Annotated in this window: 39 protein-coding genes, 1 tRNA gene and 1 pseudogene; 14 read left to right on the top strand and 27 right to left on the bottom strand. The window is 59.7% G+C overall.

Going from position 1 to position 42,650, the window contains the following annotated elements; all coding sequences use genetic code 11:
- Window positions 1–393 precede the first annotated feature (393 nt).
- The 5 genes from D0N36_RS16560 to D0N36_RS16540 all read right to left on the bottom strand — a co-directional run bounded on the left by D0N36_RS16560 (window position 394) and on the right by D0N36_RS16540 (window position 6,420).
- Window positions 394–1,134: a DUF4476 domain-containing protein gene (locus tag D0N36_RS16560; RefSeq protein WP_116942939.1), complete on the bottom strand. Its 741-nt coding sequence runs from the start codon at window positions 1,132–1,134 to the stop codon at window positions 394–396.
- A gap of 147 nt (window positions 1,135–1,281) precedes the next feature.
- Window positions 1,282–3,213, bottom strand: coding sequence for an OmpA family protein (locus D0N36_RS16555; RefSeq protein ID WP_242478968.1), 1,932 nt, complete (start codon window positions 3,211–3,213; stop codon window positions 1,282–1,284).
- 134 nt (window positions 3,214–3,347) lie between these two features.
- A complete protein-coding gene (locus tag D0N36_RS16550; RefSeq protein WP_116942943.1) occupies window positions 3,348–3,833 on the bottom strand; it encodes a hypothetical protein in 486 nt (161 codons plus the stop codon).
- 167 nt (window positions 3,834–4,000) lie between these two features.
- Window positions 4,001–4,900: a (Fe-S)-binding protein gene (locus D0N36_RS16545; protein ID WP_242478967.1), complete on the bottom strand. Its 900-nt coding sequence runs from the start codon at window positions 4,898–4,900 to the stop codon at window positions 4,001–4,003.
- A 116-nt stretch (window positions 4,901–5,016) separates the two neighbouring features.
- Window positions 5,017–6,420 (bottom strand): (Fe-S)-binding protein, encoded by a 1,404-nt coding sequence (locus tag D0N36_RS16540; RefSeq protein WP_116942937.1) that lies wholly within the window; start codon window positions 6,418–6,420, stop codon window positions 5,017–5,019.
- A 180-nt stretch (window positions 6,421–6,600) separates the two neighbouring features.
- On the opposite strand from D0N36_RS16540, the gene D0N36_RS16535 reads away from it, so the two are divergent.
- Window positions 6,601–6,673: transfer RNA gene (locus D0N36_RS16535), tRNA-Phe, on the top strand.
- A gap of 36 nt (window positions 6,674–6,709) precedes the next feature.
- On the opposite strand, the gene D0N36_RS16530 is transcribed toward D0N36_RS16535, so the two are convergent.
- Window positions 6,710–7,894, bottom strand: a complete 1,185-nt coding sequence (locus D0N36_RS16530) for a J domain-containing protein (protein WP_116942936.1) — start codon at window positions 7,892–7,894, stop codon at window positions 6,710–6,712.
- A 143-nt stretch (window positions 7,895–8,037) separates the two neighbouring features.
- Here D0N36_RS16530 and D0N36_RS16525 point away from each other — a divergent pair, with 143 nt between their 5' ends.
- The 3 genes from D0N36_RS16525 to D0N36_RS16515 are packed head-to-tail and all read left to right on the top strand — an operon-like array spanning window position 8,038 to window position 9,960.
- Window positions 8,038–8,424 (top strand): phage holin family protein, encoded by a 387-nt coding sequence (locus D0N36_RS16525; RefSeq protein ID WP_116942935.1) that lies wholly within the window; start codon window positions 8,038–8,040, stop codon window positions 8,422–8,424.
- 8 nt (window positions 8,425–8,432) lie between these two features.
- A complete protein-coding gene (locus tag D0N36_RS16520; protein WP_116942934.1) occupies window positions 8,433–9,173 on the top strand; it encodes a hypothetical protein in 741 nt (246 codons plus the stop codon).
- A complete protein-coding gene (locus D0N36_RS16515) occupies window positions 9,151–9,960 on the top strand; it encodes a geranylgeranylglyceryl/heptaprenylglyceryl phosphate synthase (protein WP_242478969.1) in 810 nt (269 codons plus the stop codon). The genes D0N36_RS16520 and D0N36_RS16515 overlap by 23 nt, the downstream gene beginning before the upstream one ends.
- 117 nt (window positions 9,961–10,077) lie before the next feature.
- Here the strand turns inward: D0N36_RS16515 and D0N36_RS16510 are convergent, their stop codons facing one another.
- The 7 genes from D0N36_RS16510 to panC all read right to left on the bottom strand — a co-directional run bounded on the left by D0N36_RS16510 (window position 10,078) and on the right by panC (window position 16,271).
- Complete coding sequence (locus tag D0N36_RS16510) at window positions 10,078–11,001, bottom strand: helix-turn-helix domain-containing protein (protein ID WP_116942933.1); 924 nt, start codon at window positions 10,999–11,001, stop codon at window positions 10,078–10,080.
- Between the two features lie 159 nt (window positions 11,002–11,160).
- The gene (locus tag D0N36_RS16505; protein WP_116942932.1) at window positions 11,161–12,300 is read right to left on the bottom strand and encodes an acyl-CoA dehydrogenase family protein; all 1,140 of its coding nucleotides are present in this window, start codon (window positions 12,298–12,300) and stop codon (window positions 11,161–11,163) included.
- Between the two features lie 216 nt (window positions 12,301–12,516).
- Window positions 12,517–13,206 (bottom strand): zinc metallopeptidase, encoded by a 690-nt coding sequence (locus tag D0N36_RS16500; protein ID WP_116942931.1) that lies wholly within the window; start codon window positions 13,204–13,206, stop codon window positions 12,517–12,519.
- A gap of 62 nt (window positions 13,207–13,268) precedes the next feature.
- Window positions 13,269–13,748: a D-glycero-beta-D-manno-heptose 1-phosphate adenylyltransferase gene (rfaE2, locus tag D0N36_RS16495; RefSeq protein WP_116942930.1), complete on the bottom strand. Its 480-nt coding sequence runs from the start codon at window positions 13,746–13,748 to the stop codon at window positions 13,269–13,271.
- A gap of 75 nt (window positions 13,749–13,823) precedes the next feature.
- Window positions 13,824–14,879 (bottom strand): lysylphosphatidylglycerol synthase transmembrane domain-containing protein, encoded by a 1,056-nt coding sequence (locus tag D0N36_RS16490; RefSeq protein ID WP_116942929.1) that lies wholly within the window; start codon window positions 14,877–14,879, stop codon window positions 13,824–13,826.
- Between the two features lie 41 nt (window positions 14,880–14,920).
- On the bottom strand, window positions 14,921–15,268 hold the full coding sequence (gene panD, locus D0N36_RS16485; protein ID WP_116942928.1) for an aspartate 1-decarboxylase: 348 nt from the start codon (window positions 15,266–15,268) through the stop codon (window positions 14,921–14,923).
- A 148-nt stretch (window positions 15,269–15,416) separates the two neighbouring features.
- Entirely contained in the window at window positions 15,417–16,271 is an 855-nt protein-coding gene (gene panC / locus D0N36_RS16480) for a pantoate--beta-alanine ligase (RefSeq protein ID WP_116942927.1), read from the bottom strand.
- A 119-nt stretch (window positions 16,272–16,390) separates the two neighbouring features.
- On the opposite strand from panC, the gene D0N36_RS16475 reads away from it, so the two are divergent.
- The 3 genes and pseudogenes from D0N36_RS16475 (at window position 16,391) to glmS (ending at window position 20,678) form a co-directional block, all read left to right on the top strand.
- Window positions 16,391–17,203, top strand: coding sequence for a glycogen/starch synthase (locus D0N36_RS16475; RefSeq protein WP_092773934.1), 813 nt, complete (start codon window positions 16,391–16,393; stop codon window positions 17,201–17,203).
- A gap of 258 nt (window positions 17,204–17,461) precedes the next feature.
- Window positions 17,462–18,724 carry a DUF4270 family protein gene (locus tag D0N36_RS16470; protein ID WP_190242726.1) on the top strand — a complete coding sequence of 421 codons (1,263 nt, stop codon included), beginning with the start codon at window positions 17,462–17,464 and terminating at the stop codon, window positions 18,722–18,724.
- Window positions 18,725–18,840: 116 nt separating this feature from the next.
- Window positions 18,841–20,678 (top strand): annotated as a pseudogene (gene glmS, locus D0N36_RS16465) (glutamine--fructose-6-phosphate transaminase (isomerizing)).
- A 106-nt stretch (window positions 20,679–20,784) separates the two neighbouring features.
- Here the strand turns inward: glmS and D0N36_RS16460 are convergent.
- The gene (locus D0N36_RS16460; RefSeq protein WP_116942925.1) at window positions 20,785–21,450 is read right to left on the bottom strand and encodes a 3-hydroxyacyl-CoA dehydrogenase family protein; all 666 of its coding nucleotides are present in this window, start codon (window positions 21,448–21,450) and stop codon (window positions 20,785–20,787) included.
- A gap of 67 nt (window positions 21,451–21,517) precedes the next feature.
- On the opposite strand from D0N36_RS16460, the gene D0N36_RS16455 reads away from it, so the two are divergent.
- The 6 genes from D0N36_RS16455 (at window position 21,518) to D0N36_RS16430 (ending at window position 26,007) form a co-directional block, all read left to right on the top strand.
- Window positions 21,518–21,907, top strand: coding sequence for a RidA family protein (locus tag D0N36_RS16455; RefSeq protein ID WP_116942924.1), 390 nt, complete (start codon window positions 21,518–21,520; stop codon window positions 21,905–21,907).
- A 136-nt stretch (window positions 21,908–22,043) separates the two neighbouring features.
- On the top strand, window positions 22,044–22,238 hold the full coding sequence (locus D0N36_RS16450; RefSeq protein WP_116942923.1) for a hypothetical protein: 195 nt from the start codon (window positions 22,044–22,046) through the stop codon (window positions 22,236–22,238).
- On the top strand, window positions 22,238–22,849 hold the full coding sequence (locus tag D0N36_RS16445; RefSeq protein ID WP_116942922.1) for a pentapeptide repeat-containing protein: 612 nt from the start codon (window positions 22,238–22,240) through the stop codon (window positions 22,847–22,849). Before D0N36_RS16450 ends, D0N36_RS16445 begins: the two co-directional genes overlap by 1 nt.
- A gap of 202 nt (window positions 22,850–23,051) precedes the next feature.
- On the top strand, window positions 23,052–24,584 hold the full coding sequence (gene gltX, locus D0N36_RS16440; RefSeq protein ID WP_116942921.1) for a glutamate--tRNA ligase: 1,533 nt from the start codon (window positions 23,052–23,054) through the stop codon (window positions 24,582–24,584).
- A 224-nt stretch (window positions 24,585–24,808) separates the two neighbouring features.
- Complete coding sequence (locus D0N36_RS16435) at window positions 24,809–25,174, top strand: hypothetical protein (RefSeq protein ID WP_116942920.1); 366 nt, start codon at window positions 24,809–24,811, stop codon at window positions 25,172–25,174.
- A gap of 62 nt (window positions 25,175–25,236) precedes the next feature.
- Complete coding sequence (locus D0N36_RS16430; protein WP_116942919.1) at window positions 25,237–26,007, top strand: TIGR00266 family protein; 771 nt, start codon at window positions 25,237–25,239, stop codon at window positions 26,005–26,007.
- 123 nt (window positions 26,008–26,130) lie between these two features.
- Here the strand turns inward: D0N36_RS16430 and D0N36_RS16425 are convergent, their stop codons facing one another.
- The 5 genes from D0N36_RS16425 to D0N36_RS16405 form a co-directional block, all read right to left on the bottom strand.
- On the bottom strand, window positions 26,131–26,322 hold the full coding sequence (locus tag D0N36_RS16425) for a hypothetical protein (protein ID WP_147320949.1): 192 nt from the start codon (window positions 26,320–26,322) through the stop codon (window positions 26,131–26,133).
- Window positions 26,323–26,537: 215 nt separating this feature from the next.
- Window positions 26,538–27,014 carry a toxin-antitoxin system YwqK family antitoxin gene (locus D0N36_RS16420; RefSeq protein ID WP_147320948.1) on the bottom strand — a complete coding sequence of 159 codons (477 nt, stop codon included), beginning with the start codon at window positions 27,012–27,014 and terminating at the stop codon, window positions 26,538–26,540.
- 34 nt (window positions 27,015–27,048) lie between these two features.
- On the bottom strand, window positions 27,049–28,575 hold the full coding sequence (locus D0N36_RS16415) for a GH3 auxin-responsive promoter family protein (protein WP_116942917.1): 1,527 nt from the start codon (window positions 28,573–28,575) through the stop codon (window positions 27,049–27,051).
- A gap of 169 nt (window positions 28,576–28,744) precedes the next feature.
- Complete coding sequence (gene lptB, locus D0N36_RS16410; RefSeq protein WP_116942916.1) at window positions 28,745–29,476, bottom strand: LPS export ABC transporter ATP-binding protein; 732 nt, start codon at window positions 29,474–29,476, stop codon at window positions 28,745–28,747.
- A 162-nt stretch (window positions 29,477–29,638) separates the two neighbouring features.
- Entirely contained in the window at window positions 29,639–31,474 is a 1,836-nt protein-coding gene (locus tag D0N36_RS16405) for a M61 family metallopeptidase (RefSeq protein ID WP_116942915.1), read from the bottom strand.
- A 179-nt stretch (window positions 31,475–31,653) separates the two neighbouring features.
- Between D0N36_RS16405 and D0N36_RS16400 the strand changes: the two genes are divergently transcribed.
- Window positions 31,654–32,013 (top strand): DoxX family protein, encoded by a 360-nt coding sequence (locus D0N36_RS16400; protein WP_116942914.1) that lies wholly within the window; start codon window positions 31,654–31,656, stop codon window positions 32,011–32,013.
- 144 nt (window positions 32,014–32,157) lie between these two features.
- On the opposite strand, the gene recJ is transcribed toward D0N36_RS16400, so the two are convergent.
- The 8 genes from recJ to D0N36_RS16360 all read right to left on the bottom strand — a co-directional run.
- Entirely contained in the window at window positions 32,158–33,888 is a 1,731-nt protein-coding gene (recJ, locus tag D0N36_RS16395; RefSeq protein WP_116942913.1) for a single-stranded-DNA-specific exonuclease RecJ, read from the bottom strand.
- Between the two features lie 96 nt (window positions 33,889–33,984).
- Complete coding sequence (locus D0N36_RS16390; protein ID WP_242478966.1) at window positions 33,985–35,826, bottom strand: tetratricopeptide repeat protein; 1,842 nt, start codon at window positions 35,824–35,826, stop codon at window positions 33,985–33,987.
- A 312-nt stretch (window positions 35,827–36,138) separates the two neighbouring features.
- The gene (locus tag D0N36_RS16385) at window positions 36,139–38,274 is read right to left on the bottom strand and encodes a peptidylprolyl isomerase (RefSeq protein ID WP_242478965.1); all 2,136 of its coding nucleotides are present in this window, start codon (window positions 38,272–38,274) and stop codon (window positions 36,139–36,141) included.
- Between the two features lie 133 nt (window positions 38,275–38,407).
- A complete protein-coding gene (locus tag D0N36_RS16380; protein WP_116942912.1) occupies window positions 38,408–38,695 on the bottom strand; it encodes a hypothetical protein in 288 nt (95 codons plus the stop codon).
- A 2-nt stretch (window positions 38,696–38,697) separates the two neighbouring features.
- A complete protein-coding gene (gene lptC, locus D0N36_RS16375) occupies window positions 38,698–39,297 on the bottom strand; it encodes an LPS export ABC transporter periplasmic protein LptC (RefSeq protein ID WP_116942911.1) in 600 nt (199 codons plus the stop codon).
- A 125-nt stretch (window positions 39,298–39,422) separates the two neighbouring features.
- Window positions 39,423–40,781, bottom strand: coding sequence for a porin family protein (locus tag D0N36_RS16370; protein WP_116942910.1), 1,359 nt, complete (start codon window positions 40,779–40,781; stop codon window positions 39,423–39,425).
- Window positions 40,768–41,511 carry a type III pantothenate kinase gene (locus D0N36_RS16365; RefSeq protein WP_116942909.1) on the bottom strand — a complete coding sequence of 248 codons (744 nt, stop codon included), beginning with the start codon at window positions 41,509–41,511 and terminating at the stop codon, window positions 40,768–40,770. Before D0N36_RS16365 ends, D0N36_RS16370 begins: the two co-directional genes overlap by 14 nt.
- Before the next feature lie 205 nt (window positions 41,512–41,716).
- The coding region (locus D0N36_RS16360; protein WP_242478964.1) for a pseudouridine synthase at window positions 41,717–42,650 on the bottom strand (934 nt) is incomplete at its 5' end.

The following is a 42,650-nucleotide window of genomic DNA, read 5'->3' as shown; positions in this document are numbered from 1 at the left end:
AACACCGAAACAAGAAAAAGTTTTCCTCTTTTCGGTCTTCCTGCTAGCGTCCGCGGCCTTTTCAGGTGACTTGGCTAACCAGAGTGAAAGCGCTTCCGGTTGAAGCGGGGTGCAAAGGTAGTAAAACCTTTCCAACTTCCGCAACTCTATTGGGCAACTTTTTTTTCAAGCAGCTTTCCCGGGAGAGAAGCCAGCCCGACCGCGTTCCGGTTGGGGATGCAAAAGTGCGGCATTACGCTGGATTACGCAAGCACCCGGGGTAAAATACCCGTGCAAGACCCGCTTCGCCCCACAGAATCAGTCACTTTGTTTTTGGGAGCCAAACGAAAGCCGGCCTTCCCTACTCTCTATAATATAGGAGCGAGAAGGCCGGCTGGTTGATAAAGCGGCTTTTTAGCGGATGGAATGCACATATTCCTGTACTTCCCGGATGCTGGAGGGAAACACCAACGCATCATATACCTGGTAAAAGTTGTGCCGGTCGGCGACGCGGCTGTACAGGTACTTGGCGGTTTCGATGCGGTTCGCATCGAAGGAGAGGCATTGAATGAAGCGTCGCGCATCCTGAGACGTAATAACCGATTCGCGTAGGGCATCGTGCATAATGCCCATGCGGGCATCATCAAAGGGCCGGCGCTGGATTGCCTGGAGCAGATTGTCTACTTCGGCCGGGGATAATTGGTAGGCCGGAGCCGAATATTCGTCAGTTGGATACCTAGGATTCTGATACCCAGGTGCGGGATAACCAGGATTTGGGTACTGACCTTGGTTTGGATACGACACTACTGGCGGAGCTAGCGGCACAGTACTCACGGTGCGCAGCGCGGGCGGGAAACCAGGGCGGGCGAGGAGTATGAAGTTTGTCTCGAAGCCCTCGGCCAGGAAAATCTGGGTGCGGTAGTTGAAACCCCGGCCACGCCCCACAGGAATGTAGAAGTCGGCCCAGTGGTAACCGGGGCGCAACTGGTCGAGGTATATCTGGGGGCGGGCACCGCGGGAAACGGGTTGCCCGTCGAGGGAGAGCCGGAAGGCCAGGCCCTGCTCGCCGGTGATGCTGGCCGTGACCGGCGCGGCCTGCGCAACGCCGAGGACCAGTAGCAAGCTGCAAAGCAGCAGGGGTAGCATTCGTTTCATGGGGCGGGGGGGGGAAAGCAGTATAGCGGGCCCAAGCCAAGGATTGTGCCAAATGGCTGCACCTCCCCTACCCACATTGGCCCCAACCCAAACCGCCCGGCCTGCAGAATGCAAACCGGGCGGTTGGACTACGTGGGCAGCTGGTATCTACTCCGCAATTTTGGTCACTTTGAATTCGGTGCGGCGGTTGCGCTGGTACTGCTCCTCGGTCTTGGCATTCGGTACTACCGGGCGCGACTCGCCGTAGCCTTTGGCTGTGATACGGCCGGGGGCAATGCCTTTGGAGATGATGTAATCGACGGCCGACTGGGCTCGGCGCTGGGAAAGGGCCTGGTTGTAGGCGTCCTTGCCGCGCGAGTCGGTGTGCGAGCTCAGCTCGATAGTGATGCGGGGGTTGTCATTGAGCGTCTCTACTAGCTTATCAAGCTCCAGAGCCGCATCGGGGCGGATATTTGACTTATCGTAATCGTAGAAGATGTTGTCGACCACAATGGCCTTGTTCTTCACGATTTTGGTGAGCGTGAGCGTAACGGGAATCCGCACCTCGTTTACCGGATCAGGTAGCAAATCCTGAGCAGGCTTGCGGCCGATGGTAGTAATGGAATTTCGGGCTGCGAAGTACCCGTCACGGTTGGCGAGAAGGGCATAGCTAGCAGCGGCCGAGTCGAGTTTGAAGAGGAACTTGCCGTCGGGGCCACTGGTGGTAGTTTGGAGCTGCTGGCCGTTGGCCCCAAGCAAAGCTACAGGCTGGTTGGGAACGGCGGTGGTGTTACCAGTTTTGTTGTCGCGCTCTACTACGGTACCGTCGGCTACGAAGAAGACCAGTTTAATTGGGTTCTCGCGGAAACGGTACAGATCATCGGAGCCCTTACCACCGGGCCGGTTCGAGGAAAATACTCCACCCTGCTTATCGGTAAAGAAGGGTGCGAAGTCGTCGCCGGGGCTGTTGATGGGGCTGCCCAAGTTCTGCACCTGGCCTTTATCGAGTTTGAAGATGTCGAGCTTCCCGAGGCCAGGATGACCGTCGGAGGAGAAGTACAGCACGCCCTCGGGCGAAATGGCCGGGAAGCTCTCGTTACCCACCGTGTTCACCTTATCGCCTAGGCTTTCGGGAGCGGCGAAGCGGCCGGGACCTTCCATGGCAGCCTTGTATAAGTCGCTACCGCCGAAGCCGCCCTTGCGGGTGGAGGCAAAGTAGAGCGTCTGGCCATCGGCCGAGAAAACCGGCGAATACTCGTCGGCGGTACTGCTGTTCACGCCGCGCAGGATTTCGGGCTCAGTCCAAGCGTTTTCGCGGAAGTAGGAAATCCACAGGTCAACGCTCAGCAGGCCCTTTTTGGAGCCGTCGTTGGAGCGGGCGAATACCAACATCTTACCATCGGGCGAGTAGGTGGCGCTGGCCTCGTGGCGGTTGGCGGAGTTGATAACGGGCTCGAGCTTGCGCACGGTACCGCCGGTAAGCTTCTGGTCGTCGGCGAAGCGCACGGCGTAGAGGTCGTTGAACCCTTCGCCGTTGCCAGGAAAAAGCTTGCCCTCGCGGCCTGAGGCAAATACCAGCTCTTTAGACTCGGGGATGCGGGTAGTGCTGAACTCCGACGCGGGCGTGTTCAACTCATCCAAGGGCATTACCTCGCTGTTGGTGCGCTGAGCCAACAGGTCTTTTGAGGCGCGCGCGTTTCTGGCTTCGGCTTCGGCCTGGGCAGTGAGGGTGCGGTTGCTACCTACCTCGGCGTATTGCGTGAACTGCTCGGCAGCTTCATCGAACTTGCCGTTGGCCCGGAGCGCCAGGGCGTAGTAGTAGCCGGCGTCGGCCTTGCGGGCTCCGCCGCCGAGGGCGGCTTTGTAGTAGGGCTCGGCCTGCTCGATGCGGTTGGAAAGGCGGTAAGACTCGGCAATTCGGTAGTTGCCCTGGGCCACGTTTTTGCCCTTCGCTACTTCGGCCTTATATAAGGTAAGCGCCGACTCGTATTCGCCGCGCGCAAACCGCTTATCGGCCTTGCTCAGCCCCCCGGTGGTAGCGCAGCCCGCCAGCAGGGTGGCCGAACCCACGGCAGTCCACATTAGAATAGCGTTTTTCATAATAGCAGGCAGGGAGGAAAGAAGAACCGGCAGCGGGCCACGGTGGGTGGCCCATGCGCGGATAATGCGCAGATAGTGCGGCTAAGATGCAAGTTTTCCGACGGAAAAGTCGGTTTTAGCGCCCCAGCCGTTTGTTAAACGAAGTAGCGGGTAAGCCAAGTATCGGCGGCCGGAGCCGGCCACCGCTCCAGCAATTGCTGGCGCTGGCCAATAGTGTTGTCGAAATACGGCGTTTCGGCCGAAAGCGTGCCGGCGGCAATGGCGGGGCCGAGTTGCTTACGGTCGAGCAGCGTTACGGTCCCATCCACCCAAAAGGCCAGCTTCGACTTTTCGAGCAGTTCCACTCCTAGCTGCTGTTCCACACTCTGCACGAAACGCACCGAGGCATCAATCGAGCAGCCACTGGCGTCGGCCACGCCCTCATCGAGCCCAATAACCAGAAACTGGTCGTGGAGCACAACAGCCGAGGCGGCCAGGGTACGGCCGTGGCTGGTCCACTCGTCGGCGAAACGGTGCAACGTGGGCTGCACATCGGTTTGTTCGGCGGCCGTGAGGGGGCGGTTGGCCTGGTAAATCCAGATGCGGGCCGAGGGCGACAGCTGATCGAAGGGAACGTACATGGGTAGGGTATAGTACGAAGCTCCAGCTTCGCGTTTCATTGAACGATACTACTACAATGTCAGCAACGATACGCGAAGCTGGAGCTTCACGCTACTTACAAAGAAACAGCCCCGGCCGGAAGTTCCGGCCGGGGCTGTTTTTGAAGCGAGTTGATTCAGGCCGAAAGCTACGCGTTCAGGCCCTCGGCAGAGGCAATCAGCTCGGCCAGGTCGAATACCTGCACGTCCTGCTCGCGGTCTTTGTTTTTCACACCGTCGGCCATCATGGTCATGCAGAAAGGGCAGGCCACGGCAATAACGCTGCCGCCGGCTGCTTTGGCCGAAGCAGGGCCGGCAGGGGCATTGCTTTCCACACCGCGCAGGTTATCGAGCACGGCGGTGGCGCCGTCGAGGGTCGCCAGGGCTTCCTCGGCGCGCTCAATGTTCACTTCCTTGTTGCCGGGCTCGGCGTCTTTCCACATCTGGGCACCACCGGCGCCGCAGCACAAGCCGTTGGTTTTGCAGCGCTTCATCTCCACCAAATCGGCGTCGAGCACTTCCAGCACGGCCCGTGGGGCTTCGTAGATGTCGTTGGCTCGGCCCAGGTAGCAGGAGTCGTGGAACGTGATGCGGCGGCCTTTGAACGATTCGCCGCCCTCGGCCTTCACCTTGCCCTCGTTGATGAGCTGCTGCAGGAAGGTGCTGTGGTGAATCACTTCGTACTCGCCACCCAAAGCGGGGTACTCGTTTTTGATGGTGTTGAAGCAATGCGGGCAGGCCGTGACCACCTTCTTGATACCGTAGCCATCGAGGGTGGCAATGTTGGTCATGGCCTGCATCTGAAACAGGAACTCGTTGCCGGCGCGCTTGGCCGGGTCGCCGGTGCAGGTTTCCTCCTTGCCCAGCACGGCGTAGTTCACGCCCACATGGTCGAGGATGCGCACAAAGGCGCGGGTCACGCGCTTGTACCGGTCGTCGAAGGCCCCGGCGCAGCCCACCCAGAACAGGATTTCAGGACTCTCGCCCCGGGCCGCCAAATCGGCCATTACGGGTACAGAAACAGGGCGCTTGGCAGTTTGCTCAGCCATTATATTGAGAAGCTAGAAGTCAGGAGTAAGAAGGGAGAAGCTGTGGTATGCACTACAGATTCAGGCGAGAAGGTGCAGAAGTGAGGAAGGAGAAAATGCGAGCTGCATTCCACCTTCTAGCTCCCAACTACCAGCTCCTTTTTTTCGGCCACGAACAGGTCGTCGGCCCAGTTGAAGCGGTCGGAGGGCGAGAAGGCCCAAGGCGCGCCGTTGTTTTCGATGTTGCTGAACATGGCGTTCAGGGCGTTGGGGGCGGCCGACTCTTCGAGCACCAGGAAGCGGCGCATTTCGATGATGCTTTCCAGCGGGTTGATATTCACCGGGCAAGCCTCAACGCAGGCGTTGCAGGTGGTGCAGGCCCACAGCTCCTCGGGCGTTACGTAGCCGCGTAGCAACGTGTGGTTTTCTTTGTCGAGCTGTTCCTGGGGGTCATGCTTGGCGTCCGCACCGTACAGGGCGGGGCTGAAAATGAGCGGCGCATTATACTTCTCCTCCACCCGGTCGCGGGTGTCCATGATGATTTTGCGGGGCGAAAGGAGCTTGCCCGTGATGTTGGCCGGGCACACCGAAGTGCAGCGGCCACATTCGGTGCACGAGTAGGCGCTGAGCAGGTTGGTCCAGGCCAGATCGTCCACATCTTTGGCGCCGAAGGGCGTAGGGGCCAGCATTGAGCCATCGGGGTTGGTAGCCGGGGCCGGCACCGCATAGCTGGGGTCCATCATGGCCTTCACCTCGTGGGTGATGCTTTCCACGTTCGAGAACTGCCCCTGCGGAAGCAGCCGCGAGAAGTACACGTTCGGAAACGCCATGATGATGTGGAAGTGCTTGCTGCTGGGCAGGTAATTCAGAAACAGCAGAATGCCCACGATGTGTGCCCACCAGCCCACGCGCTCCAGCACGTGCAGCGTTGGCACGCTATCGGGCAGCAGGCCAGTCAGGAACTGGCTGACGGGGTAGGCACCCGGCAGGTCCAGGCCTTGGAGCTGGTAGGCCTTCAGGTCGGCCGTGTTCATCAGAAACAGGGCCGCCATCAGCACCACCTCCACATAGAGAATGATGTTGGCATCCATCTTGGGCCAAGCCCTCATTTCGGGACCGGTGAAGCGCTTCACCACATTCGCATTGCGCCGCCACCAGAAGGCCACGACAGCCAGGACGACGAGCGCCCCCAGGATTTCGTTGGTGCCGGTAAGGGCCGAATAAAGCGGTCCGGCGAACTGCAGGAAACGGTGGGTGCCGAACAGGCCGTCCACCATAATCTCAATCACCTCAATGTTGATGACAATGAAGCCCACATACACAATCAGGTGCAGGAAGGCCGGCGTCAGGCGCTTGAACATCTTCTGCTGGCCGAAAGCCACGAGCAGCGTTTTCCAGAGCCGCTCGTTCACGTGGCCGCTCATGTCCCGGTCGCGGCCCACCAGCACATTGGCCCGGATGCGGCTGGCCTGCCAGGCAAACAGGCCGAAGCCCGCCAGCGCCACCAGCAGGAAGATGATGTTTTGAATGGAGAAATGCACGGAAAAAGGGTAAGTTTAGGGTTGGATCCGAAATATACTCGGTATGCATAACAATTTACCGCTTTTGAGGCAGATAGTTTCGAAAGCCAACATTTTTTTCGATTCTGGTTTGCAGGTTAAAAATGGTTTGCTACTTTTGTGCTCCCCAACGGCCAATAGGCCTGCCGGGAACCACGAGCTGGTAATGTAGCTCAGTTGGTAGAGCACAGCACTGAAAATGCTGGTGTCGTTGGTTCGATTCCAATCATTACCACAAAAAACCCCGATTCTACCTCAGAATCGGGGTTTTTTATTTTACGGCAGTTGGTCTGGTGCTTCTACCCTGCGGCGGCTCCGCGGCGCAGGTAGTATCGCGGGCGGCGCGGGCAAACTCGTAGCCCTGCAGCACGGCCCGCCGCAGCAGGTCGCAGGCGCGTGGCGCATCGCGCTGCTGCTGCGCCACGCGCCCCAGCAGGAAATATAGCTGCCCGCTGTGGGGCGTGATATCGAGTACTTCCCAGTAATCGTTCTGGGCAGCTTCGTAGCGACCCAGCTTGAAATTGGCCAGCCCCCGGAATGTGAGTAATTGCCCCCGCAGCCGCGAAGGCCCGCTGGCATGGCGCAACCCACTCGATAATGTGCGGACAGCCGTCGCGAACTGCTGCTGCCGAAACAGCTCCATTTCGCCCTGCCATAGCCACGCCCGGGCCAACGTACTATCGAGGGCTAGGGCTTTCTGGTAAGCTTCCTGAGCAGGTGCAGTCTGGCCGAGTGCGGCCTCGCACTTGGCTAGGCGCAGCCATAACTGCCCCCGCAGCGCGACCGGGGCCTCGGGCAGGGCAGCGCGCAGATCGGCCCGGGCGGCAGCGTAATCATGCAGCCCAAGCTGGGCAGCTTCGGCCCGCCGCCGCAGGGCCAAGTTGTGGTCGGGCCGGAAGTGCAACGCGTCGGTGAAGTAGCTGTGGGCCCCGGCCCAGTTACCTTTTGTATAGGCCTGCAGGCCCCGCTTATAGTTACCAGTGCCCGACACATAGTCCATTGTAATCTTGACAGAGACCATAAACAGCGCTAACCCCAGCCCCAGCAGCACCGTGAGCCAGTAGTCACGCCGCGTGAACTTTACTTTCTGGCGCGCGATGGGGCGGTAGTGTCGCTCATTGGCCCCGGCAGGCCGGCGAGTGCGCAACGGCGGGGCCGGCGCGGGCATGGGCGCGCCATAAATGTGCTGGCCCTGCTGGCGGAAGTGCTGCTGCCGTCGGGCCTCATCGAGCCGGCGGGCGTCGGCACGTAGCTGCTGGTCGTAGTGGGCACGGCGGGCCTCGTGGCCCAGCACCCGGTAAGCCACGGCCACGGCCTTAAACAGTTCCTCGTAGAGCACATTACCGCCGTGCTTGTCGGGGTGGTACAGCACTGCCAGACGCCTGTAGGCCAGCCGGATATCGGGTAGCGTGGCCGTTACCGGCACACCCAGTACTTGGTAATGATTCTGGCTCAAAGCAGGGCAGTATAGCGTAAAAATAAACCAATTTCAGACACGGCTTCGCCTTTTCCGTATGCAACAGCTACCATATAACGGGTAGCAGCCTTATTTGCCGTCGCCCTACTCTGTAACATTGTTTCCCCGCAAAAGTCTCCTCCATGGGCCTGTTCTCCACCGAAGAAAACGCTTCCAAAACACCGCAAAATGACAGTTTGGTGGGTAATCTGAAGGGTTACCTCGACACCCGCCTCGACCTGGTGCGGCTGGAGGTGCAGGAAAAAGCCAAGCACACCTTTGTAATTGTGGCGCACGGCATCACTATAGCTATTATAGGCCTGTTCTTTTTTCTGTTTCTGAATCTGTTCCTGGCTTTCCTGCTAAACGATGTGCTCGACAGCCATTTCTGGGGCTTTGGAATCGTGGCGGGCTTCTATCTTATTTTGCTGGTTGCCTTTGTTATGGGAGTCGACAAGTCGGCCTTCCAGGCTCTGGCCGATAAGATGCTGAGCAACACCATTTATAACTCTGACAAACGCCAAGCATAACCCGACCGATGACTGAGCTACACAACCCTTTGTTTGAAGACGAAAAAGAGTTTCTGGAGCGCCAGAAGCTGGAATACGAGCGTGCCCTAATGGGCGACGTTCAGGGTATAAAGGAGAAAACGCTGCAGGTAGGCAAGTATGCCGCTGCAGGGGCCGGGATACTGGGTGGATTGTGGCTTATCTCGAAGGCGCTTGGCAGCTCGAAATCCAAAAACAAGCCGGCAAGGGCCCTCAAAGCTGCCGAGAAAGAATCTGGAAACCGCCTGAAGGGCGGCTTGCGCCGACCGCTGGCATCTACTACTGTCGATACGGCTGTAGCTGACGATCTGGGGTTTGGGGGGCGCCGGCTTCGGGGGAGCATGCCGGCCGCGGGCACCCCGGCCACTGATGAGGCAGACCCATTCCAGCCCGCCACAAACTATAATGCTGTAGCGCAAACCACCCGCCCGACTACCCGCCCGCAGAAGCAGGCGGCTACTGAGGCTGGCCCATCGTCGCAGTCGGACGCGTCCTCGATACTGGCCGCTACTTTCAACGCCTTTATGCAGTCGGATACAGGCAAGATGCTGGTGGCCCAGGCCACGGCCGTTACACTGGCCTTTATTGCCAAAAAGGCCAGTGACTATTTGCCAGTCCTTAAAAATGCCGACCTTGCCGCTTCGGACGCACCGCGCCAAGAGCCGGAAACCCGCGACATTGAATTTACTTACCACCACGACGACGCGGATGCGCCCAGCCAGCCTGCATGATACACTCAGCCAAAACCGCCAACTCGGCCGGAAGTCGCTGGCCGTTCTGCTGGACCCCGACAATATAGATGAGGCCGGTTGCCAGCGGTTGTTGAGCCTAAGCGAACGACACGCGGTAGATTACTTTTTTGTGGGTGGCAGTTTGGTGCTTGGTTCGCATCAGGCTGCCCTCATTCGTTTTATCAAGAGTCGTTCCAGCGTGCCCGTGCTGCTCTTCCCGAGCCATAGTCTGCACCTCGACTCGCAGGCCGACGGTATCCTGCTTTTGTCCTTGATTTCGGGCCGCAACCCCGAGTTTCTGATTGGTCAGCACGTAGTTGCAGCCCCACGGCTGCGCGAAAGTGGACTCCAGATTCTGCCTACCGGCTACATGCTCGTTGACAGCGGCCGCCAGACGACGGCCAGCTACATCAGCGGCACTACGCCCCTCCCCCACGACAAGCCGGCTATTGCCGCCTGTACCGCCATGGCCGGCGAACAGCTGGGCCTACGCCTCATCTACCTCGATGGTGGTAGCGGCGCCCTGAACCCCATTACGCCTGCCATGATCCGGGCCGTGCGCCAGGCGGTAGACCTGCCCCTTATTGTGGGCGGTGGCCTCAATAGTACCGAAAAGGCCCGCGCCGCACTCCATGCTGGGGCCGATGTCATTGTTGTCGGCAACCACATCGAACAGAACCCTGATTTTCTGGCTGAAGTAGCTGCCGTAATCACGGATTTTGCACATGTTGCAGGTACCGCAGATACAGACGTTGCCGTGCCTGATCAGCACGTCATCAGCAGATAGCCAATAGCTATGTGCCGGTAGCAGAAAAGTAGAGAGCCCGGCCAGATTGGCCGGGCTCTCTACTTTTCTGCTACCTTAATCATGACTGCATTATCCAGTCGTCTCCAACATCTGTGATTAGATGTTCATAGCCGATTCGCGGCGGCGCATTTTGCCGGCCGGAATGCCGAACATCATCTTGAAGCGGCGGCAGAAGTACGCGGTGTCTTTGTAGCCCACCTCCTTACCGATGTCGCGGATGCTCTTTTTGGTGGTCCGGAGCAGGAACACGGCGCGCTCCATTCGTTGATACTCAATGTAGTCCTGTGGGTTGATGCCGGTGAGCATCTTGAAGTACTGGCCCACGTAGTCCTCGCTCACGTTGGCTACGCCCGAGAGGACCTTGTTCGACAGGTCGCCGCCGATATTTTCCTTGATGTAGTTGAACAGGTCGATGAGACGCGGATCCTTGAAGTACGTGCTGTTGGTAGCCAGCTGCTCTACAAACATCTTGTTTTTGAGGATGTAGCGCACAATTTCCACCACTACGTTCTCGGTGTAAATCGTGATGAGCCGTTCGCGGCCGGGTAACTCCTGCAGGCTCTCTTCCACCACCTTGATGATGAGGTTAGCCAACTTGGAGTTGTTGGTAATGAGAAAGGCCGGCACATCGAGTGAGGCGAAGAAGTTCACAGAATCGAACACCTTGGCCTCGAAGCTCACAAACGAGTGGCTCTCCTCGGCGTCGCCAATCAGGTCGAGGTCGGAGTTGGAGTGGAAGAACTTATCCTTGTTGGTGATAAGGTCGTCGTTGGTAATGCTCTTGCTGGGGTCGTGGCCGTACGTAACCTTTGTAGCACGGCCGCCAGGAATAAAGAGCATTTCGCCTTCCTCCACCGCATGGCTTTCATCCCCAAAGGAAACGTGGCCCTTATGAAGCAAAATCAGGTTGTTGCCCACATCATAGGAGTTGCGCACCGTGAAGGGCTGCTGCAACACCAGGTTCTTTGCTTTGATGTACCGGACACCCAAAGACTCTATTACTTTATTATAATCTTCCATCGATAAGTGGGGCAAGAAATTTGAATGTAGTAAACCGGATTATAGTACCCTTGGTTTAACAAATGCAAAATAACATATAAAAATTCACAAAAACACAAAACCCAGCCAATTAATGGCTGGGTTTTGTGCAATACTTCTGAATAATAGGCAATTCTGTTTCTATTTGAGAATTTCCCTAGAGATTACAATTTTCTGAATCTCGGAGGTTCCCTCATAAATCTGGGTGATTTTGGCGTCGCGCATCATCCGCTCCACATGGTATTCTTTCACGAAACCGTAGCCGCCATGAATCTGGACGGCCTCTACGGCTGTGTCCATAGCGACCTTCGAAGCAAAAAGCTTCGCCATAGCACCCGACTTGGCATACTCATGATGGGCATCTTTGTCGTGGGCCGACTGCAGGCAGAGCAGACGGGCGGCGTCGATGTTAGTGGCCATATCAGCCAGCTTGAACTGGATGGCCTGATGCTGAGAAATCGGTACGCCGAAAGCCTTGCGCTCTTGCGCGTATTTCAACGACAGCTCGTAGGCCCCGGAGGCAATACCCAGGGCTTGGGCAGCAATACCAATACGGCCGCCGGCCAGCACCTGCATAGCGAACTTGAAGCCGAAGCCATCTTCGCCAATACGGTTCTCTTTGGGCACCTTCACATCGGTGAACATCAGCGAGCAGGTGTCTGAGCCGCGGATACCAAGCTTGTTTTCCTTGGGGCCGGTTATAAAGCCTTCCATGCCCTTGTCAACGATGAGCACGTTGATGCCGCGGTGCTTGGCCTCGGCGTTGGTTTGGGCTACCACGAGGTATACCGAGGCCGTGGTGCCGTTGGTAATCCAGTTTTTGGTGCCGTTGAGCAGGTAATGGTCGCCTTTATCTTCAGCCGTGGTGCGCTGCATGGTAGCATCGGAACCGGCTTCGGGCTCCGACAGAGCAAAGGCGCCGATGATTTCGCCGGACGTCAGGCCGGGCAGGTACTTGCGCTTCTGCTCCTCGTTGCCGTACTTCTCCAGGCCCCAGCATACCAGCGAGTTGTTCACGCTCATGATAACGGAGCAGGAAGCATCAACCTTACTGATTTCTTCCATGGCCAGCACGTAGCTCACGGTATCCATGCCGCCGCCACCGTATTCGGGGCTAACCATCATGCCCATGAACCCCAGCTCGCCCATCTTCTTGATTTGCTCGGCCGGAAATTTTTGGTGCTCGTCGCGCTCAATTACGCCGGCCCATAGTTCGTTCTGGGCGAAGTCGCGGGCAGCGGCCTGTACGGCCAGTTGTTCTTCGGTAAGCTGGAAATCCATGCAGTAAGTTGGGTGGGGTGGGAAAATCAGATGGTTGGGCCGGCGCGATAAGCGGGCCGCGGCCGGACAAAATTACGCAATCAGCCGTTGGGCAGTAGCGTTCTAACACAAAACCTGCACAAAGAGTTGGCGGTCAGCGTCACTCTACTTTCCTTGGCAACTAAAAAGCCGCTTCCGGAGCTCGGGAAGCGGCTTTTGATAGCGGGTTGCGCTGAGTTAGCTGTTGCGACGGCCACCCAAGAAAAGACTGACGTAATACAGCAGCGTGGCCAGAGAGCTAAGCGCGGCAACTACGTACGTCATGGCCGCCCACCACAGCGCGTCTTTGGCCATGGCGTGCTCTTGGGGCGTTACAATGCCCCGCTTATCAATCCAAGCCAAGGCACGCTTCGAAGCATCGAACTCGACGGGCAGCGTAACGAAAGCAAACAGCGTGGTGAGCGAGAACAGCACCACGCCGGCTCCCAGCGGCCAAGGCGTACGGTTGAGCAGGAACACGCCCGCAATCAGCAGGATGGGCATAAAGCGCGATACCGCGCTCAAGGCTGGCACCATGGCCGAGCGGAATTGCAACATGTTGTAGGCCGTGGCGTGCTGCACGGCATGGCCGCACTCGTGGGCTGCCACGGCAGCAGCCGCGGCGCTACGCTCGGCATACACGGCCTCGCTTAGGTTCACGGTTTTGTCGGCTGGGTTATAGTGGTCGGTCAGGCGGCCTTCGGTGCTGATGACGCGCACATCGGTGATGCCGTTATCAGCGAGCATTAGCTCGGCAATCTGCTTGCCCGACAGGCCGTTCTGGAGACCAACCTGGGAGTACTCCTCGAACTTGCTTTTGAGGCGACGCTGTACGAGCCAGCTGACCACCATGGCGACCAGCAAAATGATGTAGATGGGAGAAAACATGATGGCAGAAAGTCAGATATGCTGGTTGAACAATGGTCCGCCGGATTTCGTGCCGGCCGACGCTAAGGCGTATGGCTGATGCGCTCGACGATGCGCGTGGTGCTGTAGCCCGGCACCAGCGGCACCGTCAGTACCCGGCCGCCGCGGGCCAGCACTACCTCGTGTCCGACAATCTGGTTTACGGCGTAGTCGTCGCCTTTCACCAGAATATCGGGTTGCACGGCTTCAATGAGGGCCAGCGGAGTTTGCTCGTCGAAGAGCGTTACGGCATCGACAAACAAAAGGGAGGCCAGAACCCGGCTGCGTGACACTTCGTCCTGCAAAGGCCGGCCGGGCTTGAGCCGGCTAACCGAAGCGTCAGTGTTCAAGCCCACCACCAGCCGCTGGCCCAGGTGCCGGGCTTTTTCGAGGTAGTCTACGTGGCCCAGGTGCAGCAGATCGAAGCAGCCATTGGTAAACACCACCTGCTCGCCGGCCGCCTGCCAGGCAGCTACAGCAGCTACGAGGGCTTCGCGGCTCAGGATTTTATCTTTCGACCACATGGCTTGAGCGGATAAGTTGGGAAGGTAGCATGCAATCAAGGCTGACAGGCCTCGTCCTGAAACCCCGGCTTACGCTTATTGCGGCCGTACTACTTCAGTTTCCAGTGCCACATCGGCCAGGGCCTGGCGCTTATGGCCCTTGCCCGATTTGACCATGCTGGCGGCAAAGCTGATGCCGCCCATGAGCACAACCAGCAGCGTCTGGGAGCCATGCACGACCAGCGCATAGGCAATGCCGGCTTCCTTGCTGATACCGTAGGCCAATAGCACGCTCTGCACCATCACATGGAAGGGCCCGATGCCGCCCGCTACCGGCGCGGCCATTCCTAGCGCCCCGAACGTGAGCACGGCCAGGCCGGCGCGCATTCCTAAATCGTAGGTTTCAGGAAAGGCGAAGAAAGCTAAGTAGTCCATGAGGTAATACACGGCCCAGGTAAAGAAGGTATGGAACAGGAACAGGCCCTTGTTTTCCAGCTTCAGTATGCTGAAAGCACCAGTCAGTACCCCTTTCACGAAGCCCACGGCCTTACTGAACAATGCATTCTGGCGGAGTCGCTCCAGATTGCGGAACACCGCGTAGCTCAGGCCCAGCAACAGCAGCAGAGCAATAGCCAGGGCCACCAGCAACGGCGTGCGGTTGCGGGCCAGATCATCGTAGCGACCAGCCAGCACTTTTTCGGTTACAAAGCTCCAAAAGGTGCTGAAGTCGAGCAGCAGCGTAGTGCCCAGCAAGCCAAACAGCACCAGCACATCAATTACCCGCTCGGTTACCACCGTACCCAGCGCTACCTGCACCGGCACGCCGCTAGTACGCCGCAGCACCGAACAGCGAATAACCTCGCCCATACGTGGCAGTACTAGGTTGGCCAGGTAGCCCACCATCATAGCATGGTACACGTCCCAATAGCGGGGATGGTAGCCTGTGGGCTCAATCTGCATTTTCCAGCGGTAAGCCCGGCTGAAATAGCCCATCACCGACAGCCCCAGCGTAAGCACCAGCCACCAGTAGTTGGCCCCGCGCACGTACTGCCCGATGCGACTCAGATCCTGCCCCTGCAGCGCATACCACATCAGGAGGCCCGACACGGATAGCAGCAGCGCGTATTTTACAATGTTGAGGACTTGCTTCATGCAGCAGGATCAGGTAGGGCTAAAGCACAAGCCATTGGCAGTTAGGCTACCCGGTTGTGCTGGTCGGGGAAGATGACGGTGGGTTGGTGCGTCTTGGCCTCAGCGAAGTCAATAAGGGCGTAGGATATAATGATGACGATGTCGCCCACGGCCACGCGGCGGGCGGCCGGGCCGTTCAGGCAAATCATGCCCGAGCCCCGCTCACCCTTAATGGTATAGGTTTCAAACCGCTCGCCGTTGTTGATATTGACGATGGTTACCTTTTCATTTTCCACCATGTTGGCCGCATCGAGCAGGTCCTCATCAATGGTGATGCTGCCCACGTAGTGCAACTCGGCTTGGGTAACCTTAACGCGGTGAATCTTCGACTTGAGAACCTCGATATGCATGTGCAAAAGCAACAGATACTGTTTGGGGGCTCAAAGATAGGAAAGGGGAGATAGTGAACCCGTAGGAGGATGAAGTAGCGAATCCGAGGGGCTTCATTATGCTGTACCCGCCATTTCCCAAACACTGGTTCAGCGGTTCGGCAGCTTTTCAGTTGGCCTCTACCACCACGTTGTCGATCAGCCGGACACCGCCGAGGTGGGCAGCCAGGCACAATACTGCGGGGTATCCGGCGTACGTATCGGTCAAGGGCTGCAGAGTGTGGGCATCGGCCACGGTAATGTATTCCAGCTCCAGCCCGGGCACGGCGGCCAGCTGCTCGCGCACAGCCGCCTGCACCGCCCCCGGCGCAGTATGCCCACCACGGAGGAGTTCGGCAGCAGCCTGCAGGCTTTGGTACAGGCGCGGGGCCAGCGCGCGAGCCTCGGGGCTCAGCCGCCGGTTGCGCGACGACATAGCCAGCCCATCGGACTCCCGCACAGTTGGAAAGGCCACCAACTCCAGGTCGAAGGCTAGGTCGCTAATGAGCTGGCGCACGATGGCTACCTGCTGAAAATCCTTCTGGCCGAAATAAGCGCGATGGGGCCGGCTGAGGTGAAAAAGCTTGCTCACTACCGTGGCCACGCCATTGAAGTGGCCGGGGCGGTGTTCCCCCTCCATTACCCGCTCCAGGGCCCCGAAACCGAACTGCACTACTGTCGGGCGGGGGTACATTTCGGCTACCGAGGGCAGAAACAGCGCCGTACAGCCGGCCGGGGCCAGCAGGGCCGCATCAGCCTCGGGCAAGCGCGGGTACAGGCGAAAATCGTCGGGGTTATTAAACTGGGTAGGATTGACAAAGATACTCACCACCACTACGTCGCACTCGGCGGCGGCGGCCCGTACCAACTGCAAATGGCCTTCGTGGAGCGCGCCCATAGTAGGCACCAAGCCAATATGTTGGCCGGCCCGACGCCATTTTTCGGTGTGGGCTTGCAACGCGGCAGCAGTAGTGAGTATCTCCATAAAGCAAAGGGGCCCGGCCAAGGGCCGGAAGGCTGACAAGAATGAAATTTCCCTCAAAAATGCTTAATTTTGTGCATCCCAAAGTGTTGCCCTCCTCTAATAACGCCAACTGACCCTTTATGTCCAAGTTGAAAATACTCTATGCTGCCACGGAAATCGACCCGTTTCTGCAGACCACCAAGGTAGCGGAGTTTTTGCGGCGTCTGCCGCAGGGAATGCAGGAAATGGGGATGGAAATCCGCATTTTTGTGCCCCGTTTTGGCATTATCAATGAGCGTAAGAACCGGTTGCACGAGGTAGTACGCCTTTCGGGCATCAACATTGCCGTGGGCGAAGACGAAAAGCCGCTCATTATTAAAGTGGCTTCTATCCCTAATGCCAAGCTACAGGTATATTTTATCGACAATGAGGATTATTTCCACCGCAAGTCGGTACTGGTCGATAAGAACGACAAGTTTCACTCGGATAACGATGAGCGGGCTATCTTCTTCTGCAAAGGAGTACTTGAAACTGTAAAGAAACTTGGCTGGGCGCCCGATATCGTGCATTGCAACGACTGGATGACGGGCCTGATTCCGATGTACCTGAAAACGACCTACAAGAAGGACCCGATTTTCAAGGATGCCAAATCGGTCTTCACGATTTACAGCAACGAATTCGATTTCAAATTCGACGCCGACATTATCGAAAAAGCCAAGATGCTTGATATCGACGACGATATGCTGGCTTCTTTGAAGACGGCTGACTTTGGCGGCTTCATCAAAACGGGTATGCAGTATGCCGACAAGGTCGTGAAATCCGACGAGGATTTCAGCGAAAACATGGAGGCGCTGTTCACCGAGTATTCGACCAAGAAGCAAATTGACCAGGTAGCCGCCGATGACGACCTGCTGACCTCTTACTACGCGCTCTATAATGAACTGGCCAACTAGCGCCGGCCGACTTTCGTCGGTTACTCTGCTCGGAATTACCCTGCTGGCCCTGACCAGCAGCTGCGAAAAAGCCAACGACTTGGGTCTTGAACTGCCCGGCACGTCGCCCATCTCCGCAACTTATCTTGATTTGCCGCTTAAGGCGTCTACGGTGCGCCAACCGGTGGTCCAGACCGTGAAAGCGAACAGCGTGCTGGTAGGCCGCGTGCGCGACTCGTTCGTGGGCACTACCACGGCCGCGGCGCCCTCAATCTACTGGTGCTACCGGGCCTTTCACCGCTCGATTCGCTGCCGGCCAAGTTTGTCAACCCCCGCCTCGATTCGGCGGTGTTCAGTCTGGCTTTCGATCAGGTGTACGGCTCTGCGGTTCAGCCACTACGCCTCGATGTACTGCCACTGCAGCAGCCGCTCGACGCCCGAACGGTGTATAACTCGACCACTGCGGTGGCAACGGGCAACCCACTGGTGAGCAATTTCACAGCGGTGCTCAATCGCGACAACATTGTGCAGTTGCCGGCCAGCAACTCTCCCGATGTTATCAGCGTGGCTTCGCCCCAGCGCACCATCCGGATTCCGCTACTTAAATCGAGTAGCGCCGCGCCGCTGGTCAATTCGGTGTTTGCGGCCATGACGTCGAACTCCGCCTTCAACCAGAGCACGCTCGACGGGCTATGGAAGGGCGTGCTGCTACGGCCCTCCGAAAGCCATGTGGGCAATGTAATCAGCATTCCACGGGCCTCTACCCGGACGGTTAATGTGGTTACCTTCTATTTCCGGACCGGTACGGAGGGTAAGAAGCGCACGTATTCCATCTATTTGGCCAATATTGTGCCACTAAGTGGTTCTTTTACAGACGGACGTTACTTCACGCAGCTCACAACTGATTTAGCCGGAAGCCCGCTGGCCGGCCTGACGCCTCAGAACTCGCTGCCCTCCAGCGCCACCAATGGCCTGACGTATGTGCAGGAGGGGGTAGGATTGAGTACTCGCCTGGAGTTTGAAGGCCTGGAAGCATTGCGCGACAAACCGACGCTGGTCATCAACCGGGCCGAACTACTTATTCCGGTCCGGCAGCTCAGCAACGGCCTCTTCCCGTATCCTTCTTCGCTTTATCTCTACGAGGTAAACCAGGACAACCAAATTCTGACGCGCCTGAATGGGGCCTCGACGGTTGACCGCCTCGTGCAGCAGGAAGAGCCGGTTAAGTTGCCTAATGGGTCGCTCATCCTGCCGTCTTCCACCGGAGTAGGCTATCCAGCTTCCGTCTCAATCCCATTCGGGCAGAATCCCACCCAGTTCTACTCAGTTGGTATCACGCAGTACTTACAGGCCCTCCTGCAGAACCGCTTCAATGCGGGTGAAGTTAGCCCTTCGGGTCTGTTGCTCTCACCGGCCCTGCGCAACGGCGAAGGCCTGCTGCTGCCGCAGCAAAGCGGTGCAGTAGCCAATCTGAACCTGAACCGAGCTCAGCTCGATGCCAATAACATCCGGCTACGCGTATACTACTCCAAGCTTCAGTAAGGAGGAGCAGCGGCCTTTAATCGGCCTGAGGGCGGCACGGCCTTTGCCAGTGTCGCCCTACTTTTGTCCTATACTTTTTTTCTCTTCGAGCTCCGGCTCTGAACCCGTCGACTACTATGTGCGGAATTGTTGCTTACATCGGCTACCGTGAGGCCTGCCCTATTATTCTCAAAGGATTGCACCGGCTCGAATACCGGGGATACGATTCGGCAGGCGTGGCGCTGCTGAACAACGGTGAGTTGAGCGTATATAAGAAAAAGGGCAAAGTAGCCGAGCTGGAGAAATTCATTGCCGAGAAGGACACGCTCGCCAATATCGGTATGGGCCATACCCGCTGGGCCACCCACGGCGAGCCGAACGACGCGAATGCCCACCCGCACTACTCCACGTCGGAACGAATTGCCATTATCCATAACGGCATCATTGAGAACTACGCCGCTCTTAAGGAGCATTTGCAGCAGCAGGGCCACGTATTTCACTCGGACACCGATACGGAGGTATTCGTGAATCTGATTGAAGAGATTCAGAAGAAAAACCAATGTTCGCTGGAGCAGGCGGTGCGCCTAGCCCTGCACGAGGTAGTAGGTGCTTACGCTATTGTAGTACTGAGCAAGGACAACCCCGGCCAGCTGATTGCCGCCCGTAAAGGCTCGCCGCTAGTCGTGGGCATTGGGGAGAACGAGTTTTTCCTAGCCTCCGACGCTACGCCCATCATCGAGTACACGAGCGACGTGGTATATGTGAACGACTACGAGCTGGTCGTTATCAAAGATGGCGAGATGGACCTGCGCAGCCGCGAGGATGTGAAGCAGACACCGTACATTCAGAAGCTGGAACTGGAGCTGGACCGCATTGAGAAGGGTGGCTACGAGCACTTCATGCTGAAGGAGATTTTCGAGCAGCCTCGCTCCATCCTCGATTCAATGCGCGGCCGTCTGGAACTGGAAGCCGGCCACCTGAACATGGGTGGCGTGCGGGCCTACGAGCGCAAGTTTGTGAATGCCGACCGCATCCTGATTGTGGCCTGCGGCACGTCGTGGCACGCGGGTCTGGTGGCCGAGTACCTGCTCGAAGATCTGGCCCGGGTACCGGTGGAAGTGGAGTATGCCTCCGAGTTCCGCTACCGCAACCCTGTTATTACGGAGCGCGACATCGTAATTGCCATTTCGCAGAGCGGTGAAACGGCCGACACGCTGGCCGCTCTGGAGCTGGCCAAGAGCCGCGGCGCTACCATTTTCGGCATCTGCAACGTGGTGGGCTCGAGCATCGCCCGCGCCACCGACGCGGCGCTTACACCCACGCCGGCCCCGAAATTGGTGTGGCCTCGACCAAAGCCTTTACGGCCCAGGTAACAGTGCTCACGCTGTTGGCCATGATTGTGGGCCATAAGCGCGGCACGCTTACCGATACCCGCCTGCGCGAGTTGATGGTGGAGTTAGAAACCATTCCGGCCAAAGTAGAAAAGGCCTTGGAGCTCAACACCGAGATTATGCAGATTGCGGAAATCTTCAAGGATGCTACCAACTTCCTGTACCTGGGCCGGGGCTACAATTTCCCGGTGGCCCTCGAAGGCGCCCTTAAGCTCAAAGAAATCAGCTACATCCACGCCGAGGGCTACCCCGCCGCCGAGATGAAGCACGGCCCTATCGCACTCATCGATGAGAACATGCCGGTGGTGGTAATTGCTACCAAGGATAGCTCATACGAGAAGGTGGTGAGCAACATCCAGGAGGTGAAAGCCCGCAAAGGCCGCATTATTGCCGTAGTAACTGAAGGCGACACCATAATTCCGGCCATGGCCGAATTCACGATTGAAGTACCGGCTACCAGCGAGGTGCTAATGCCGCTTGTTTCGGTGGTTCCGCTGCAGTTGCTCTCTTACCACATTGCCGTGCTGCGCGGCTGCGATGTCGATCAGCCCCGCAACCTGGCCAAATCGGTAACGGTGGAGTAACGGTTTGAGCTATTAGCTTTCGTTTAACCAGATAAATTGTAAAAATTGCCGCTCCGGAAGCTTCCGGAGCGGCAATTTGCGTTCAGAACGAAGTATGGTTTTCGACCTACAGCGCAAACGATTCGCCGCGCAGGTACATAGTTTTCAGTAACGGGCAGACTTTGTAGCGCTCCTCGTGGGTATCCTGATACAGGGCTTCCAGCGTTTCGTACACCCTTTGCACACCCATGGCGTTGGCCCACTCGAAGGGTCCGTGCGGGTAGTTGGTGCCCAGCTTCATGCCCAGGTCGATATCCTGCACCGAAGCCGTGCCCTCCTGTAGCGTGTAGCAGGCCTCATTGATAATCATGCATACGATGCGCGGCGTTACCAGGCCCACGCGGTCGGCCACGAGGCGGTAATCGGTGCCCAGGCTGGTGCAGAGGGTGGCCAGCGCAGGGGCCGTGGCAGCGTCGAGCAGTGTAACTTCCAGCAGCGGCCGGTCGAGGAGCGTGGGCAGGGCGCAGAGGCCGAATACGGGGCCGAAGGGCGGCTCTTCGTCGTGGAAAAGCTGGGCCAGGCTGCGGGCGGTGGTGTCGTAGAACAGGGGCTGGCGGGGCTGCTCGTAGTGCAGCTCGGGCCAGCTGCGCAGGTCGAAGAGCACGTCGGCAGCAGCAAGCCGGGCGGACAGAGCGGGGGCGGTGGCGGGGCAGAAGTCGTACTGGTGAGCCTCGCCAAACTTGCGGCGCAGCTCGGTTTCGACGGTTTCGCCGCCCACAATAAACAGATGCATAGATTTTCGGCTTACTTTAGCCCAAAGATAGTTCTTTCGTTTACCCACCCTGTTCTCCGCCCTCCCCATGGCCCACACCGTCATTTTTTCGCCCCAAGCCCCCGCTCCAATCGGTCCCTATAGCCAGGCCATCCGGGCCGGCGGCACCGTGTACGTTTCAGGTCAGATTGCCCTCGACCCGGCTACCGGCCAGCTCGTAGGCGGCGGTGATGTAGCGGCCGAAACGCACCAGGTAATGCGCAACCTGCAGGCCGTGCTGACGGCAGCCGGCCTCTCGATGCGCCACATCGTGAAGTGCAGCATTTTTGTGCAGGACCTCGGCAACTTTGGCCTTATCAACGACATCTACGGCAGCTACTTCGATGCCGATTATGCGCCCGCCCGCGAAACCGTGGAAGTTAGCCGCCTGCCTAAAGACGTGCAGGTAGAAATTTCGTGCGTGGCCGTGGAGGGGTAAGAACCCTGTGTGTCGCGGATTTCACAGCGGAACTTGACATACGGGGGGGGAACCGATGCGCTCCGGACGCCCGCGCCACAGGCTACCTGCTACTTTACCATCCAACAGAGAGGCGTCTACCTTCCTTCTTTACCTTATGCGCGAGCTGGGCATCTTTTTATTCTGTGCGGGGCTGGTGGCTATGGTGGCGCCTTTGCTGCTGCCGGCCAACTTCCGGTTTCCGCTTCTTGATTGGATTTACATCTGGGGCCCAACGGTAGCCTGGGCCATCAAGGGCGGCGCGGTGCTGCTGGGGTTGGGCCTGTGGCTGGGTTTCCGAAACCGCGAATAATGCGCCGACCCAGTACCCGCAAGCCAGCCAAAGCCCTAACCCGGCCCGACTACTTTCCAACCGAAAACGTGCTCAACCGGGCCCTGCCCCCGGCGCTGGTGGGCCAGCGCGAGTTCGAGCAGTTTCATTTTATCGGTTTCGATTTAAGCCAGGCTGATTTGACTGGCCGGCGGTTCACCGACTGCCGATTTGAGAACTGTAATCTGGCCGGGGCCTCGCTGGCCAGCACCAGTTTGCAAAACGTGGCGTTCGATGGCTGTAAGCTGCTGGGCCTGCAGTTCAACGCCTGCCGCGACCTTCTGTTTGGGGTGCATTTCGACCGCTGCCTGCTCGACTACGCCGTTTTCGGAGGAAAACTGATGGCCAATACCCGCTTCGAAGGCTGCTCGCTACGGGAAGTCGATTTCGCCCGCACCAACCTAACCAACGCCGTATTTGCCAACTGCGACCTGCCAGACGCCGTGTTCGAGAACACGAAGCTGGCCGGCGCCGACTTCCGCACTGCCCGCCAACTCCAGCTCGACCCCGCGCTCAACGAAGTAAAAGGCGCCCGCTTCGCCCTCGAAAGCCTACCGGGGCTGCTGACGAAGTTTGGGTTGGTAGTGGAGTGAGGTGCAAGCGCCTGTCATTCCGACGAAGCAGGAGTCAGGATTAACGTTAGCAAACGATTCCGCTCAACGAATTTACCCGGATTCCTCTCTCCAATTGATGCGCGGAATGTCGGAATGACAGTTCTTTCATCATTTCTCCATCTCACCTTTCGTACCTTTGCGGCGCGGTTTCTCAACCTGAATAAAGCCGCGCAACGAACGTATGGAAAGAGAAGTACGGGTGCGTTTTGCGCCCAGCCCCACCGGACCGCTGCATATCGGCGGCGTGCGCACTGCGCTTTACAACTACCTGCTAGCCCGTAAGCTGGGCGGTAAGATGCTATTACGCATCGAAGACACCGACCAGAACCGCTTTGTGCCCGGCGCCGAGCAGTACATTATGGACGCGCTGCACTGGTGCGGCATCGAAATTGACGAGGGCATTGAGCAGGGCGGACCCCACGCGCCGTACCGCCAGAGCGAGCGGAAGCCCATGTACCGCCAGTACGCCGACCAGCTCATCAAGGATGGTTTCGCCTATTACGCCTTCGATACGCCCGAGGACCTGGATGCCATGCGTGCGCGCCTGACGGCCGCCAAGGTGCCCAACCCGCAGTACAACAGCATCACGCGGGCCCAGATGCGCAACTCGCTCACGCTGCCGGCCGAAGAAACCGAGCAGCTGCTGGCCGCCGGCACGCCCTACGTTATCCGCCTGAAAGTGCCCCGCAAGGAGGAAGTGCGCTTCCAGGACCTGATTCGGGGCTGGGTGGTGGTGCATTCATCGGCCATTGATGACAAGGTGCTGATGAAGTCCGACGGCATGCCGACCTACCACCTGGCCAACATCGTGGATGACCATCTGATGGAAATCACGCACGTTATCCGGGGTGAGGAGTGGCTGCCCTCGGCGCCACTGCACGTGCTGCTGTACCGTTATTTGGGTTGGGAAAGCACCATGCCGCAGTTCGCCCACCTGCCGCTGCTGCTCAAGCCCGACGGCACCGGCAAGCTCAGCAAGCGCGACGGCGACAAGCTCGGTTTTCCGGTGTTCCCGCTCGAATTCCACGGCACCGACGCCGAGGGCCAGCCCACCGTGAGCAGCGGCTACCGCGAGGCGGGCTACCTGCCCGAGGCGTTCATCAACTTCCTGGCCTTTCTGGGCTGGAATCCCGGCACGCCCCAGGAGCTGTTTACCATGGACGAGCTGATTGAGAACTTCTCGATTGAGCGCGTGAGCAAGTCGCCGGCCCGCTTCGACCAGAACAAGGTGCGCTGGTACAACGAGCAGTACCTGCGCGCCAAACCCGACGCCGAGCTGGCTCAGTACCTCATCGACGACCTGCAGCAGCAGGGCCGTGAAGTGTCGGCCGACAAAGCCACTCAGATTGCCGCCCTAGTGAAGGAGCGCGCCACCTTCCCGGCCGATTTGGCCAAGGAGGCGCAGCTGTTTTTCGAGCGGCCCACTAGCTACGACGAGCAGGTTATCAGCAAAAAGTGGAACGCGCCGGTAGCCGCCGCGCTGGCCGAATTTGCCACCCAACTGCCCGCTGCCGCTGCCGCTTCGCCCGACGAGATTAAGGCGCTGCTGACGCAGGTAGTGGAAGGCCAGGGCCTGAAAATCGGGCAGGTGCTGCAGAGCTTGCGCGTGGCCGTAACCGGGGCCGCCGCCGGCCCCGACCTGATGCACATCATGCACATTCTGGGCCCGCAGGAAACCGCCGAGCGGATTCAGGCGGCTGTAGCGGCCCTATAACTAGCTGTTAGCTTTCGTTCTGCTATCAAGTACGTGGGGCGTTTGCTTATGGCCCAGCCACTCAGCATCTCCGGTTTGCTAATAGCTAAAAGCCCGCCCGACAAATCGTCGGGCGGGCTTTTAGCTATTAGCCGCGGCCATATCCTTCGTATGCGGGGCTGCGTACCTACAGGGCGCGGGCTTTGGGCCGGCGCACATCTGTTGTACCTCCAGCGCCCCGCATCATGGCCAAGAAACCCGCCAAGTCGAAAAGTAAAAGTGAAGAGCCCGAAAAGAAAGCCCGGGTGCATAAGGAGCTGGAAGGCTTCGAAATCAAGGTGAACCCGCTGGGTGAAATCACCTCCAACTACTCCATCGAGGACATCAATACGTTCCTCAACCGCCACGTGCGCGACAAGAAACTGGTAAACCGCGACGGGGCTTTCGGCGAGAAGGAGGAGGAAGACGACCTACCAATCGAAGAAGTGGAGGAGTCGGAGGAGGATTTTGTACGCCGCAGCAGCACCGAGGCCAAGAGCAAAAAGCCCAAAGCCGACGCGAAGGGCAAGGAAGTAGATGAGGACGAGGTAACCGAGGAAGAGGACGAGTAGACTCGCCGTTTATTCATCTTTCGCTATACTTGAGCTTCTTTCCGCCACACACTCAACGCCCTATGCAGTCTCACGAAATCGACTACAAAATCCTCGGCAACGACATTCAGGTGCTCGAAGTAGAGCTTGACCCCAACGAGACGGTAATTGCCGAAGCTGGGGCCATGGTGTACATGAGCGAAGCTATTGCCTTCGAAACCAAGATGGGCGACGGCTCGGAAGTAAACCAGGGCCTGATGGGCAAGTTGTTTTCGGCCGGCACGCGGCTGCTCACGGGCGAGTCGTTGTTCATGACGCACTTCACCCACCGCGGTGGTTCGGGCAAGGCCCAGGTGGCCTTCTCGGCCCCCTACCCCGGCACCATCATCGCGCTCGATTTACGGGACTTGCCCCAGGGCCTTATTGTGCAGAAGGACGGCTTTCTGGCCGCCGCCCGGGGCACCAAAATCAGCCTGCATCTCAACTCCAAGCTGGGCGCGGGCTTTTTTGGGGGTGAAGGCTTTATTCTGCAGAAGATAACCGGCGACGGCAAGGCCTTCGTGCACGCCGGCGGGACCATCATCGAGAAGCGCCTCAACAACGAGCTGCTGCGCGTTGATACGGGTTGCGTAGTGGCCTTCGAGCCGGGCATCGACTTCAGCATTGCTCGCGCCGGCGGCCTCAAATCCATGATTTTTGGGGGTGAGGGATTGATGCTGGCTACGCTTCGCGGTACCGGCCGGGTATGGCTGCAATCGATGCCCGTGAAGAAGCTTATTCAGGCCCTGGCCCCGGCTGGTGGCAATGCCAGCAAAGAAAGCGGTGGCCTGCTCGGCGGCCTGTTCAACGAATAGAACCCGACGCCCGCTGCTGATTATTTTCCGGGCAGCAACAGGGCTGGGACGCAATGCATTGCGTCCCGGCCCTGTTTTTTTGGCTGATTTAAACGACTTTCTACAGTCCTTGCGGAGACCAAATCAGCCCGCCATACTGAACGCAATAATACCAAGGCTCACCAGTAATGCCGCCACGATTACGCCCAGAAAACCGGCAGTAACGTGTTTGGCGCGGGTCTGGGCCTTCTTCTCCGCTTCCAGACGGACATAGCCGCTGGTACGCCGCCGCCGCCGGCTTGAGGAAGAAGCAGTAGGAATAGTAGCAGTGGACATACGTGGGAATTTAGGTTGGGATTCAGGTCAGGACGAAACGAAATATATGTTTTTATCCGCTTATAATGCAAAGCTGGCCACCTCAAAATTCCCAGACCAATCAGCGGCAGCGGACCCTAACTTACGTACTACAGTGCGCTAACAGATTTCCCGGTCCGGCGGCAGACGTAGCATGTACCGGCGCAATATCCTATTCTGCCAGTGTGTACCTCAGTTCAGGGGCCGGGTGGCACCAGTGGCACGCCGGTTCGGATGCCATTCACATAGAATTCCGACGGTAACGGGAGGCCCGCTTCATCGTAGCAGCGCCACTCGCCAAACCAGAAAAACCGTTCGGTGGCGGCCGTAGACAGGTAGCGGGCCTTACCCCGCTTGGCTACCTGTCCGTTAGGATGGTACACGGCCAGCGTAATAAGGCCGGCGGGGCGACGATGGAAACGCTCGGTGCGTTCGGGTAGGCCGGTAGCGCCGAAGTAGCGCCAGCGTCCTACCTCGCGGCCATGCCGGTAGCGGCCCTTATTGAGCAGGTGCTGCTGTTGCGCATCGAGATAGACGCGCCAAGGACCATGCCGCAGCTCCTGCTGGTTGAAACGGTTGCGTGACCAGAAGCCAATAGGTGCCCGGGCGCAGCCGCTGAGCGCAATAAAGGTCATGCTCAGCAGCTGCCAGCACAGCAAGGAAGTAAGACGCATAGCAGGAGGAAAATAATCCTGCCGGTAGTTACAACTAATTATTTAGTTGTAAAAGGATTTCGTCGAGTAACTCCCGTGAATTGCTTAGCCGGGGCACTTTGTGCTGGCCACCGAGCTTGCCCCGGCTGGCCAGCCAGCGCCCAAAGGTACCGGCCGGGGCCACCGTGAGCGTGGGCGGCGTGAGGGCCAGGTCGCGGTGGCGCTTGGCGTCGTAGTCGGAGTTGAGCTGGCGCAGCGTATCGTCGAGCACGGCTGTGAAGTGGGCGCAGTCGGCGGGCGGGCGGGTGAACTCGATGAGCCACTGGTGGCTGCCGCGCGAGTTGCCCGGCCCCTCGGCGAAGTAGATGGGGGCGGCCGTGTAGTCGCCGACGGTGGTGTTGGTGGCCCGGCAGGCGGCGGCCAGGGCAGCGTCGGCGTGCTCAATCACCACTTCTTCGCCAAAGGCATTGAGGAAGTGCTTGGTGCGCCCGCAGATGCGGATGCGGTAGGGCGCCAGGCTGGTGAAACGCACCGTGTCGCCGATTTTGTAGCGCCACAGGCCAGCATTGGTACTGATGAGCAGCGCGTAGGTGCGGCCCAGCTCCACCTCCTCCAGCCCGATGGCCTGGGGCTCAGGCTCCTCCCACTGGCTCTGTGGCAGAAATTCGTAGTAGATGCCGTGGTTGAGCAGCAGCAGCAGGTCTTCGGAGTCGGGTTCATCCTGCAGGGCCAGGTAGCCCTCGGAAGCGTTGTAGACTTCGAGGTAGTGCATTTTAGAGCTGGGAATGAGCTGGCGAAACAGCTCACGATAGGGCCCGAAAGCCACTGCGCCGTGCAGAAACAAACCCAACCGGGGCCAGACAGCGTGCAAATCGTCGGTGCCGGCCAGCTCCCGCACCCGGCGCAATAGCACGATTATCCAAGTGGGCACACCAGCCAGCACCCGCACATCGGCCGTTAGTACGTGGCGGGCAATGCGCTCAATCTTCTCCTCCCACTCATCCAGCAAGGCCAGCTCCAGCGGCGGGGTACGGATGAACTCGGCCCAGGCGGGCAGGTTCTGCATAATCACGGCCGACACGTCACCGGCCCGCGAATCGGAAGCAGCAGGACGGAGCGGGTTGGGGCCGTGGGTACCGCCCAACGACAGGGTTTTACCGCTCAGAAAATCATGGTCGGGGTAATGTAAGGTGGCCAGGGCCGTCATGTCGCGGCCGGCGCGGTAGTGACCCTCGTGCAGAGACTCGCGCGTCATGGGGATGTACTTGCTGCGGGCGTTGGTAGTGCCGCTGCTCTTGGCAAACCACTGTACCCGACCGGGCCAGAGCACGTCGGACTCGCCCAGCAACACCCGCTCCAGCTGCGGGTACAGTTCCTCGTAGCTGCTCACGGGCACCCGCTGGGCAAACTCGCGGGCCGAAGGCACATCAGCGTAGCCGTAGCGGCGGCCCCAGTCGGTACCGCGGGCCGTGCGCAGCAGTTCCTGGCGCAGCTGCTGCTGCACCTCGTGCGGGTGGCGACGGAAATGCTCGATGCTGGCCAGCCGGCGCTGCACGGCCCAGGTCAGAACGGTGCCAATCATTGTGTAGAGCTTTGTGCTTAGTTGATAGAGCTTAGTTAATAGTAATCAGCGGTCAGTAAAGAACGTCATTCAGAGCGGAGCGAAGAATCTCGCGTGTTGTCGTTGTCCGGTTGTCATCCAACGACTGCACGCGAGATTCTTCGCTTCGCTCTGAATGACGTTCGGCCAATCAAACCTTCCGCTTCAGCTCGAAATGCTTGCCCAGGTATACGCGGCGCACCATTTCATCGGCGGCCAGCTCTTCGGCAGTGCCGGCTTTCAGCAGCTTGCCTTCGAACAGCAGGTAAGCGCGGTCGACGATGCTCAGGGTTTCTTGCACGTTGTGGTCGGTGATGAGAATACCGATGTTCTTGTGCTTGAGCTTGGACACGATACCCTGGATTTCCTCCACCGCAATCGGGTCGACGCCGGCAAAGGGCTCGTCGAGCAGCACAAACTTGGGGTCGACGGCCAGGGCGCGGGCAATTTCGGTGCGCCGCCGCTCGCCGCCGCTCAGTACCCGACCCAGGTTTTTGCGCACGTGGGTCAGGCTGAACTCGTTGAGCAGCTCCTCCACCTTGTCGCGCTGGGCCTGCTTGGTCATATCCGTCATCTGGAGTACCGACAGCACGTTTTCTTCCACCGTCAGGTCGCGGAAGACGGAGGCCTCCTGGGCCAGGTAGCCGATGCCGAGACGGGCGCGCTGATAAATGGGCAGCTTGGTGATGTCGCGGTCGTCGAGAAACACCTTGCCCGAGTTCGGCTTCACCATGCCCACCGTCATGTAGAACGAGGTGGTTTTGCCCGCCCCATTCGGCCCGAGCAGCCCCACAATCTCGCCCTGCTCCACGTGCAGGCTCATGTCGTTGACAACAGTACGGGCCTTGTACTTCTTTACCAGGTGTTCAGCGCGAAGAACCATGAAGAGGGAAATGTTGGTAAATGAACGTCATGCTGAGCGCAGCGGAGCGGAGTCGAAGCATCTCTACTGCAAGGCTAACGCTGTTATTTGAATTTACCATTGCGGTAGAGATGCTTCGCTTCGCTCAGCATGACGCCGTTTTGGTTGGTTTGACATCCTCCCCTACCCTTTCAGCAGTGCGTTCTGGAGCTGCTGCTGGGCCGGTGTGGCCGTCGGTACGGTTTCGACCAGGTTTTTCACCTCCACCTCGAATTCGCGGGGCACGGCTTCGCGTTCCTGCACCGGGCCTTTGCCCTGCCGGAACTTGAGGCGCACGGCGGCGGCCGTGGCGGGCTCCACCAAGGGCCGCAGAAGCTGCTCAGCGTTCTGCATAGTCAGCGCCTTACCGTCCACGGCCACGATTACGTCGCCCTCGGCCAGGCCAAAGGCGTTCTGGTCGGCCTGAGTTTGGGCGGCCCGGAACTGGTCCAGGCTCTGGTCGTAGGCAAAACCGAGCTTGCCAAAGGCCTTAATGCGCGTTTGGGCTGTGGGTTGGTAGGTCCAGCCCATCTTGCCGAAATACTCGGCCAGCGGCAGCGGCTCGGCCCCCTGCACGTAGCGGCGGAAGAAGGTGCCGATTTCGGGGTTGGTGAGGGCCACGATTTCGGGGATGAGGGCGTCGTCGTCGAACGAGCGGGTGGGGCCGTACTTCTCGCGCAGGGCCAGTAGCACGTCGCGCAGGGTCTGGCGGCCCTGGCTCAGCTCCCGCAGCCGGATATCGAGCAGCAAGCCCAGCAGCGCGCCTTTATTGTACACGTTTTCATACATGTCCTGGTAAGGCGGCTCCAGAATCCGGCGGCTCATGTCGGTAAACGACACGTTGGCGTAGGTGTCAGCCTTGTCGATTTTGCCCTTCATGCGCGCCTGAAACTCGGCCGGCGAAATCAGACCGGCCTGCACCTGCACCTGCTGGGCCACGTACTCGGTTACGCCCTCATACAGCCACAGGTGCTGCGACATTTTGGGGCTCCGGAAGTCGAAGTCGCCGATTTCGCGCGAGTGGATGTTGAGCGGGGCCAGCATGTGCAGAAACTCGTGCGAGGCTACCTCCAGCACCATGCTCTGCAGCCGGGCCGGGTCGGGTATTTCGGGCAGAAAGTAGAGCGAGGAGTAGCTGTGCTCCATGGCGCCGTAGCCGCCCTTCTCGCTGCTGAGCGGCGAATCGAGGCTGGGGAAGTAGAACAGAAACTGGTAGCGCGGCACCGGCATCCTGCCAAAATACTTGGTCAGCGCCTCCGACATAGGCCGCAGCATCCGGCTGATGTCGGCCGCCTTCACGGCCCCGGTTTCCGATAGCACGGCCACCGAAATACGGGCCCCGCCAGTGCTGAAGCTGGCCGTATCGGGGCGGGCATAGAGCACAGGGCCGTCAGCCAGCGTCACGTAGTCGGGAGCCGTGAGCACGTCGAGGGTCGGCGACTCGCGGCGCACAGGCAGCGCGGTGGCGCCGTACAGGTCGGCCGGCTTCTCAACGGTTACCTCATAGGGCTGTAGCTTGTGGCCTTCGAAGTAGCCGTAGAAACCGTAGTGGTTGAGCGTGAAGTTGCGGCCGGCGTCGATGTTGGTGCCGCCGGGCTGGAAGATGAACTGGTCGTCCTGCTTGGCATCCCAGGTGTCATCCACCAGGTATTCGAGGCGGGCCAGCTGGCGGGCGTTGCTGATGACGAACAGGTTAGGTCCGTCGTTTTTCACCTTCAGGGCCTTGCCATTCTTATCGAAGGCCTTAAAACTCGTTATAAAGCGGCCGTAGTCCTTCTTGGAGTACGAGCCGGGTACCACCGCGGGCATCACGTAGGTAGCCTGCTCCTCCTGAATAACGGGCGTCTGAATGACCACTTTCACCCGGTCGTTGACCACGCGGGCGAAATCGAGATTTACACGGTAGCCGGCGGGCTGCTGGGCCAGGGCCCCCACGGCCGCCGCCAGATTCAGCCCGAGGGCCAGCGGAAGAAATTTCATGCAATACGTGCGAGTAGAATAGCAGGCTAACGCCCTCACGAAGGTACGTAGTGTATGTTTGCCTTTGATTGATTTCACGCAGTGTCTCGGGGTGGATGACGCAGTGTTTCGCAGTGAACGACCACCCCGAACCACTGCGTCATCCCCCCCGAGACACTGCGTGAAACACGCTCTTGCTTATGAATCTAAAAGAAACCGGCCGCCTGTTGCTGGCCCTGTTTTTCCTCACCGCTGGACTCATGCACTTTCTGCGGCCCGATGGGTTCCTGCGCATTGTGCCACCCTACTTGCCCAACCCGCTGCTGCTGGTGCAGCTCAGCGGCGCCGCCGAAATAGCCGGGGCGCTGGGCCTATTGGTACCCGCTACCCGCCGCTGGGCCGCCTGGGGCCTCATGGCACTACTTGTCGCCGTGTTTCCGGCCAACGTGTACATGCTGCAAAGCCACGGCCCATGCTTGGCCGTGCCCGAATGGGCCCTCTGGTTGCGCCTGCCGCTACAGCTGGTGCTTATCGCCTGGGTATGGTGGGTACGGCGGTGAATTTGTTTGTCATCCTGAGCATGTTGCGCTTTGAGCAAGGACGAAGGACCTATATCGGAGGTAATGTCCTCTCTGCAGGTCCTTCGTCCTTGCTCAAAGCGCAACATGCTCAGGATGACAAACGGTTTTGCTCTGCCCTCTCCCCTACTCCTCCCAGCGAATATCCTTCAGCTTGAGCTGCAACGATTTCACGCCGCGGTACTCGTTGATTTCCACGTTGTAGCAGACGCTGAATGGCTCGCCCTGGCGGATGCGCTCAAAATGGTCGCCCATGCCGAAGCCAATGGCTTCAAGGCGGTGGCGGCCGCCGTCTTGAGTGAGGGCAATTTTGAGGTGGGAGTTGCCCACGATGCGCGCCGAATCAGGGGCGGCGGTTACGTTCTCGGAGGCAAAAACCGGGTTGGCGTTACCGGGGCCGAAGGGCTCCATCTGGCTCAGCAGCTTGTAGAACGAGGTCGTAATGTCGCGTAGCGCAATCGTGCAGTCGATATTGACGGGCGGAATGAGCTGCTCAGGAAGGATGCGGTCAGCCACAATGCGCTCGAACTTCTGCTGGAAAGCAGCCACGTTTTCGAGCGGCAGCGTGAGGCCCGCGGCGTACATGTGGCCCCCGAACTGGTCGAGCAGCTCGGCGCATTCCTCAATGGCCTGGTGCACATCGAAGCCCACCACCGAGCGGGCCGAGCCAGTGGCCTTACCGTTGCTTTCGGTGAGGATAACGGTGGGCCGGTAGTACTTATCGATGCAGCGCGAGGCCACGATGCCCACCACGCCCTTGTGCCAGTCGGGCTTGAAGAGCACGGTGCTGCTGGCTTCCCGGAGCACGTCGTCATCGTCAATCATGGCCAGCGCTTCCTTCGTAATGCTGGTATCGACGCCCCGGCGCTCCTGGTTGGTTTTGTCGACTACGCCGGCCTTTTCCTTGGCCTGCTCGGCGCTATCGGCTAATAGCATGGCCACGGCGCGCTTGGCGTCGCCCATGCGGCCGGCGGCGTTGATGCGGGGCGAGAAGCCGAATACCAGGCTGGTGATGTTCAACTCGGTTTCGCGCAGGCCGGCCAGCTCGCGTAGGGCCTCGAAGCCCGGCCGCTGGGCGCGGGCGCGGTCGTTCAGCAGGCGCAGGCCGTGGAAGGCCAGCGTGCGGTTCTCGCCGTAGATGGGCACGATGTCGGCGGCAATGCTCACGGCTACCAGGTCCAGCAGCTCATAGAGGTCGTCTTCGGGCAGGCCCTGGTGTTCGGTGAAAGCCTGCATCAGCTTGAAGCCCACGCCGCAGCCGCACAGCTCCTTGAACGGGTAGTCGCAGTCGGCGCGCTTGGGGTCGAGCACGGCCACGGCAGCCGGCAGCTCGGCTCCCGGCAGGTGGTGGTCGCAGATGATGAAGTCCACGCCCCGCTCGTTGGCGTAGGCCACCTTGTCCACCGATTTCACCCCGCAGTCGAGGGCAATGATGAGCTGGAAACCCTCGGCCTTGGCGAAATCAATACCCGCCTCCGACACACCGTAACCCTCTTTGTAACGGTCGGGAATATAGTAGTCGATGCGCCCGGGACCGAAGAGGCGGCGCAGGTAGCTGTACACCAGCGCCACCGAGGTCGTGCCGTCCACGTCGTAGTCGCCGTACACCAGCACCCGCTCGCCGCCGTGCAGCGCCTGCACGAGCCGGGCCACGGCGCGGTCCATGTCGCGCATCAGCAGCGGGTCGTGGAGCTGGCCCAGATCGGGCCGGAAGTAGGCGCGGGCCAGCTCAAAGGTGCCGATTTCGCGCTGGCACAGCAGCCGCACAATGGCCTCGTTCACGCGCAGCGCCTGGGTTAGCTGCGCTACCTGCGCCGCCTCGGGCGCCGGCTTACGAATCCATCGTTTTTGTAGCATCGTTGAAGCAGGTATCAAACAGTCCGTGAAAACAGGCCTTCTTCAAAAGTACCCAAACGGCTACAGATTAGCACGAATTCTATCGGATTCGTGGTCTTACAGCGCATCGCCACGCAGCTGGCGGAAGCGTTTGCGGGCCTCGGCCACGTAGATGCTGCCGGGGTACTTGGTAATGAGCTGCTGGTAGAGTTGCTGGGCCTTCTCGCGTTCCTGGAGGTTTTCCTGCTGAATGCTGGCCGCCAGAAAAAGGGCGTCGTCGCTGAGCACATCGTATTTCGGGTTGGTGGTGATGCGCTCCAGGGTGGTGAGGGCTCCGGTGTAGTCGCTGGTGCGGCGCAGCAGCTGGGCTTTCAGGTACCAGGCTTCATCCTGCAGGGCGTGGCCAGGGTATTTTACCAGTAATCCATCGAGGCCGCGCATGGCTTCGGGCAGCTTATTCTGGAACACGAGCTGCTCGACGGCAGCATAGTCGCGCAGGGCTACGCCGGCCGTGTCTTGGGCCGTATTGTCGGTGATGAGCAGGCTGAGCTGCATGGCATCGTTGGCAATTTCGCGGGTGGTGGCCTGCTTGAGAATATCGAGGTGCGACTTGGCCAGCTTGAAGTCGCCGGCGAAGTAGCTGAGGCGGGCGTTGCGCAGCTTGGCGTCATAGCCCAGCGGCGTGTCCTTGTGCGATTTTTCCACCTGCGAATACAGCAGCGTGGCCTCCCAGGGCTCGGCCCGCAGCAGGTAGATGTCGGCCAGGTCTATTTTAGCCTGATCTACCACGTCGATGCTGACGCGGGGCAGGGCAATTACCTCCTCCAGCAGCTTCATGGCCGGCGCCTGCTCGCCAAGCTGGAAGGCCAGCAGCGCAGCCATGCTCCGCAGCACGGGGGCCGTTTCGGGCGTGCGGCCCAGGTCGGTGAGCACCTGCTCGTACTCTTTCAGCAGGCCCCGCAGCTGGGTTTGGTTTACCGGATACGTGTTGCGCACCTGGTCTTCACGGGTCTGCACGAGGCGCTGGCGGGCCAGGGCATAGAATGGCTGGCCGACGTACTCGCGGGTGATGTATTCGAAGCCACCGATGGCGCTTTCGTAGTCTTTGTTGCGGCGGGCAATTTCGGCCACTTCCAGCACCCGGCGGCCTTGGGTGTGGCCCCGCCGGTCGAGGGCCTTGGCCTGCACCAGGGCCCCGGTAAAGTCGCGGCGCTGCACCTGCAGCCACAGCAGCAGCTCGCTGTACACGGCGCGGTCGGGGTTGCGCTGCACCTGCGTCAGCAGCTCCTTTTCGAGGGTGGCAAAGGCGGCTTCGTCCTGCAGATTGTTCTGAAGCATATTGCGCACGAAGGGCAATTGCTGCTCGTCGTCGCGCACCAGGCGCAGGGTTTCTACCAGCACTTTATCGGTCTGGCCCTGCTGGGTATAGAGGCCGATGAGCTGGGGCGCGTACTCGGTTTCGTTGCCGGCCAGCTGCCGCCCGCGCAGGTAGGTGCGGGTAGTCCAGGCGAGTAGGTTGGCCTGCTGAAAGCTGGCGGCCACCGGCACCACCTGCTCGGAACTGAGCAGCTGTACCACCCGCTCCCATTGCTTGGCGGCGGCCGTCGAGTCGCCGGCGTCGGCGGCTACCAGGCCCAGCGTAACGCCCAGCGTCTGATCTTGGGGGCGCTGCTTCATGGCGCGCTTCACCAGCTTCTCAGCGTCTTTGGTGCGGCGCAGCCCTTGTAGGGCGGCCAGGTAGTCGGGTAGCACGTTGGGGGCCGTCTGCTCGTCGGTGCGCAGGCGGCCGAACAAGTAGGCAGCCTTCTCGTGCTCGCCCTTGCGCTCATACTCGCGGGCCAGCTGAATGCTGCCGTCCTGAGGGGCCTGGGCCTGAGCGGCCGGGGCGGCCACTGCCAGCAGCGCCAGCAGGCCGGCGCCGCGTACTATTCCACGCATTCCACGCAACGGGTTTTTCATGCAGAGCTAACGAGTTGAAGCCGCCGGAAAGTGCCGGAGGTAGGAGATGTAGCGCGAAGCTCCAGCTTCGCGGGTCGTTGCTGACTGCCACACCATCTGTATTCGTTCAATGCGGCGCGAAGCTGGAGCTTCGCGCCGCATTGAACGGTCCTTTTTGTATTGGTCCTACTCAAGATAAGACTTCGCTAACCAAAGAAGGACCTTACCCCGTTAGTCCGGTCGTAGAAACGAGCCGTTTTCGCGTGGTAAGGTCCTTCGCAAGTTCAGGACGAGGGCTGCATTTAAGCGTCGACCTGAGCTCCGGGCAAGCCTTTAAAAGAATTTGGCGCGGTTGTCTTTTACGTCGGCGTTCTGCTTGAGGGCTTCAAAGATGAGCCCGTCGATACGGGCCGCGCGCTGGGTCGTCAGCTGCTGGCGGGCGGCGGCTACGTCGGTGGTAGGAGGTGCGGGCTGCATGCTGGTGGGCTCTACCACAAACACGCCCTGCTCGCCGGCAATCGGGGCCGACTTCTGACCCGCTTTCAGGCCGAAAGCACGACCCACGGCGGTCGGCTCGCTGCCGACACCCGCAATCATACCCTGACCCAATACCACGTTATCGGCGGTTTTTACCTGGGCGGCAGGGCCATAGGCCTGGGCCATCTGCTCGAGCGTGCCTTTGGAGGCACTCAGCTTCTGCTTGATTTGCTCAGCCTTCAACTCGTTGCGCACTAAGGCGGTGATTTCGGGCTTGATGCTGGCCAGGTCGGCCGTACCCTTGCTCCGCTCGCCGGTCAGCACGGCCACCACGTAAGTATCGCCGATTTCGAACACGCGCGATACGTCGCCGACCTTCTTGGCGCCGGCACCTTCTGAGTCGTCGGCACCGTAGGCCCAGCGCACCAGGGGCCGGGCATCCTGCAGGTTGTTTACGGCTTGGTCGCCGCGGCCCAGGTTTTTGGCTTCGGCTTTCTGCAGGCTCTTATCGGCGGCTACGGCCTTGCGGAACGACTCCAGGTCGATCGACCGGCCTTTCAGCTCCTGCGCCTTGTTGTAGGCCGCGTCGCGGGTGCCTTCGGTGGGCTGAATGCTTTTCTGCACGGTGGCTACGCGGTAGGTCTGCTTGGTAGGCGCGGCCGTTACCTTGATGATGTGGTAGCCGAACGAGGTCTTCACGAGGTTGGGTAGCAGGCCGAGCGAAGAAGCGCCGAACACGGCCTTCTCGAACTCGGGTACCATGCGGCCCTGCTGGAACCAGCCCAGGTCGCCGCCGGTGGCGGTAGTACCGTCCGAACCGTACTGGCGGGCCATGGCGGCGAAATCGGCGCCGCCTTTAATTTTGCCGAGCACCTCCGTGGCCTTCGCCTTGGCGGCAGCATCCGCTTCGGGCGTGGTGCCTTCGCTCTTGATGAGGATGTGGCTGGCGCGGGCGGCCGACTGGTCGCCGGTTTTCTGGCCCGTTACCTTATAGAGCGAGTAAGTGCCGTTCTCGGTGTAGGGGCCGTACACTTTGCCTTCCTGCAGCGGCAGTTGCGCGCGCAGCTTCTCGGGCATGTCGGCAGCCGTGAGGTAGGCCGGGGCAACGGGGTTGTCGGAGTTGAGCTTTACGAATACCGAGTCGGCGGGAGCGGCAGCGAACTGAGTAGCCAGCTCATTCACCGTTTTGCCGATTTCGGTGCTGTCTTCCACCGAAGCCGTAACCGGAATGGATACGTACTCGATGCTGCGGCCGTCCTCTACCTTGAAGCGGCCCTGGTTTTTGTCGATGTAGGCCTGCAGCTGCTCATCGGTTACTTTCACGCTCGAATCGGAGAGGGCGAAGTAGGGCACGAACAGGTAACGCAGGTTCATCTGCGCCTGCAGACCCTCGTTGAAGCGCTTGGCCTCGGCCGAAGTCACGTATGTACTCATTTTGAGCATGTTGGTGTACTTCTGACCCAGACGCTCGGGGCGCAGGTTCTGCTCAAAATTCGTGAAAATGGCCTGAGCCTGGGGGTCTTTATCGAGATTGCGCAGGTAGTTCTGCAACTTCACGCGGTCAAACTGGCCCGTCGAGTCGGTGAAAGCCTGGCGGATGCTGGGGTGCAGATTATTAGGGTTGTTGCCCTGCACCATTTCATAAATTTCGTCGTCCGAAACAGTGAGGCCCAGCTTCTCGAACTGCTTCTGGAAGGCAATGCGGTAGAGCATCTGGTTCCAGGCCTGCTCGCGCAGGTAGCCCATGGCCTGCTCGTCGGGCTGGCGGCCCTGCTGCTGAATGAAGGCCTGCTTGGCCTGTTCCAGCGTGGCATTGAATTCGTCGTAGTCGATTTCCTGCCCCGCAATTTCACCCACCGAGCGGTCGGAGCGGCCAAAGAAGCTGTTCTGCCCCGTAAACAGGTCGCCGCCCACCATAAACAGAAGCAGGCCGATGACGATAGCGCCAACTGCCCAGCCCGATTTTTCGCGGATTGTATTAATTAATGCCATGAACTTGAAAAAAAGCGCGGGTAGAAAATGGTGAATGAGGCGCAAAATAACCAAAAATGCCGGTCATTTGGTACATTCTCTGTCAGATAGGTAAAGGGCAATGCGCTGGCCGGGCGCAATGGGCCCCGGGCTGCTATTTCCGCTTCTTGGGCTTACCGGCTGCTTTACCGGGTTTGCGGGTTGCTTTCCTGATTTCGACCTTCCGGGCATCTTCGGCCCGCAGGTCGGCTTCCTTCTGGCGCTGGCGCCGATACCGCAGCCAGATGACGCAGCCAAAGGCTATCATATACAGCCAGTAGTTTTCGTAAAGTCCGTCGAGGCCGCCGGTAGCCAGCGTACGGTAGGAGGCCACCACGAACGTGAACACGCCGACAACCAGCAGTATGGTCTGGCTAATGCCAGGGTCCCAGAATCGTTTCATGGCTACGGAGCGGTATCAGTGGGTGGAGTGGCGGGAGCAGCCACCGGGGCACACTCCTGCACGGTAAACACGCCAGTAGGGTCCAGGATTTTGTAAAGCGAAAAGTCTTGGTTGGCCGTCAGGCCCCGGCCGGTGAGCACCTCGGTGGGCGTCGTTACCTTGATTTCGGTTTCGGGCTTGGTGTAGATGCTGGCCTTATTCTGGTCGTAGAAGGCTTCCTCGGAGTTCATACGCTGCTGCTTCGGCACGTTGGTCACGCGCACGTCGCCGCGCATGGAGTACAGGCTTTGGTTGCGTTGGTAGCGGCCGTACTTTCCAGTGATAGTATTCACCACCGTTTTACCCTCCTCGTCCATAAAGGTGAGTTGCACACCCTCGGGGTATAGCCGGTCGCCCGACTCAAAGCTCTGCTCCAGGGGGGCCGTCAGGCGCACGCGCAGCCGGGCCGAGTCGCTGACGAGCATGAGCACGTTGCGGGTTTCGATGGTGGGGCCCTGGTAGTCGATGACTTTAGCTGGGGCCTCATCGGCTTTGTGGCAGCCGGCGCTTAGCAGCACCGGCCCCATCAGTAGCCACCCTGCCATCCATTTTCCTGACTTCATATCTGGTGGTTGGAGCAGGGATTAAAAACACATCCTTGATGCCAGAAGACGCGCGTGCGGGGCTGAAAGAAGACGGTGTGCTGCTCGCTCACCCCGCTGTTTACTCTCCTGCCTGCTTGTTCTGGTTACTCAATCCGGCGCTTGATGAACCAGCGGTTGTTAAGCGTCACGCCCAGCTGCATCCGGATGTAGCTTTCCTGCACATTACGCTCGTTGCTGCCATCGGCCTGCACGAGCACATCAGTGTTGCCGCGCCGCCCATAGGTGAAGCCCAGGCTGACGGTGGTGGCATCGAGGGCCGAAGCCGAGGGCAGCGGCAGGGCAAAGCCCCAGCTCACGGCCCGGTCGAGCAGCACGTTACCACCGGGGCGGTACGGCAGCTGGGCCACGCTCAGGCCGGTACGGTAGGTAATGCGCTTGAAATAGTTGTCGACCGACGTGGGATCGGGCGTAAACTCGCCGCCCACCGACCCGCGGTAGGTGTCGCTGAGGGCAATGTTAGCCAGGCCGCCCTCCTGGCCGAACGACCGGAACTGCGACCATTGCTGCATGCTGCCGTCAAGGTTCAGGCTCCAGTTGCGGTTGTTGTCGAAACTGACGCCCAGCTGCGTTAGAGCGGGTACCCGGGCTTTACCTTTTTCGCCACTACTGAGCACAGTGGCATTAATCAGGGCCCCGTCAGCATCCTCGCGCAGAATGTTGCGGCTCCGGTCGCCGTTGAGGCTGCTACGGAAGCTGTACACCCCACCCACGTTGTAGTTGAGCTTGTCATTGAGCTTTCCGCGGTAGTGCAGCCCCGAGCGGAAGGCGAAATCGGTGTAGCGCACCTGCTGCTCATAAATAGAGCGGCTGGCCAGCGCCAGTGGCAGGGTGGCGGTGCCTACGCGGGTGCTGGCCTGCTGATTGATGCTGCCAAACACATAAGCCGCCGATACGCCCAGCACCAGGTTTTTGCGCACCCGCACCGCGTGACTCATGTAGGCCTCGGCCAAGCCACCGTCACCTCTGTACTGGCGCTCCAGTTGGGCATCCTGGTCGTTGGCCACGCCATTATCCACTGTCTTCGACTCGTAGTCGACCGTGCTGTAGGGCTTGAGGCCAATGGCCCCGGCCCAGCTGCGGCTGATGGGAACCGCCAGGGCTATATAGCCCAGCGTGCCGGTACCGGTGCGCTGGCTGCTTACATTGTTGCGCAGCGTTTTGAACTGACCGGTGTAGCCGGCTTCAAACGTAGTACGGTTGGTGTAATACAGCAGCGCCGGGTTCAGCTCGTTGACGTTGGTTCCGTTCGGAGCCGCCACGCCTGTGCCGCCCATACCCATTTGCCGTACGCCACCCAGGTTCTGGCTGGCGTCGCCCAGCCCCAGGCGCGAATAAGGCGAGTTGCCCAGGCCCTGACCCTGGCCCAGCGCCCCCGGCGTGGCAGCCAGCAGGCCCAGCAGCGAAAAACCGCCGGCCAGACCAGCAAAATTAAGTTGCGACATGATGTACTAAAATTCGGTGGAGCCCAATTAAAACCAGCTCCGGAACAACAAAGATAGGTCCTTTCAGGCGGGCACGAAAAAATGGTGCGTCGCCGCCGGCCAGTACCACGGCCAGCTTGGGGTAACGGGCGGCGTAGGCGGCCAGCAAGCCGGCCACTTCGGCAGCAGCCCCGTTCAATACGCCGCTGCGAATGGCGCTTTCGGTATCGGTGCCGGTCAGGGCTACCTCATCGGTAGCATTGACCGGCGGGGCCACCAGCGGCAGCCGACCGGTAAACGCGTGCAGTGCCTTAAACCGCATGGCCAGCCCCGGCGCAATGCTGCCGCCCCGGAACACCTGCCCACCTTCCACCACATCAAACTTGATGGCCGTACCAGCATCCACAATCACCACATCACGCCCCGGCAGCAGCCAGGCCGCCCCCACGGCCGCCGCCAGCCGGTCGGCCCCCAGGGTGTGGGGAGTGGCGTAGGCGTTGGCGAGGGGCAGCGGCGTGGTGGCAGGCACAAACTCCAGCACGCGGCCTAGTACCAGCGCCCGCAGCTCGGCGGCCCAAACGGCCGTTGGCTCGGCCACCGATGCCACCACTACGTGCTCGGGCTGCAGGCGCAGCACGGCTTCCCGTACCTGCGCCGGCGTCTGGCCACTGGCCCATTCCAGCAGCTCATCCCGCTCAAAGCAGCCGTATTTCACGGCCGTATTGCCAATATCGAGAGCGAGCGTGCGCAATGGGAGAAGTGAGGAGCTAGTAGCTGGAAGTCAAAAGTAGCCAGAAGCCGAAAGAACGTCATTCAGAGCAGCGAAGAACCGCACCCGGGGCCGTTGGTGTGTCGTTGCCACGGCCCCGAGCGAGATTCTTCGCTTCGCTCTGAATGACGTTCTTCCTAGCAGTCGACAACCCCGGGAGCCGGTTTACAGCCCCAAGGTTGCCTGCTTACATGAAATACTTGAGGCGGATAACTTCCTTCTCGTTGAGGAAGCGCCACTTGCCGCGGGGCAGGTCCTTCTTGGTGAGGCCGGCATACTGCACCCGGTCCAGCGCTACCACGTCGTAGCCCAGGTGCTCGAAAATGCGGCGCACGATGCGGTTACGGCCAATATGAATTTCCACGCCCACAAAGTGGGGGTTGCCGGCTACCACGGCCACGTCGTCCACCTCCGCCTTGCCGTCTTCCAGCTCCACGCCGGCCGCAATCTGGCGCAGGTCTTCTTCCGTCAGGGGCTTGTCGAGCTCCACCTGATAGATTTTCTTGTTGCGGTGCGAGGGGTGCGAAAGTTTCTGGGCCACTTCGCCGTCGTTGGTGAACAGCAGCAGGCCGGTGGTATTGCGGTCGAGGCGGCCTACCGGGAACACGCGCTCCTTCGAGGCGCTCTTGATGAGCTCCATTACCGTGCGGCGGCCTTCGGGGTCGTCGGTGGTGGTGAGGAAGTCTTTGGGCTTGTTGAGCAGCAGGTACACCTGCTTTTCGCGGCTCAGGTTGGTTTTGCCATACTGCACCGTGTCGGAGGGCTGCACCTGGTAGCCCATTTCCGTCACTACTTCCCCGTTCACCTTTATTTCGCCGGCGGCAATCAGCGCGTCGGCGTCGCGGCGCGAGCAGATGCCGGCGTTGGCGATGTAGCGGTTGAGACGCGTCGTGCCTTCGGCGGATTCCTCCTCCTCTTCGCGGCGGCGCTTGTTGCCCCGGGTTTTGTCTTCCTCGTAGTGGCGCAGGTTCTTGTAATCGGGCGCTTCGCCGGTTACTTCGCCACGCTTGCGCTTGCCGGCCTGGTTAGAGTCGGCGGCGGCGGCCGGCGCATCGGGGCGGCCTGGGCGCTCGTCGTAGGCACGCCGGGGCCGCTCCTCACGGGGCGCACGTCGCTCGTCG

It is taken from the genome of Hymenobacter lapidiphilus (assembly GCF_003417065.2).
Lineage (GTDB): Bacteria > Bacteroidota > Bacteroidia > Cytophagales > Hymenobacteraceae > Hymenobacter.
The sequence above is the reverse complement of the archived record's forward strand: the minus strand, read 5'-3'. Positions and strand labels throughout refer to the sequence as shown.

Coding starts and splice junctions, on each gene's coding strand:
- D0N36_RS16420 (WP_147320948.1), bottom strand. CDS start 27,014: ATGCGTCTTACTTCCTTGCTGTGCTGGCAGCTGCTGAGCATGACCTTT.
- D0N36_RS16445 (WP_116942922.1), top strand. CDS start 22,238: ATGCGCCGACCCAGTACCCGCAAGCCAGCCAAAGCCCTAACCCGGCCC.
- D0N36_RS16405 (WP_116942915.1), bottom strand. CDS start 31,474: ATGAAATTTCTTCCGCTGGCCCTCGGGCTGAATCTGGCGGCGGCCGTG.
- D0N36_RS16475 (WP_092773934.1), top strand. CDS start 16,391: ATGTCCAAGTTGAAAATACTCTATGCTGCCACGGAAATCGACCCGTTT.
- D0N36_RS16520 (WP_116942934.1), top strand. CDS start 8,433: ATGACTGAGCTACACAACCCTTTGTTTGAAGACGAAAAAGAGTTTCTG.
- rfaE2 (WP_116942930.1), bottom strand. CDS start 13,748: ATGTGGTCGAAAGATAAAATCCTGAGCCGCGAAGCCCTCGTAGCTGCT.
- D0N36_RS16415 (WP_116942917.1), bottom strand. CDS start 28,575: ATGATTGGCACCGTTCTGACCTGGGCCGTGCAGCGCCGGCTGGCCAGC.
- D0N36_RS16400 (WP_116942914.1), top strand. CDS start 31,654: ATGAATCTAAAAGAAACCGGCCGCCTGTTGCTGGCCCTGTTTTTCCTC.
- D0N36_RS16550 (WP_116942943.1), bottom strand. CDS start 3,833: ATGTACGTTCCCTTCGATCAGCTGTCGCCCTCGGCCCGCATCTGGATT.
- D0N36_RS16510 (WP_116942933.1), bottom strand. CDS start 11,001: ATGGAAGATTATAATAAAGTAATAGAGTCTTTGGGTGTCCGGTACATC.
- D0N36_RS16425 (WP_147320949.1), bottom strand. CDS start 26,322: ATGTCCACTGCTACTATTCCTACTGCTTCTTCCTCAAGCCGGCGGCGG.
- D0N36_RS16385 (WP_242478965.1), bottom strand. CDS start 38,274: ATGGCATTAATTAATACAATCCGCGAAAAATCGGGCTGGGCAGTTGGC.
- panD (WP_116942928.1), bottom strand. CDS start 15,268: ATGCATATCGAGGTTCTCAAGTCGAAGATTCACCGCGTTAAGGTTACC.
- D0N36_RS16430 (WP_116942919.1), top strand. CDS start 25,237: ATGCAGTCTCACGAAATCGACTACAAAATCCTCGGCAACGACATTCAG.
- D0N36_RS16380 (WP_116942912.1), bottom strand. CDS start 38,695: ATGAAACGATTCTGGGACCCTGGCATTAGCCAGACCATACTGCTGGTT.
- D0N36_RS16435 (WP_116942920.1), top strand. CDS start 24,809: ATGGCCAAGAAACCCGCCAAGTCGAAAAGTAAAAGTGAAGAGCCCGAA.
- D0N36_RS16515 (WP_242478969.1), top strand. CDS start 9,151: ATGCGCCCAGCCAGCCTGCATGATACACTCAGCCAAAACCGCCAACTC.
- D0N36_RS16505 (WP_116942932.1), bottom strand. CDS start 12,300: ATGGATTTCCAGCTTACCGAAGAACAACTGGCCGTACAGGCCGCTGCC.
- D0N36_RS16370 (WP_116942910.1), bottom strand. CDS start 40,781: ATGTCGCAACTTAATTTTGCTGGTCTGGCCGGCGGTTTTTCGCTGCTG.
- lptC (WP_116942911.1), bottom strand. CDS start 39,297: ATGAAGTCAGGAAAATGGATGGCAGGGTGGCTACTGATGGGGCCGGTG.
- D0N36_RS16490 (WP_116942929.1), bottom strand. CDS start 14,879: ATGAAGCAAGTCCTCAACATTGTAAAATACGCGCTGCTGCTATCCGTG.
- D0N36_RS16455 (WP_116942924.1), top strand. CDS start 21,518: ATGGCCCACACCGTCATTTTTTCGCCCCAAGCCCCCGCTCCAATCGGT.
- D0N36_RS16500 (WP_116942931.1), bottom strand. CDS start 13,206: ATGTTTTCTCCCATCTACATCATTTTGCTGGTCGCCATGGTGGTCAGC.
- D0N36_RS16545 (WP_242478967.1), bottom strand. CDS start 4,900: ATGGCTGAGCAAACTGCCAAGCGCCCTGTTTCTGTACCCGTAATGGCC.
- recJ (WP_116942913.1), bottom strand. CDS start 33,888: ATGCTACAAAAACGATGGATTCGTAAGCCGGCGCCCGAGGCGGCGCAG.
- gltX (WP_116942921.1), top strand. CDS start 23,052: ATGGAAAGAGAAGTACGGGTGCGTTTTGCGCCCAGCCCCACCGGACCG.
- D0N36_RS16460 (WP_116942925.1), bottom strand. CDS start 21,450: ATGCATCTGTTTATTGTGGGCGGCGAAACCGTCGAAACCGAGCTGCGC.
- D0N36_RS16525 (WP_116942935.1), top strand. CDS start 8,038: ATGGGCCTGTTCTCCACCGAAGAAAACGCTTCCAAAACACCGCAAAAT.
- D0N36_RS16450 (WP_116942923.1), top strand. CDS start 22,044: ATGCGCGAGCTGGGCATCTTTTTATTCTGTGCGGGGCTGGTGGCTATG.
- panC (WP_116942927.1), bottom strand. CDS start 16,271: ATGGAGATACTCACTACTGCTGCCGCGTTGCAAGCCCACACCGAAAAA.
- lptB (WP_116942916.1), bottom strand. CDS start 29,476: ATGGTTCTTCGCGCTGAACACCTGGTAAAGAAGTACAAGGCCCGTACT.
- D0N36_RS16555 (WP_242478968.1), bottom strand. CDS start 3,213: ATGAAAAACGCTATTCTAATGTGGACTGCCGTGGGTTCGGCCACCCTG.
- D0N36_RS16390 (WP_242478966.1), bottom strand. CDS start 35,826: ATGAAAAACCCGTTGCGTGGAATGCGTGGAATAGTACGCGGCGCCGGC.
- D0N36_RS16560 (WP_116942939.1), bottom strand. CDS start 1,134: ATGAAACGAATGCTACCCCTGCTGCTTTGCAGCTTGCTACTGGTCCTC.